Genomic DNA, 45,993 nt, shown 5'->3' on the forward strand with positions numbered 1-45,993 from the left:
CAGCAACGAGATCGTGATCGAGTCGCTCCGGCAGTTCGGCGACAACGACTTCATCCACGTGAAGTTCGTGCTGACCAATCAGCACGGCGAGGTGGCGCAGGTGGGCTCGACCACGATCGTGGCGCGCCGCGGCGCCGAGGTCGACCCGAATCTGATCGAGGCCGTGGAGAGCATCTTCATGCACACCCGCCCCGAGCTGGCGGTCAACGATCCGCTGGTGGAACTGCCCGCCGGCGGCCAGGCGCCCATCGCCGCGGTCCGCGAACCGGCGGCCGTGCACACGCTGCCCGACTTCGACAGCCTCACCGCGGGGCAGGCGCTGCCCACGGGCGGCGCCCGGGTCACCCGCGGTGACCTGGCCAATTACGCGGGCGTCGCGGGTGACCCCAATCCGATCCACTTCAGCGATCGCGCCGCCCAACTGGTGGGGCTGCCGACGGTGGTGGCGCACGGCCTGCTCACCATGGGCCTGGCCGCCGACTACCTCACCGGCTGGCTCGGCGATCCGACCGCGATCGAGAAGTTCAGCGTGCGCTTCGCCGGTTTCGTTCCGGTGGGCGCGGATACCGCGACCGAGGTCGAATTCAGCGGCAAGATCAAGTCGTTGGATCCGGCGACACGAACCGGCACGATCACGCTGAGCGGCGTGTCGGAGGGCCGCAAGCTCTTCGGCCGCGCCGTGGCCGAGGTGCGGTTCACCTAGTCCTGCCGAATCGACGGCGGGGCTCATTCGACCAGCGTCGCGTGCATCAGATAGACGTTGTAATCGCTCCACGTCGAGATGGTGAAATACAGGTCCGATCCGGTCGACCACGGGTGGATGAAGCCCCCGTACAGCTCGGCATAGTCCAGCACGGTCACCGTCGGCGTGCCCGCGGACCACATCCCCTGCGGTGAATCCGCCTCGCGGACCACGATGGCCGCCTTGGTGGTGTCGAGATAGCTCATCTGCCAGACGTCGCGGTTCGCGTCGTAGCGCACCGAGAGCTCGCCCGCCGGTGCGTCGACGATCGGGGTCGCGGAGCCGAATCCGCCCACCGGTGTCCAGTTTCCGTCCCGCCAGTACTGGTAGGCGGTGGTGTTGAGGATCTGGTCCTTGGCCACCCTGGCCAGGCCCACCGCGCCGAGGCGGGTATTCGGGGTGCCGAACATGTACACGTGGTCCCCGTGCGGGACCATCGCGCTCACTTGGAAATTCGCGAGCCCGAAGATGTTGTCCCAGCGGGCGTAGGGATCTTTGGTCCAGGTCTGGCCGTGGTCGTCGGAGTAGGCGATGCCGCCGTAGTTGGTGTAGAAGGTGCCGGGCAGGCTGTTCCAGGTCCGAATCGACATGTAGCTCAGGTACTGCCGGTCCCCGAGTGCGAAGCCCGAGGTCGGGATCGTGGTGACTTCGACATTGTCGAGTTTGCGGCTGGAGAGCACCTCGGCGGCGTGGCACCGGTCGTCGGTCACCATGCTGTCGTAGGTCATTCCGTCCGAGAGCTCCCGATCGGTGCTGAAGGCGAGCACATTGCTGCGCCAGTCGCCGCCCATTCCGCCGGGCGGATGGAAACCGCGCCCGACGGTGTCGCCGAAGGCGGTGGCGATCTCTCCCGGCGCGCTCTCCCACATGATTCCGAGATCGGTGCCGTCCACCTGCCAGCGCTTATCGGTGCGGTTCACCGAATTCGCACCGGTTTGTTTGGCCACTTCGCGTACCGCGCCGATGCGCGGGGCGGGCCGGATGGGTGACCGCGCGGCCGGTTCGCTCGGCGGGTCGACCCGTTCCGGTGGCGGCGGCACGGGACCCGGATCCGGGCCGGGTCCGGGGATACCGAAGTAGAAAGGCTTGGGGCTCAGCAGGATTTCCGGGATGCCGAGTTGCCGCGCGAGACTCGGTGGCGGCGCCGGCTCGTCGGTGAGATCCGGACACGGGTTGACGCACGGATCGTCGGGTAATTCCATCCGGGTGCGGGTCGGCGCGGGCTCCGGGCCCCGCGGCGGTACCACCGTGATCGCCGGATACGGGATCGGCACCTCGAGCGTTTCGGGCACGAGACTCTTATGCGTCGCGGGCGGATCCGTGAGACACGGTCCGGCGCCCGCGATCCCGGTTGCGGGCGCGGCGGCCGCCACCGTGCGGTCGCCGGCGACGAGTAGACCCGCACCGACGACGACCGCTCCCACCGTGGCCATCAGCCGTCCGGCCATAGACACCCCCTCGCACCATCCACAGTTCGCACCAGCGACAGACCCTACCCGGATCCGTCCCGACGGCACGCCAGACTTCCGGCTTTCACCGCGAATCGGCTGGCTGCCCGGCATGCCTCGCCAACCCTCGAAATATTAAGAGGAACAAACTGCTTCATTTTGCTGACCGGATGCGGGCGACTTTGCTAACGTCCTCGACGCGGCGACTCCTGTCGGGGGGAGTGGCCGTTCCACGGGTTATTGCGGTCGTTGCGTTTCGACTGCCCGCGACGGAATCGCCTGCGAATAACAGACGTGCCGCACCGGTGCCGAAGGCGCACGATGGATGACGTGAATGCTCAACGACATCCTCGCCGCGTCTTCGTCGCCGCTGGGGCGCTAGGGCTGATGGCCCTTGGCATCGGGTCGGCGCCGGTGGCGGCCGGCGCCGACCCGCACTCCGCGGTCGCGGAATCCCGACCGCACGACGGAGATCCGGGTCCGACGTATCGACCGGGCCCCAAAGGTTCGAATGTGCCTCCGCCGGAATCGGACAACGACGCGCCGCGCCGGTACTACACCAATTGCACCGAAGTGATCAACGACGGCAGATGGCCGCTGTACGCGGGCCAGCCGGGCTATTCGAGGCTACTCGACCCGGACGGCGACGGAGTCGCCTGCAACTGAACCGGGCGCTCGGCGCTACGGCTAGGTCAATGCCTGGAAGGTCAGGATGGTCGCGCCGATCCGGATGACATCGCCGTCGGCCAGCAGAGCGCCGCTGTCGATGGCTTCCTCATTGACGTACACCCCGTTGGCCGAATGCAGATCCTTGATCAACAGCCCGGCCCGGCTCGGCATGATGTGCGCGTGATACCGGCTGGCCTTCGGATCGTCGAGGATCAGATCGTTATCGGTCATCCGGCCGATCCGCATGCCGCCCTGACCGATCACCAGCGCGCGGCCGTCCGGCATCCGCAGCTGCCCGCTGCGCACCGAGCGCGGTAATTCGGTGACCGTCTCGGTCATCGCCGCCGCGAGCCGCTCGGATCGCTTGAGCTCCATGGTGTTCAGCGGTTCCTGACGCAGCACCCGCTGCTCCAGCTCGACCAGCGTTGGACTGGGGTCGATGCCGAGTTCCTCGGCCAGTACCGTGCGGACCCGGCGGCAGGCGTCGAGCGCGTCGGCCTGTCTACCGGATAGGTACAGCGCGGTGATCAGCTGCGCCCACAGCGGTTCGCGCAGCGGATGCTCCGTGGTTATGGAGACCAGTTCACCGATTACCGAAGAGGCTCGCCCGCAGGCGATCTCGGCGTCGATGCGGGCGGAGGCGGCGAGCAGCCGCTCCTCGTCCATGGCGGTGGCGAATCCATCGGCGAACTGCAGGCCGGACAGGTCCGCCAGCGCCCGACCGCTCCACTCGCGCAGCGCGGTGCCGAACAACTGGGACGCACCCGCGTGATCGCCGACCTCGACGCATTTGGCGGCGGCGTCCCGTGCGGCCTCGAACCGGCCGATATCGCAGGCGGTCTCGGGGATCTCCAACCGATATCCGGAAGATTCGGTGCGCAGCACCTGCGCCGGATCCACCCCCGAATTCCGCAGCGCCTTACGAATATTCGAGACGAATACCTGCAGGCTCGCGGCATAGGAATCGGGTGGCGCCTCGTTCCAGACCATATCGGCCAGCGCGGACGACGCCACCGCGCGCCGCCTATTGACGGTGAGCGCGGCCAGCAACGCCCGCGGTTTGGGCCCGCCGACCGCCACCGGCTCACCGCCGACGAACAACCGGACGGGCCCGAGCACGCGCACATCCAGACTCATGAGCTCGGGCCCCCGAGAGGTGAAGGGGTCAGGCGATGTTCGATTACGCCCGACCCGGAGCCCTGCGTGGCCACGCTTCGCAACCTCCTCCGGGATCGACCGGGTCAGGCGCTGATCGACCGTCCCGCAGACTTCAGATCATTGCACGCCTCGACGACACGTGCCGCCATGGCCGCCTCGGCCTTCTTCAGGTAGGCGCGCGGGTCATACGCCTTCTTGTTGCCGACCTCGCCGTCGATCTTCAGCACACCGTCGTAGTTGGCGAACATATGCCCGGCGACCGGACGGGTGAAGGCGTACTGGGTATCGGTGTCGACGTTCATCTTCACTACACCGAAGCGCAGCGAGTCCTCGATCTCGGACTTCAGCGAGCCCGAACCGCCGTGGAAGACGAAGTCGAACGGCTGTGCGTCGACGGCCAAACCCAGTTTGGCGGCGGCGACGCGCTGGCCCTCGGCCAGCACCTCCGGCTTGAGCACCACATTGCCCGGCTTGTACACACCGTGCACATTGCCGAAGGTGGCGGCCAGCAGGTACTTGCCGTTCTCGCCCGCGCCGAGCGCGTCGATGGTCTTCTCGAAGTCCTCGGGCGAGGTGTAGAGCTTCTCGTTGATCTCGGCCTCGACACCGTCCTCTTCACCACCGACGACGCCGATCTCGACCTCGAGGATGATGTTCGCCGCGGCCGTGGCCTTGAGCAGTTCCTTGGCGATCTCCAGGTTCTCGTCGATCGGGATCGCGGAGCCGTCCCACATATGCGACTGGAACAGCGGGTTCTGCCCGGCGTTGACCCGCTCCTGCGAGATCGCGATCAGCGGACGCACGAAGCTGTCCAGCTTGTCCTTGGGGCAGTGGTCGGTGTGCAGCGCGATCGTCACGTCGTACTTCGCCGCGATCACATGCGCGAATTCGGCCAGCGCCACCGCGCCGGTCACCATGTCCTTGACACCGAGACCGGAGCCGAATTCCGCGCCACCGGTGGAGAACTGGATGATGCCGTCGCTACCCGCATCCGCGAAGCCCTTGATGGCCGCGTTCACGGTCTCCGAGGAGGTGCAGTTGATCGCAGGGAAGGCAAAGGAGTTCGCTTTGGCCCGACCGAGCATCTCGGCGTAGACCTCCGGAGTCGCGATGGGCACTGTGAAGACCTCCGTGTTGTGCGGCAAAAGACAATTCTGTCAGGCCATACCCTAAGGCAGGGGCGTTTCGCGACCCAAGGCACCCGTCATCCCCACTTACGCTCAGCGCCGAACATCGGGCTGTGAGTTAGCTGATTGACCCGCGGGTAGTTTTGTCCTCGACCCGAGGTTTCTCAGTTCCACCCGGTACTGTGGGCCGAGTAATTGCGCTGGCAGCTTCCGACGCGGTGGCAAGCAATCCCGAGGCCAGCCGCACCCCGTACAGGAGGCCGCGTGATTCTGCTGGCAGCGACCGAATCGGTGACGAGCAACGTCGCGCTGACCCAGTTGCTCGATCCGATGTATCTGCTCACCGAATCGTGGCTCAAGAACGCGGTGTTGCCCGCGATTCTGATGATCGTGTTCATCGAGACCGGCCTGCTCTTCCCACTCCTGCCCGGCGATTCGCTGCTGTTCACCGGCGGCCTGCTGGCGGCGCAGCCGAACCCTCCGGTCAGCGTCTGGGTCCTGGTCCCCGCCGTCACATTCATCGCGTTCGCGGGTGACCAATCCGGATATTGGATCGGCCGGGCCATCGGTCCCAAGATCTTCAACAAGGAAGACACCCGCTTCTTCAAGAAGCACTACGTGACCGAGACGCACGCGTTCTTCGAAAAGCACGGCCCGAAGACGATCATCCTGGCGCGATTCGTGCCGATCGTGCGTACCTTCATGCCGGTGCTCGCGGGCGTCTCCAAGATGGATTACCGCAAGTTCGTTGCCTTCGACATCGTCGGCGCGATCCTGTGGGGCGGCGGCATCACGGTGCTCGGCTACTTCCTGGGCAATGTCGCCTTCATCCGCGATCACGTCGAGGCCATCTTCCTGGGGATCGTGTTCGTCTCGATCCTGCCCGGCATCGTGGCGGTCGGGAAGAAGCTGCTCAACCGCGACGCGGCGCAGCCGCTGCCGGAGGCGGAACTGACCGCCGCTTCGACGAACGAGCCGACCCACTGAGCCGGTGTCGACGGCGTCGTTGCCCCTCGCAGTGGGCAGTTTCGATCCGCTGATCTCGGCGGGCCCCGCGCTCGTCTGGACGGTGGTGCTTACCTTCGTCTTCCTCGAATGCGCATTCATCATCGGGCTGTTCCTGCCCGGCGACTCGATGCTGATCACCGCGGGCATCGTGCTGGCCTCGCACGCCTCGGGCGAGGCCCAGGTGTGGGCGCTCTCACTCGGCACCATGATCGCCGCCATCGCGGGCAATCAGGTCGGTTACGTGGTCGGGCACCGCACCGGCCACCACCTGGTGGCGCGCAAGAACGGCCGCTACATCAATACCCGCAACCTGCAACGGGTTTCGGAATTGTTGCAGCGGCACGGATTCCTCGCGGTGCTGGTCGCCCGCTGGATTCCCTGGGTGCGCACCCTGTGCCCGATGGTGGCGGGCGCGGCGAATATGGACCATCGCAAATACACCATCGCCAGCACCATCGGCGCCGTCATCTGGGCGCCGGTGCTGCTGCTGATCGGCTACTACGCGGGCAGCTTCCTGGAGCGGGTGCCGTGGCTGATGCCGATGGTGATCGGCACCCTGGTGGCAGGTCTGATCGCGGGCACGGCGCTGGGAATCCGGCACTACCGGCAGGAGATGGCCAAACCGGCCGAGGAGTTCGACGTCGAACATCCGGCCGCCGTGCTAGAAGCCGAAGGCTGATCGCGTTCGGCGATGGAAGAATGGGGAGTACACAGCCGTCGCGGCTGAAATCCTCGCCATCTGAGGAGCAGCGGTCATGGCATGGTTCGCGGCACCCGACTACTGGTTGAGCAGGCTGGTCTTCCAGCATGGCGTCGCGGCCATCTACTTCATCGCCTTCCTCGGGGCGGCCCGGCAGTTTCGCGCGCTGATCGGCGAGCACGGCATGCTGCCGATCCCGCGGTTCCTGGAGCTTGTCCCGTATCGGCGAGCGCCCAGCATTTTCCACCTGTACTACTCCGACCGGTTCTTCGCCGCGCTGGCCTGGTCCGGCGCGGCGATATCCGCGGCGCTGGTCGTCGGTGCGGCCGAGTTGGTGCCGCTGTGGGCGGCGATGGCACTGTGGGCGCTGCTCTGGGCGATGTACCTGTCCATCGTCAGCGTCGGGCAGCGGTGGTACGCCTTCGGCTGGGAATCACTGCTGCTGGAGGCCGGGATCCTCGCGATCTTCCTCGGCAACGACGAGGTCGCGCCGCCGGTGCTGACCTTGTGGGCGGCGCGTTGGCTGCTGTTCCGGGTGGAGTTCGGCGCGGGCCTGATCAAAATGCGCGGCGACCCGTGCTGGCGGGACCTGACCTGTCTGAAGTACCACCACGAGACACAGCCCATGCCGGGGCCGCTGAGCTGGTTCTTCCATCATCTGCCCGGACCGCTGCACCGGGTGGAGACGGCGGCCAATCACGTCGCCCAACTCGTCGTTCCGATCGGCCTCTTCGCGCCGCAGCCGGTAGCGGGAGTGGCCGCGGCGATCATCGTCATCACCCAGTCGTGGCTGCTGCTCTCCGGCAATTTCGCCTGGCTGAACTGGGTCACCATCCTGCTGGCCTGCACCGTGATCCCCGGGTCGTGGATCGCGGCGGTACTTCCGGTACCCGAGTCACCGTCGGCGCCGGAGACGCCCATCTGGTTCGCGGCCATGGTCATCGCCTTCGCCGTCGTGACCGTCGGACTGAGCTACTGGCCGGTGCGGAATATGGCGTCGCCCAGCCAGCGTATGAATGCGTCGTTCAACCCATATCACCTGGTCAACACGTACGGAGCATTCGGCACCATCGGCCGGGTACGGACCGAGGTGGTGATCGAAGGCACCGACGAGCCCGATATCGACACACACACGGTGTGGCGCGAATACGAATTCAAGGGCAAACCCGGTGATCCGCACCGGCTGCCACACCAATGGGCGCCCTACCATCTGCGACTGGACTGGCTGATGTGGTTCGCCGCCATCTCGCCGAGCTATGCGCGGCAGTGGCTACTGCCATTTCTGGAGCGACTTCTCGACAACGATCCGGCGACGCTGCGCCTGCTGCGTCGCTGTCCATTTCCCGATTCGCCGCCCACCTTCGTGCGGATGCGCATGTACCGATACCGCTTCACCACTCGCCGCGAACTGTGGCGGGAACACACCTGGTGGCGGCGCACGCTGATCGGTGAGTACTTTCCGCCGGTGACGCGGATAACCCCTACAGACCCGCCGCGCTGACCAGGTGGGCGGCCTCCATCAGCAGCCAGCCGGACAGTTGTACCGAGAGGTCGCGTTCGGGAACCTTCGAGGCGGTGACCGATCCGCCCGCGGTGAAGTATCCGGCCCCCGCACTACCGCCCGGCAGCTGCGCGGGCTTACGCCAGTCGACCCCGAACAGCGGCTCGCCCTCGACGTCGAGCCGATTGGACCAGGCCGCCGTCGCCGAGGCGCGCACCAGCGCCGCCGCGGTCCTGCGGTCCCCGACCTGCGCACGGTCCTCGCCGGGCAGCATTACCGCGACCACCGCCAGATACCGGGCCAGAATGCCGTTGAACAGGCCGCCGTCACCACCGCCGCCGCCATTGATGACACCGCCGGTGGTCATATGTTCCTGCACCGCGCCGAGCAGGCGGTGCACCCGTTCCAGGTGCCGTGGCTCGCCGGTCTGCACGGCCAACTCCGTTTCCAGGCCGAGCACCACGCCCTGGCAGTAGGTGAAGGTCGGGCGCTCGATCTCGCCCGAGGGCAGGTGGATGCCGTCCAGGATCAGGCCGGATTCCCGATCGCGCAGTGTCTCGTCGAGCCAGTCGGCGATCTCCTGCGCCCGGCCGTGCCTGCCGAGCCGCACCAGCGCGATGCCCGCCGGACCATTGGCGGGCGCGTTGTAATAGTCCGAGCCGATACGCCACGGCAGGCCGCCGCCGGCCTCCGGGTTCCAGGCCTCGTAGAGCTTCTTCTCCAGCGCGACCAACCCGCCGCGCGCCTCGGTGATGCCCTGGGTGCGCTCGGCGCGCTCCAAAGCGATAGCCAGCCAAGCCATGTCGTCGTAGTAGTTATTGGTCCAGCCGGTGATATTGCGGATCCGATGCGAGCGCACGATCTCGCCGATGCGCTTGCGGCGAGCAGGCGTCGGCACCCGATTGGCGGCGTCCACCGCACAGTCGATGAGATGCGCCTGCCACCAGTAGTGCCAGGAACCGAAGGCGCGCTCGCGTTTGGTGGCGGGCCAGCCGACCACACCCAATTCCGTTGCGGGAAGGGCCCACAACGCGCGTAGGTGACGAGAGATGATCGCGGACTCGGCCATATCCGCCCGTTCCGACCAGAGCGCGGGCGTTGACGCAGCATCCTGCCCGGCCTGGGTGCTCCGCGAGGTCATAGGTCAATGGTGCCAGTTATGACCCGATTCTCGCCTCCCATTCCGTTACCAAGCCGTGGTCAAATCGGCATGCTGACGGATCCAGGCGTGCATGGCGATCCCCGCGGCCACTCCGGCGTTGATACTGCGGGTCGAACCGAACTGCGCGATCGAGACCGTCATGGCCGCTGCGTCTTTCGCGTGTTCGGTGACGCCGGGGCCCTCCTGCCCGAACAACAGCAGACAGCGCGGCGGTAGCTCGGCGGTTTCCAGCGGCACCGAGCCCGGCACATTGTCGACCGCGACCACGGTGAGGTCGTGGCGCGCGGCGTAGTCCATCAACTCCGCGATATCGGTGTGGTGCTCGATGTGCTGATAGCGGTCGGTGACCATGGCGCCGCGACGATTCCAGCGCCGGCGGCCGACGATATGCACCGCGGCCGCGGCGAAAGCATTGGCGGTGCGTACCACGGTGCCGATATTGGCGTCGTGACCGAAGTTCTCGATGGCGACGTGGAACGTATGCCTGCGCCGATCGATATCGGCGACGATGGCGTCGCGGGTCCAATAGCGGTACGCGTCGACCACATTGCGGCGGTCGCCGTGCGCGAGCAGCTCCGGATCCAGCCGCGGATCCTCCGGCGCGGGCGTGCCGTACTCCTCGGCCCACGGCCCGACACCGTGCGGATGCTCGCCCCACTCGGTGGGTCCGGGTGGGTGTTGCTCGGAGGTATCCGACGGTGGGTGATTCACCCCAATGATGCTAATTCCGGTCATCACACCGATGCCGCCGAGGATCGGCCCCCCGCACGATGACCGGAAAACGCCACGTCAGTAGGTGGACGAACTGCCGACCGCGACCACGATCAGGATGATGTAGAGGATGACGATGACGATCCCGATGATCAGGCCGATCGAGCCGATGATGCCGCAGATGTAGCCGGCCTTGACATTGCTGCGGCCGCCGATGGTGCCGCCGGACGCGTCGATCTCCTTGAGCGCCTTGCTGCCCATCGACCAGGCGAACGGACCACACAGACCACAGACGACCAGACTGAGGATGCCGAGGATCAGAATGGTGTTGGCCTGCGGGTGGTCCGGAGGCGGGCCGTACGGACTTCCATAGCCGTAGGGCTGACCGTACGGCTGCGGCGGGTAGGGTTGCTGGCCGTACGGCTGCGGCTGCCCGTAGGGCTGCTGACCATACGGTTGCTGCCCGTAGGGCTGCTCCGGCTGGCCGTACTTGTCATTCGGCGGCGGATAGCTCATGCGGGTGATGTTAGTGGGCAAACCATACCCCCGTGACCTGACAGTCTGCACACCGACAAGTTGGCGCGTCCGGCGCGGCGGCTCGTACGGTGTAGCTGGCTACACCCTATTTCCGGCGGGCAGCTCCATTCAGTCCGCCGCGCCGCGCGACAACCATGGATTCCATGACCGAGACACCCGCCGAACCGACGCTCGAACTGGAGACAAACGCCCAGCCAACGCGCGCTTTCGAGATACCCGCCGGCCCGTCCGGACCGTCCGCGCGGTCGGTACTCGGGGCCGTGCTGCGGGCTCCCGTCCAGGCCCGCACATGGAAGGAACTCGCCTATCTCATTACGGTTTTCGTACTCGGCGGGATCGCCATCTGCTACCTGTTCTTCGGCTTCGGCGGCGGACTGTACGTCTCCATCACCATTATCGGAATCCCGCTGCTTGCGCTGGTACTGCTCGGCGGACGGGTCTGGGGCCGGATCTATCGGGTGTTGTGCCGGGGATTGCTCGATACCCCGGTCGAGGCGCCGCCGCGGTTCGCGCCCAAGCCGGGCGTAATCGGTTGGCTCAAGGGCGCTTTCACCGACCGGGCGAGTTGGCGGGCGGTGTTGTTCCTGCTCGCGCAGTGCGTACTCGGTGTGTTCGCTGGCTATTTCGTGCTCGTCGGGGTGGCGATTGTGGTGTTCACCGCGATCTCGCCGATCCCATGGGCGCTGTTCAGACCGACCAATGTCGACGAGAACGGCGTCGAGCATCACTCCGTGTTCCAGTTCGGCGATGTGTACATCGACACCTGGCCGAAGGCGCTCGCCCTGTCGGCGGTCGGCATCGTGCTGTGCTTCGCGCTGCCGTGGCTGGTGCGCGCGGTCTGCTGGGCGCATCGGATGCTGACGGTGACGCTGCTCGCGGCGACGGCGCGGGATCGGGAGCTGAGGGAGTTACAGGCGAGCAGGCGGGCCGCGGTCGACGATGCGGCGGCCACACTGCGGCGGGTCGAGCGGGATCTGCACGACGGCGCCCAGGCACGGCTGGTCACCATCGCCATGGCCCTCGGCCGGGCCGAGGAGCGGATTGCCGCGGGCGGTGACGCCAGGGATCTGATCGCGGACGCGCGCGCCAGCTCCAAGGAAGCACTGACCGAACTGCGGGAACTGGTGCGCGGCATTCATCCGCCCGCACTCGAACTCGGCCTCGGACCGGCACTGGAGACCCTCACCGCACGCTGCGCGGTACCGGTGGAATTGCGAGTGCTGTTGCCGCAGCGACCCCATCCGGCCATCGAGGCGATCGCCTATTTCTCCGTCGCCGAATTGCTCACCAATGTGGTCAAACACGCCCACGCCGACCGGGCCTGGGTATCGGTGGCGCCCACGGATATCCGACATATCGCGGTCACCGTGCGGGATAACGGAATCGGCGGCGTACTACCACCGGCCGAGGGGGAATATACAGCGGGCAGTGGTCTTTCGGGCCTCGCCGCCCGTGCCGAGACGGTCGACGGCACGCTCACCGTCCAGAGTCCGAATGGTGGACCGACCGTGGTGACCATCCGGCTGCCGAAGGAAGGCCCGCGGTGAGCGGGCCGCTGCGCATCGTGATCGCCGAGGACAGCGCGATCCTGCGCGACGGGCTCGCCGGACTGCTCACCGAACGCGGACACGAAGTGGTCGCGATGGTCGGCGACGCGACCACCCTGTGCGATGTGGTCGGAACGCACAACCCCGATGTGGCCGTCGTCGACGTGCGCATGCCGCCGAGCTTCACCGACGAGGGACTGCTCGCCGCCATCGAACTACGCCGCAAATATCCGATGACCGGCGTGCTCGTCTTCTCCCAGTGGATCGAAACCCGCTACGCCACCGAACTTCTCGCAGGTGGCGCGAGCGGGGTCGGCTACCTGCTCAAGGATCGGGTGGCCGACGTCCGCGATTTCGTCGACGCCCTGCACCGGGTCGCCACCGGCGGCACGGCACTCGACCCCGAGGTGGTCAGCCAATTGATGGGCGCCTCCCGGCAGCAGGATTCGCTGGCCCGGCTCACTCCGCGCGAGCGCGAAGTGCTCGAACTGATGGCACAGGGCTTATCCAACAACGCGATCGCCGAATCGCTCACCGTCACCGAACGCGCCGTCGAAAAACATATCGGCAATATCTTCGCCAAACTCGATCTTCCCCCGTCGGATACACATCACCGCCGGGTCCTCGCGGTACTCCGCCTGAAGGGTTGATCCGCTCGAAATCATCCCGGTCGGTCGCCTGACTTCCGAATTCACGCTTCTTCGCCGATTCACGGCCGAAATCGCCCGCCCAGCTTAGGATATCGACGGCACGGCCAGTGCGGTCCGTGCGCCAGGGGCAGGGGTCGAATCGCGAATCTCTCGGTATCAACGCCGATACGTCGATACGATCCGAATCACGACTCGGAAGACGACATACAGTGAATGGCATCGAGGGCCGGCGGGAAACACTGAAACACGTACTCGACAGAGTTGCGGAATGGCTCCAAGCCAATCCTATCGAGGGACTCAGCGGCTTTACGCCGGAAGATCTCGAAGAGCAAGTACACGCGATCCGCAAACTACGCACCAGAGTGTCGTCCTCACTGATCAACATCGCTTTCCTCGGAAGCTTCTCGTCCGGGAAAAGCTTCTTGGTCGGCGGACTTCAGGGCAAACTCGAGTACGCGCCCGTGAAGGACGAGGACGGGATGGTTTCCGAACAGTATGTCGGCCTGCTGCATTCCGCATCCAAGGCCAGTACCGCCTGTCCGGCAACCGTTGTACCGGTGGATGATTCGGCCGATGTGAATGCGACCGATCGCGGCTTTCTGCGCGCGCGGTTCACCGATGACCCGACGACGTGGATCAACATCGGCAATAATCCGCTGCCCGCCGTGGTCGCGGCGTACACCACGACCGATGAGCGGGCGATCGCCGAAGGAAGGCAGGCCACCCACCGGGACCGTACCGTCGCCGAAGTCGAGATCCTGCTGAGTAATCCGGCGATGCCCGCCAAGCTGTTCGACCTGCCGGGAACGGAGTCACCACACGCCATTCACGATGCGATCGCGAACAACGCGTGGATCGACGCGGACTGCTTCATCTTCGTCACCCAGGCGATCCGAACCCTGTCGGCCCCGGATCTCGCGCTGATCCAGCGTCTGCACGCACACCACAGGGGGTCCCGCAAGAAGGTGCTGTGGGTCATGACCGGAATCGACAGAGCCGCGATGGCGAATTGGGAGGGACAGCCGGAGTGGAAGGACGCACTCGAGCAGAACAACGAGTACTTGCGCGCCAATTTCCCTTCACCTCCGGGCATTCGCGACAGTTTCGTCGGGCCGGACGGATTCATGGCGGTCTCACCCGCCTGGGAAGCGCGTGGAATCTGGGAGCGCGATCACGGTAATCCCGCCGTGGGTGAGAAGCTCATCGCGGCCAGCCGCATGGAACGCCTGCGGCGAGTGGTCGCCGATCTCATCGAGGCGGGCACCGGCAGTAGACATCTGACCACCGTGGCGGTCGAGGCTCGGACGGTGATCACACCGCGATTCCGCGTTCTCGACGAGTTGCTCGATTCGGCTCGCGTACCACTCGCGCAGTTGGCGAACGAGCGCACCGATCTCGAACGCAGGCACCGTCAGCTGAAGTCCGCCATCGAATCGGTGCGTGATCAGCTCGAGAGCGCGTTGCGTGACCATATCCGCCGGGTGGAGAAGAGCTTCCGCGGCCTCGACGACCATCTGCGGACCGAATTGGAAGCCCAGATCCAGGTCGCGGATCTGACCAAGGACGCACAACGGCTCGAGCTCGAATTCCGCCAGAGTCAAGTCCTGCAATCCTGGCTGTCCGCTACCGACAACCGCCCGGAACGCGTCTGGCACAGAGAGTTCGAATCCTTCGTCGAGGGCACTTTGACCACCGTCCGTTCCACACTCGCCGATACGGCACCGCAGGATTCGTTGGGCGAACTGGCCGGTCGTGTCGATCTCGACCAGTTGCGGATCCCGCCGTCCCAGAAGTATCGAGCCGATACCCAAGATCTGATTCAGCGGATAAGCGGTGTCCTCGGGCTCTCCACCGCGGTTGTGGGTGGGATCGCGGCCGTGACAGGTGTACTGAGCGGCGGAATGATCGCGATCCCGGCGGGCATCACGATAGCCGCCGGACTGGCCTACGAAGGACTACGCCGCAGGAAGGGCCGCTCGACCGCGCTCGATCACCTCCGCCAGGAATGGATTTCCGGGCTGGACGAGGTCGTCCACCAGTACAGCCAGAGCTACCTCGCCATCGCCGCACTGCGCGGACAAGAAGTCGTCACCCGCGCGGTCGAACTGCTGTCCGAGCGACGCGATGAGTTGTCCCGGAAGATGATTCTCGTCGAAACCCGCCTTTCCGAGCCGGACAACGTGGATAAGAACGCGGTGGTCGCCGCGCTGGAGCCCTACTGCACAGCGGGGCAAGAGCTGCTCGACCAATTGGAGAAGCTGTCGCAGCGGGTAGGTCTCCGCGGATAGTTTTCACGGATGCCGCCGGGGTATGGCGCAGGCCTCGGCGATCGCCTTCGTATCCCAGTAGAAGGGGTGCACCTCGATGATGCGGCGGTCCTCGAGGCGAATCGTCTGGAGGATCGGGAACTCCAGCTCGCGGCCGGTCGCACGGGCGCGCGCCCGCACCCGGGTGTGCACAACCGTCGTGGTTCCGGTCGCGAGGAAGTTCTGTTCCAGCAGGTCGAACGATTCCCACACCGCGCCCATCGCGACGAAGAACCGCTCCAGACCGGTATGACCGCGCCAGATGCCGCCATACGGCATCCCCTCGGCCTGGTAGAGCACCACATCGTCGGCGAAGTACGGCGCCAGCGTCGCGAAGGAGGCGCGGCCGGGGCCACCGGCGGCGAAATAGGCCGCCTCGGCGGCATACATCCCGGTCAAAATGTCCTTCGCGATCATCGCCGGCGAATTCTCCATACCGCCAGCTTCGCCGGACCGACCGGCAGATGCTGGCGGAGATCGGCCATTACATCCGCAGGTCCGGTCAAGGGCCGTTCACGGCCGACCGCGCCGACCTATCCTGGAAGGAGCAGGCTTGTAGGGGTGGAGGCTGCCATGGAACATGGGCGCATTCTCCGCACGGTACTCGGCGTCACGGCCGCGTACCTGGTACTTCTCGGCCTGTGGCTGGGTTGGGTGGTGCACCGCACCCCACCCGGCACCGTCCCGTATCAGATCGTCGCCCTCGTCGGACTCTTCGGCTCCTGCGTCGGAATCGGCATGCTACTCGCCGCCCGACCCTCCAAGGCCGACCGTCACCTCTGGCGCCACGGCCTGGAAGGGTGGGCCACCATCGAGAGCGTCCATCCGCTCGAGCGCACCGATCACTACAGCGAACTCACCGAATTCGACCTCGAACTCACCGTCCCCGGTTCCGAAAGTTACCACGGTTCAATAGTTTTCGATGTCATGCCGGCCGACAAACCCAAACTGTGCGTAGGCGGAATCATCTCGATCCGGGTCGACCCCACGAATCGAGATCGCATCATCCTCGTGCTCTGACGATCACTTCCGCGGCAGGGACTTCGCGTGCGCGCGAGGATCGGCCAGCAGGTACTGGGCGGCGGCGTACGTGCCGAGGATGACGCCCTCGGTGGCCCGGCGCGAGCCCTCGGTGCGGGCGAAGAGGCGGCGGAGCACGATGAGACCGTCGGACAGCGTGAACAACAGCGCGCCGAAACCGAGACGGCTGCGCGGGTCCGCGCCGGGAATGTTCAGGCCCGCAACGTTTTCCGCCTCGGGAGCGAGCGCCGGATCCGAGGCCAGGACCGCCGCCGTACCGAGGGTGGCGCCGTAGGCGGTCAATGGCGCGGCAACCGTGGGCGCCTTCGCGCGCATCAGCAGGGCCGCGCCGAGCCATGCGGTGACGCGCGGGACGACGTTCGCGGCGATGGGCCGGGCGCCGTGGCGCAGCCACAGCGCCGAGTAGCCGGTTTGCATGACCGCGAAGGCGGAGGCGCCCGCGATAAGGCGGCGGTCGTCGTCGGGGTCTATGAGGAGGATGTCGCCGACCGTCGCCGCGCTCAGCGAGCCGAGCAGCAGTGCGCGGTCACTGTCGTCGAGGGCGGCGTCCGAGGTCGCGACATCCGCCGCGAGTAGCGGCATCATCAGCGGCTTGGCGACCCACTGGAGTTTGTCGCGACCGGTGACCGCACCGTAAACGGTGATGGCGGCCGCCGCGAGGAATCCGAGACGGAAGGGACGCAGGCGCATGATCAGAAGCTGGGCTCGGTGGGAGCCGGGGGCAGCGTGACGACCTGGCCCGCGTAGCTCAGGCCCGCGCCGAAGCCGAGCAGCAGCGCGGTCTGACCACCCTTGGCCTTACCGGTCACCAGCATCTCCTCCATGGCCAGCGGAATGGAGGCCGCGGAGGTGTTGCCGGTGTGCTCGATGTCGTTGGCCATCGGGATGTCGTCGGCGAGACCGAGGTTCTTCTTCATCAACTCGTTGATGCGGGCGTTGGCCTGATGCGGCACGAAGACCTCGATATCCTCCTTGGATACCCCCGAGACCTCCAGCGCCGACGCCAGCGCACGCGGCAAAGTGACTGCGGCCCAACGGAATACGCGCGGCCCCTCCATGCGCAGCGACATCCGGCCGACCGGGTCGACGGCCGGGTCGGTGCCCTGCATCGCCTGGGCCTTGTTCATGAACTCGAGGAAGTCGACGTCCTGGGCGATCGCCTCGGCGTTCTCGCCGTCGCTGCCCCACACCGTCGGGGAGATGCCGTTCTCCTCGCTGGGACCGACCACGACGGCACCCGCGCCGTCGCCGAAGATCATGGCGGTGCCGCGGTCGGTCGGGTCGAGGCCGACGGTCATCGTCTCCGCGCCGATCACCAGGACATACTCGGCCGAGCCCGCCCGGATCAGGTCGGCGGCGACGCCGAGCCCGTAGCCGAAGCCGCCGCAGCCGGAGGTGAGGTCGAAGGCCGCGATGCCGTTGATTCCGAGGTCGGCGGCGACGGTGGGAGCGCCGTGCGGGGTCAGCTTGAGCCAGCTCGAGGTACACAGGATCAGCGCGCCGATCTTGGACCGATCGATGCCGGTGTTGACGAGGGCGCGCTCGCCTGCCGCCGCGGCGATCGATCGCAGCGTTTCGTCGCCGCTGATCCAACGCCGGTTGTGGATACCGGTGCGCTCGAAAATCCAGTCGGGCGTCGAGTCCAGCACCTCGCACACCTCGGCATTGCTGACCACACGCTGCGGTCGATACGCACCGATTCCGAGCATCGCAACATTCTCGCGACTCTTATTGACTGCAATGCTCACCACTGGCGACTCACACGTCCTCTACCGATCGGACAACTAAACCACCGTCCAGGCTAACCCAGGGGAATGAGTATCGGGCCTGGAGGCGGCAGCTCGCCTGACCACGGGGCCTGCGAACGCCGAAGGCTCAGCCGAGCGCGAGATCCTTCAGACCGAGGATGGAGCGATACTCCAACCCCTCGGCCGCGATCACCTGGTCGGCGCCGGTCTCCCGATCCACCACGGTGGCCACCCCGACCACGGTCGCACCCGCTTCACGCAGCGCGCGCACGGCGGTCAGCGGTGAATTTCCGGTGGTGGTGGTGTCCTCGACGACCAGCACCCGCTTGCCCACGATGTCCGGGCCCTCGATCTGGCGCTGCATGCCGTGCGATTTGGCGGCCTTGCGGACCACGAACGCGTTGATCGGGCGACCAGGCGCGTGCATCACGGCCAGCGCCACCGGATCGGCACCCATGGTCAGACCGCCGACGGCCTCGAAGTCCCAGTCCGCCACCAGCTCGCGTAGCAGCTGGCCGATCAGCGGCGCGGCCAGATGATGCAGGGTGGCGCGGCGCAGGTCGACGTAGTAGTCGGCCTCCTTGCCGGAGGACAGCGTGACTTTGCCGTGCACGACGGCCAGCTCGCGCACCAGCGCGGCCAGTCTGTCACGGTCGGAACCGGCGTCGGTACCGAGCGCGGAATCGTGCGATGTCGCCTCGTCGATCATGTCTAAGTCCTTCCGCGTGAGTTGAACAGGCCGCGATTCATCCGGACCTGTAGGGTTCGCGGGATCATTCCGGCCACCGTGGTGAGCGCCTTGTACTGCACACCGGGCACGCTGATCACCCGGTCCTTCTCCAAATCACTCAGAGAACCTGCGACAACCTGCTCGACCGACAGCCACAACGGTTTCGGCAGCGACGACATCTCGATGCCTGCTCGCTCATGGAACTCGGTGTGGACGAACCCTGGGCACAGCGCCTGGATCCGGACACCCGTTCCGGCCAGACCGCCCGCCAACCCTTCCGTGAAGGATACGACGTAGGACTTGGACGCCGAATAGGTCGAGCCCCGCCCGGGAATCAGACCGGCCACACTGGCCACATTGACGATGGAGCCCTTGGCCGCGGCGATCATCGACGGCAGTGCGGCATGGGTCAGTTGCAGCACCGAGGTGACGTTGACATCCAATTGGGCCTGTAGCTGCTCGTACGGGAGCGTCCAGAACTCCCCGGAATGCGCGAATCCCGCATTGTTGACCAGGAATTCGACGCCTTCGGCGGCCCGGGCGGCGACCTGCGCGCGATCATCGGCGGCGGCCAGGTCGGCGGCGAGCACCTCCGAGCGGGTGCCGAACTTTCGGTCCAGCTCGGCGGCCAGCGCCGCTAGGCGCTCCTTGTCGCGGGCGACCAGAACCAGGTCGTAACCGAGCGAGGCGAGGCGCTGCGCATATCCGTGACCGATGCCGGAGGTGGGTCCGGTGATCAGGGCGACGGGTCGGGTGGCGCCGGGCAGGCGCACGGAATCAGCACTATCGGTCATTGCGACGCAATCTCATCGAGCAGGTCCAACGCCCTGCGGTCACTGTGGAACGGGGCCCTGGTACGGGCGGAACCCCGGGTGGAACGGACCCCCGGGCGGCTCGGGCGCCTCATCGCGCGTGCGTGCCGCGGGCGCCTCGTCGGCCCAGTCGTCCTCATCGAGCTTCGCGGAGCGGCGTTGATCCGCAGGCCAATCATCGTCCTCGTCGCCGTTCGGCGTCCAGCGGTCCTCGCGCACCCGTGGCCGGGAGTCGGGCACCACGGCCAGCGAGGGCCTGCGCGGCGGCTCGGACTCGACGACCTCCTCGTCGTAGGGGCGGCCCGCGTAAGACCGTTCCGCGAAGCCACGGTCGTCGTCGAAATCCTGGTCGTCGGCGCTCCGGTCGTAGGAGCGGTCGTCGAAGTCCGGACCCGCCGCGGCGCTCTTGCGCATACCCGGCGGCACCACCCGGGACGCGCCCACCGGCTCATCCGGTTCCGGATCCTCGGCTCGCCGCTTCGGATACGGGCGGCCGGGATCGTGGCTCGACCCGTCCATCCCGCGCGGATCGGCGACGGGCGGCAGTACGTGCAGCAGCCCCGAAAGGCGCAGCACGGCGTCGATGGCGGTCTCCCAGTCCCGGGCCGAGGTGCCGATGGAGAGCATGCCGAGGGTCCAGTTGCCCTCACTCCAGAGCATCTGGACGGTATCGGGCAGGGTCTCGATGAAGGCGACCATCCGCTGGTCGACGGCGTGCCTGGCGATCTCGGGGTTGGTCGCGAAGACCACCCGGTCACCGATCGCGCCGAGCAGTTCCAGATCGGCGTCCTTGGGTGGGGACGCGGTCTTGAGCCGCATATCCACGTCGATATCCGAGCCGATCTGCCTGCGCACCGCGACCAGTGTCGCCGCGTCCTCCAGATCGAAGAGCACGAATTTCTCGCCCTTGCGGATACCGGAGACCACGTCCACCGCGGAGAGGTAGCCGAGCTTGGCCAGCGCGCCACGACGCCAGGTGGCCGGTAGCGCCGGTTCCACCGATACGTACGTGTAGCCCTGGGCCTTCGCCCAGACCTGGCGCGCATGACCGGTCCGCTGTCGCTGGACCCGATCGAAATACAGCAGCACGATCGCACCAACCAGTGCGATCGCCGCCAACCCGAACCACATTGCCGTCATCGCGCTCTACCCTAATAGTCCCGGCCGGACAGAGTCCGTCTTTGGCCCCGCGCCGGGCCGATCGAACACGGCACATTCCCCGCGCCGGCCGGTCCCGCGTGTATCCGGTATCACCCGTTCCCCGCCGCGGTGTCTCATCGAGGTCCGGTGGGCAGCGAGGTGCTGATGATGATCTCGGCCCTGATGGAGCCGTCCGCGTCCTTATCGCCCTGCACCATGACGATATCGCCGACCTTCAGATCGCTCGCCTTGGCGCCGGACAGCGAGATCACCTTGGTCTCGTCGGTGGTGTGCACCGTGACCTTCTCGCCGGAGAGTGCGCTGAGGGTGAGGGTGCCACCGCTATTGGCGCTGATGGTGCCCATGGTCGCGCCGAGTCCCTCCAGCCCGGGCAGGCCGGGGATCGCCGTCGGCGACGGCAGACCGGAGGGCGCGGTCCCGGTCGGCGTCCGGCCCGCGGTCGGCAGGCTCCGCGTCGTGGTGCCCGCGGTGGTCGTCGACTCGGAATCCTTGTTGCCGAGCATTACCCCGGCGACCACACCGGCGACCGCGATCAGCGCGATCACGCAGAGCGCCAACGCGATCCACAATCCGGTGTTGCGCTTGGGCGGCTCCGGCGGCAGACCGGTCGCCCCGGGTGGCATCGCCCCGGGCTGCCCGGGCGCGCCGGACCAGGTACTGCCGTAACCACTGTCGTAGGCGCCGCCGCTTTCGTAGGCGCCCCATTGGCCTTCATGCGTCGGGAGCTGCTGGGTGGCATGGGCGGGCGGCGGCGCCCACGGCGTGAATTGTTCGGTCGCCGGATACCTCGGCGCCTGCGCCGCGCCCGATCCGTACGCCTCGGTGGGATCGTCGGTATAACCAGACTTATCGGATCCGGACTGCCCCGGTGAGCCGAGGTGCTCGGTCGGCGCATCCCCGGGCCCGGGTCCCCAGGGATCCTTCGGGTTGGTCATGACCTCCAGGGTAGGCTCTGCCGCCCGTACCTCGCCTGCGGCACGGCGTGTTCGTAAGCCCAGCAGGGCTCGGATCAGCACGCCCGAGCCCCGCCCCCGACTGTTTACTTGCCGACGATGAGGGTGTCGCCGTCTTTGCTGACACTCACCTTGACGACGTCACCGTCGGCGACCTCACCGGCCAGCAACTCCTTGGCGAGGGTGTCGCCGATGGACTGCTGGATCAGCCTGCGCAGCGGCCGGGCGCCGTAGACCGGGTCGTAGCCGCGCACCGCCAGCCAGAACCTGGCCGAATCGCTGACGTCCAGCTTCAGCCTGCGCTGTGACAGCCGCTTCTGTAGCTGGTCGAGCTGGATATCGACAATGGACTCCAACTGCTCCTCGTCCAGCGCGTGGAACATCACCACATCGTCGAGGCGGTTCAGGAACTCCGGTTTGAACGCCGAGCGCACCGCGTTCATCACGAACTCCTTGTCACCGCCCGCACCCAGATTCGAGGTCAGGATGAGGATGGTGTTGCGGAAGTCGACCGTGCGGCCCTGCCCGTCGGTCAGCCTGCCCTCGTCGAGCACGGCGAGCAGGATGTCGAACACATCCGGGTGCGCCTTCTCGATCTCGTCGAACAGCACCACCGTGTACGGCCTGCGCCGCACCGCCTCGGTGAGCTGACCGCCCTGGTCATAGCCGATATAGCCGGGCGGCGCACCGACCAGGCGGGCCACCGCGTGCTTCTCGCTGTACTCACTCATATCGATCCGGACCATGGCGCGTTCATCGTCGAACAGGAAGTCCGCCAACGCCTTCGCCAGTTCCGTCTTACCGACGCCGGTCGGGCCGACGAACATGAACGAGCCGGTCGGGCGGTTCGGGTCGGCGACGCCAGCCCTGGCCCGGCGCACCGCGTCGGAGACGGCCTGCACGGCCTCGCGCTGTCCGACGACGCGCTTGCCGAGTTCCTCCTCCATCCGCAGCAACTTCTGGGTTTCGCCCTCCATCAGCCTGCCGACCGGGATGCCGGTCCACGCCGACACGACCTCGGCGATATCGTCCGGTCCGACCTCCTCCTTGAGCATCACCGCGCCGTCCGAGGCGGCCTTCGAGGCCCGCTCGGCCTCGGTGAGCTGCTTCTCCAGCGCCGGGATCCGGCCGTAGCGCAGTTCGGCGGCCTTACCGAGATCACCGTCGCGCTCGGCCCGCTCGGATTCGCCGCGCAGCGATTCCAGCTGTTCCTTGAGGGCGCGGACCTGGTCGATGGCGCTCTTCTCGTTCTGCCAGCGGGTCATCAACTGGTTCAGCTTCTCGCGATCGTCGGCGAGTTCCTGGCGCAACTTCTCCAGTCGCTGCTTGGATGCGTCGTCGGTCTCCTTGCTCAGCGCGACCTCTTCGATCTCCAATCGCCGCACCGCACGCTCGACCTCGTCGATCTCGACCGGACGCGAGTCGATTTCCATGCGCAGCCGCGAGGCCGATTCGTCGACCAGGTCGATCGCCTTATCCGGCAGGAAGCGGGAGGTGATGTAGCGGTCCGAGAGCGCCGCCGCGGCGACCAGGGCGGAATCGGTGATGCGCACACCGTGGTGCACCTCGTAGCGATCCTTGATGCCGCGCAGGATGCCCACGGTGTCCTCCACCGAGGGCTCGCCGACCAGCACCTGCTGGAAGCGGCGTTCCAGGGCGGCGTCCTTCTCGATGTGCTTGCGGTACTCGTCCAGCGTGGTCGCGCCGACCAGGCGCAACTCGCCGCGGGCCAGCATGGGCTTGATCATATTGCCCGCATCCATCGCGGATTCGCCGGTGGCGCCCGCACCGACAATGGTGTGCAGCTCATCGATGAAGGTGATGATCTGGCCCGCACTGTTCTTGATGTCCTCGAGTACGGCCTTGAGCCGTTCCTCGAATTCACCGCGGTACTTCGCACCGGCGACCATCGCGCCGAGGTCGAGCGACACAACGGACTTGCCGCGCAACGACTCCGGCACGTCACCGGCCACGATCCGCTGGGCCAGGCCCTCCACGATGGCGGTCTTGCCGACGCCGGGCTCGCCGATCAGCACCGGGTTGTTCTTGGTGCGTCGGCTCAGAACCTGAACCACCCTGCGGATTTCGGTATCGCGGCCGATAACCGGGTCGAGCTTTCCGTCACGGGCGGCCTGGGTGAGGTTGGTGGAGTACTTCTCCAGCGCCTGGTAGCTGCCCTCGGGATCCGGGCTGGTGACCCGGGCGCTGCCGCGCACCGCGGTGAACGCCTCGCGCAGCGCGTCGGCGGTGGCGCCGTACTTCTTCAGCAGCATGGTCACATCCGAGTCGCCCGCGGCCAGCCCGACCACGACGTGCTCGGTGGAGACATACTCGTCACCCAGCTCGGTGGCCAGGCGCTGAGCGGCGGTGATCGCGGCCAGTGCCTCGCGTCCGAGTTGCGGGGTGGTGGTGGCGCCGGTTGCCCGCGGCAGCCGGTCCACAATGTCCTGGGCCTCGCGCCGGACCGTCGCCGGATCGGTTCCGACGGCCTTCAGCAAGGGGGCGGCGATGCCGTCGGTTTGGTCAAGCAACGCCACCAGCAAGTGCGCCGGACGAATCTCCGGGTTGCCCGCGGCGGAGGCCGCCTGCAGGGCGGAGGTCAGGGCCGCCTGGGTCTTGGTGGTGGGATTGAACGAGTCCACAAGTCACCTTCCTACTGGTCGTTTCCCGCGGCACCGAGGGCTCTGTGCCCGATCCGCGCGATCCGCCGCCCGGCCCGGTGCCGCTCTGTACCGTCCAACGCCGGAAAGGTTGAGTCTGTTCCGCTCAAGTTTGAAATTTTCCGAATTCTCGAGGGGGTCGACACGCAGGCCGTCGACCGGTCCGGCGGCCAACGCTACGCCGCGCCCTCGCCGAATGCGATGGATCGAGGCGGAGGTGGTGTAGGGATGATGAGTGGACGCGGCCGGAGAATATCCGTCCTCGGTCCCCCGCTTGGAACGGACGAATGCCCAGTCACCGCCTACGATGAGCCCGACGGTTAGTTGACGTATCAGTATTCAGCCCCGAACCGAGGAGTGAACCGATGCGCGCGATCGTGGTACGAAAGTTCGGAGATCCCATCGAATCGGCCGATATGCCGGTGCCCGAGCCCGGAGCGGGGGCGGTCCAAGTACAGCTGGAGGCGGCGGGTGTCAACCCGTTCGACCAGCGTATGGCCACCGGCTATCTGGAAGGCAAACTGCCGCACGACTTTCCGATGATCCTCGGGGTGGACGGCGCGGGCGTTGTTTCCGCGGTCGGCCGTGCGGTCACCCATTTCGCCGTCGGCGACCGGGTGGTGGGCAAATTCCTGGTACCGCCGGTCGGCCACGGCAGCTTCGCCGAATACTCCGTCGTGCCCGAGAGCGCCACGCTTGTTCACATTCCCGACGCGGTCACCACGCAGGCCGCCGCCGCGCTGCCGACCGCGGGCGTCACCGCCCAGGACATTGTGGATGCCGCCAAAATCGAACCGGGACACAAGGTTATGATCGTCGGCGCGACCGGCGGCGTCGGTTCCTTCCTGGTCCAGCTGGCCAATATCGCGGGTGCGCACGTCATCGCCACGGCGCGCGCCGCGGACGCCGATCAGATGGCCCGGCTGGGCGCCGCCGAGACCGTCGACCACAGCAAGGCCCCGATCGGCGATTCGGTGCGTTCCACCCACCCGGACGGAATCGACATGCTGTTCGACCTGGTCAGCCCGCCCGAGGCGCTGGCGGAGCTGACGCGGCTGGTGCGTGACGGCGGCACCGTCTACTCGACGATCCGGGCGGCCGACGAGGAACTTCTGCGCAGCCGCGACATCAAGGGCGGGAATATCGAATCCAACGGCGCCGCACCGGAGTTGGCTCGTCTCCTGCGCCGGGTGGGGGACGGTGATGTGGTGGTGCCGATCGCAGCGACGGTGCCACTGACCGACGCCCCCGCTGTCATCGGCGCATCCGGCGCGCGAGGCAAGACGGTGCTGGCCATCTGAGGAGGTCATCGTGACGACAGCGGCTGACCTACCCGCGCATCCGGTCGCCGCGGTACGCGACCACATCGAGGACGGACCGGCGAGCAGCGTGGACAACTCGGCGCTGATCCTGCCACCCGGCGATTGGGCGGCGAGCGACCCGTTCCTGCTGCTCGCCGAGGACCGGTTCAGCACCGCGGGCTTCGGCTGGCACCCGCACCGCGGCTTCGAGACCATCACGTACGTGGTGGCGGGTGAACTCGAGCTGCGGGACAATCGCGGCGGTTACCACGTACTCAATCCCGGTGACGCGCAATGGATAACAGCTGGACGCGGAGTGCTGTACGCCGAGACCGCGCTGCGCGGCGAACCGGTCCACACGCTGCAACTGTGGGTCAACCTGCCCGCCAGCGACAAACTCACCGAACCGGCCTGCCAGGATCTGCGCGGCGCCGCGATGCCGGTGCGCGGCGAGGACGGTGTCGCGGTGCGGGTGTTCTCCGGCCGCTCCGGCACGGTGATCGGCCCGGCGACCAACCACGTGCCGGTCACCATGATCGACGCCACCATGGAACCGGGCCGCGGCCTGAGTCAGGAGATTCCGGCCGGGCAGCGCGGATTCGCGTACCTGCTGGCGGGCCGGGGCCGCTTCGGAGCCGAGCGGACGACCGTGTGCGCGGGCCAGACCGTGCACCTGGACGCCGTCGCCACCGACACCGACACCGCGTTCGAGGTGAACGCGGACGGCGCCGAGCCGCTGCACTTCCTGCTCTGGACCGGTCATCCACTCGGCGAACCGGTCGTCGCCTACGGCCCGTTCGTCATGAATTCCGAGGCCCAGATCCGCCAGACCATGCAGGACTACCAGCGCGGCGCCTTCGGCCCGACCCCTGCCCACTGAACCGGTACCGCGGCGCGCGGCCGCGGAACCCACCCATCGGAGGCGTGAAATGAGCACCCGCCCAGTCGAATTCGGCCTCTTCCTGATTCCCGAGGCCGACAACTACCGGCAGCTCACCGAACTGACCGCCTACGCCGAGGACGCCGGATTGGATCTGATCGGCATCCAGGACCACCCCTACCAGCGCCGCTTCCTCGACACCTGGACCCTGATCTGCGCGCTTGCCGTGCGGACCGCACGGCTCACCTACTTCCCCGACGTGGCCAATCTGCCGCTGCGCAATCCCGCGGTGCTCGCCAAATCGGTTGCCTCACTGGACATCATGACCGGCGGCCGGATCCATCTGGGACTCGGCGCCGGCGCCTTCTGGGATGCCATCGTCGCCATGGGCGGTCCCCGGCTGAGCAACCGCGACGCGGTGCGGGCGCTGTCCGAGGCGATCGCGGTGGTCCGGGCCATGTGGAGCGACGAACGCTCGGTACGGGTGCCCGGCGACTTCCACACACTCACCGGCGCCCACCCCGGACCCACACCGCGGCACGGGCCCGGCATCTGGCTCGGCGCGAAGGGACCGCGCATGCTCGCGCTGACCGGACTCGCCGCCGACGGCTGGCTTCCGTCCTCCGGCTGGGCGCCCCCGGAATTCCTGACCGAGGCGGGCAAGCGCATCGATGACGCGGCGGCCGCGGCCGGACGCGACCCCGCGGCGGTGCGCCGGATCTACAACGTCTCCGGCACCATCACCGACGACGGGGTCGACCGCGGATTCCTGGAGGGCCCGCCGACCCGGTGGGTGGACGACCTCACCGCCCTGCATCAGGACCAGCGCATCGACGGCTTCGTCTTCTGGCCGATCGAGGGCGAACCCGTCGAACAGGTCCGCCGCTATGCCGAGCAGGTCGCCCCCGCGGTCCGCGCCAATGTCACAGCTTGACCCCCAGCGTGCTCATCCGCCCTGGATAGCCTCATAATCCCAACGGGCGAGTACGCGGCCCCCGCGACGGCGTGGCGGTACCCGCCGGGCGCGGGCCGATGAACCGGGTTTGCCCGAGAATTACCGTTGGCCGGGTCCGGCCCGGCACATACCCACACGACCACGGGATTTTCAGGGATACTTGACCGCGGACCGCCGGTTACGGGTATGTCCCTGAGTTACGCAGAGGGAAAGGAAGCTCCACGACGTGGATGCGCGTTCGGCAGCGCTGGTCCGCGCCAATTTCCGTTCGGTGATCGAATCACCGGGCGGGTCCGAGCGGTTGATCAGCGCGTTCTACGGTCACCTGTTCGCGGAAAACCCACAGTTGCGCGAGCTCTTCCCGCCCGCGATGGATATGCAGGCCAAGCGTTTGGTGACCGCGATTCAGTACGTTCTCGACCATCTGGAGGACTGGGGGCGGGCGCAGAAGTTCCTCGAACAACTGGCCCGCGACCACCGCAAGTACGGGGTTGCGGCCTCGCATTACGACGCGGCGGGCCGAGCCCTGCTCGCCGCGTTCCGTGCCTTCAACGGCAACGCCTGGCACCGCGGCCTGGAGGAGGGCTGGGGCGACATCACCATCCTGATCTCCGCGTCCATGGCCATCGGCGCCAACTCCGACAAGTCGCAGCCGTTCTGGGAGGCGACGGTGGTCGGGCACCGCCGGGTGCTGGAGGATCTGGCCATCGTCCGGCTGCAATCCGACGGCCCCATTCCCTACCAGGCGGGTCAGTATGTGCCGGTCACGGTGCCGCAGCGGCCCAAGATGTGGCGCTACCTCTCGCCCGCGATCCCGGCGAACCCCTACGGTGAGATCGAATTCCACGTCCGCAAGATCCGCGGCGGCTGGGTGAGCCCCGCGATCGTGAACGAGACCAGGGTCGGCGATCGCTGGCAGGTGGCGGGCCCACTGGGCGGGCTGCACGTCGATCGCGAGAGCCGCCGCGATGTGCTGATGATCGGCGCGGGCACCGGCATCGCTCCGCTGCGCGCCCAGCTCATCGAGATGGGCCAGCGCGGCATCAATCCGCGGGTGCATTTCTTCATCGGCGGCCGCTACCCGTGCGACCTGTACGACGTGGAGAACATGTGGCAGCTCTCGCAGAGCAATCCGTGGCTCACCGTGGTCCCCGTCTGCGAGCAGAAGACCAACCCGTGGTGGTACCCGCATCCGCCCGCCGATGCGCCGTACGGCATGCACCGGCGGCTGATCGGTAACCTGGGTGCGGTGGTCGCCAGCTTCGGCGCGTGGGCGGACCGACAGATCCAGATCGCCGGATCGGCGCGGATGATCGCCGACACGCGCCGGGCGTTGATCGCGGTAGGCACCCCGGAGCACATCATCAGCTCCGACCCGGTGTGAGTGAACGCAAGACACAGGAGACACCTGATGACGGATCCGAGCGCGCTCGGCAATGGCGCCGCGCGCTTCGAAGACGCGCCACTCGACGGCGCGCCCTTCGGGGACACACCCTTCGATGACGTGCCACCCGAATGGACCGCGACCGTCGTCGGACACCACCGGCTGCGCACCGATCTCGCGGTGATCCGGCTGATCGGCGAGTTCGTCCCGTTCACCGCGGGGCAATCGCTGGAGGTTCGGGTGCCGCAGCATCCGGGCGTGCGGCGCAGACTCTCCCCCGCACTGCCACCGTCGCTCGACGGCAAACTGGAGTTCCATATCCGCACGGTGCCCGGCGGCTGGCTCAGTGGTTCGCTGGTCGCCGATACCAAACCCGGTGACGAATGGCAGCTCAGCGCGCCCGCCGGGACCTTCTACATCGATCCGGCGGGTGACGAGGTGGTGATGATCGCGGGCGGCACCGGCCTGGCGCCGATGCGGGCGCAGATCCTGGAGCTGGCTCGCCGCCCGGAACCGCCGCGCACCTACCTGTTCGTCGGCGGTCGCTCGCCGCGCGATCTGTACGCGGCCGACATGCTGTACCTGCTGGCGGGCGAATTGCCCTGGCTCACCGTGGTTCCGGTGGTGGAGAACACCGAGGATCCGAACTGGGTGGACGAATGGTACGAACAGTCCCGCGTGGATATCGGCTTCCCGCTGGACGATCTGCTCCAGGGCACCCTGGCCGATGTGGTCGGTTCGCACGGCGCGTTCACCGAGCACCAGGTGCTGGTCTGCGGATCGCCGGGAATGACGAGGGCGACGGTGGACCGGCTGCTGGAAACCGGTACGCCGGCCGAAAACATCCAGGTCGAAGGATTCTGATCGTCGTCCAGGCGAAGGCCGGGATCCATTCGCAGACTCGCGGATAGTCGTCACCCGCCTGGATCCCGGCCTTCGCCCGGACGACGAGACTAGAAGAGCGGGTCGTGCCGGATATTCTTCGTCTGGGTACCCGCTGCCATCAGGCGGAACTTGGTGGTTTGCACCATGGAGGGCGAACCGACGATCTGCACGTCGCGGTCCGCCCACGGTCCGAAACTGGCGACGACCTTGCCGATCTGTCCGGTCATCAACGGCTCCAGGCCCGGCCAGGCCCGCTCGGACTCCCCGGAATCCACATACCACCAGGGGTTTTCCTCGCTCTCCGCCACCGGGGTCACGGTGAGCCACTTATGTGCCAGAGCCAGACTGCTCAGCGTCTCCAGGTCGTACAGGTCGCACGGGTAGTGGCCGCCGACGAAGAGGTGCACCTTCGGATTGGTGCGGCGCTGCGCCATCTGCATGAGCTGCGCGCGCAGCGGTGCGATGCCGGTGCCGCAGCCGACCATCAGCATCTTGCGCTTGGTGTTGCGCGGTACGCCGAGGCCGCCGAGCGGCGAGCCGATCAGCCACTGCTCCCCGATCTGCGTCTGGCCGATGATGGCCGGGCTGACCCAACCGCCGAGCACGCTGCGGATGTGGAATTCGATCTCCCCATGGGAATTCGCGGGCACCGCGGGTGATAGGTAGCGCCACATCCGGGGCCGGGACGGAACCTGGACGCTCATGTACTGCCCGGCGGCATAGCCCATCGGCTGGTCCAGTTGCAGCCGCACCACCGCCAGATTGCGCAGCACCATGCGCCGCTCGACCACGGTCCCGGTCCAGACCGCCGGGGTGGTTTCCTTATCGGCCGCGCCGATCATGGTCTCGGCGATGATCGTCAGACCGTCGTCCCACGCCCGGTCGACCTCGTCGGTCCACATCTCGGTGCCGGCGTACCGGCGCATGGCCGTCTTCAACGATGTCGCGACCGCGACGTAATGCTCGGGCTGCACGCCGTACTTGCGATGGTCACGACCCAGTTGGGCGAGGAAAGGTAGTAACTTGTTCGGCTCCTCGAGCCGGTCCAGGGCGTAGGCGATAGCTTTGACGAGCCGATCACGCTGCGAGTCCATCGCCGCGGGAAAGAAATCCCGGGCGTGCGGGTAGTCCGTGAACAAAATCGCATAAAACGAACTGGCCAGTTTCTCCGGACCACCCTCCTCCGCAGCAACCGCCTTGAACGTGGTTCTGATCAACGCGACGGTCCGCGAATCCATTTGTGTCACAACCCCATTTCGCACTCGAAACACAGACCGTGCCAGCGAGTGAGGTGCCGCGGGACACTCGTCAGCAGCCGATGCCAAGGAGTGTAGGCGAGGTTTGCCAGCTACGGAACGCTCCGTTTGAACATCAGGCCTGTAATTTCCTTGAAACGAGGATCCCAAGTGCAAAACGCCCAAGAAACAGACTGAAAGATCGTAAACTGGCGGTAAATTCGGTCAAACCTTCACTGAATTCGTGTGATCCGTTTTGCAAGATTCGTCCGAATCACGCTCAGAGAGCGACTCTTTGGCAACCCGGCCACTGCAACTTGTTACCGCGGCCGGACTACCCGGCCGCGGCCGTCGAGCGGGGCATGCCACAAATCCGACGGATGATCCGATGCCCGCGACACCGAATCGGAGCCGACCCGCTGTAGCGGCTCCCGGCTTATTAGTGGCTATCTCCATAGCGGCCGACCAGGAAATTCACCACGGGCCCATTGTTTCCGATTCGGCCCGAGCACCGAACGGAGAGCACACGGGTTTGCCGAAAGGTGTCGGGACGATGCCGCGTCATTCCTCGAAGCGCCGGGAACGACGACGGGCCCCGGATTTCCGGCCCACTCGCGGTGAGCCGGACCCGGGGCCCGGCGGTCTTCCGAGATCAGCGCTGGTTGCGCGGCTTCCACACGACCAGCGCGGTACTGCGTTGCGGCGGTGCGAAATCGGGCCGGTAGCCCGCTCGCAACCGCTCCAGCTCGGCCGCCATCTCGGCGACCCGCTGCTGCAACTCCTCGACCTGATTGGTCAGTTCGATGATGCGCTTGATGCCCGCCAGGTTGACGCCCTCGTCCTGGGACAGCCGCTGCACTTCGCGTAGCAGCTCCACGTCCCGGGCCGAGTAGCGCCGCCCGCCACCCGAAGTGCGTTGCGGCGTAACCAGTCCGAGGCGGTCATAGGTGCGCAGGGTCTGCGCGTGCATGCCCGCCAGCTGGGCCGCCACCGAAATCATGAAGAACTCGGCACGCGAGGCCCCACCGGAGGCCTTCTTCGGATCAGTGGACATTACGCACCTGCCCATCCCGCACGAGGATCGAACCCGCTGGTCTTCTCCGCCTCCGCATAGCGCCGCAGCGCCTCGGAGGCATTGTCGTCCAGCTTCTGTGGCACCGCGACCTTGACGGTGACCAGCAAGTCACCGGCGCCGCCGCCGCGTTTGGGCACGCCACGCCCACGCACCCGCAGGATGCGGCCGTCGGCGGTACCCGGAGGCACCTTCACCCCGACCCGGCCTTCCAGCGTCGGCACGGAAACCGTTGTGCCCAGAACCAATTCAGAGTAGCTGACCGGCAGCACCAGGGTCAGGTCGTCGCCGTTGCGGCCGAAGACCTTGTCCTGGCTGACATGCACGGTGACATACAGATCACCCGAGGGCGCACCGCGCAACCCGGCCTCACCCTGTCCGGCGAGCCGGATCCGTTGCCCGTCACTGACACCGGGGGGAATCCGCACCGTGATGGTGCGGGTCCGATTCTGGATGCCGCTGCCGTGGCAGTCGACGCACGGGTCGTCGATGATCGAGCCGGTGCCCCGGCAGTCGTCGCACGGTTCACTGAATCCGAACGCGCCCTGGTTACGGCTGATGACGCCGGTTCCATTGCAGTTCGGGCAGACCCGCGGACTGGTTCCGGGCTTGGCGCCACTGCCGTGACAGGTCGTACACGGCGACGGACTCGTCATCCGCAGCGGAACCGTGACACCCTGCGCGGCCTCGCGGAACCCGAGCGTCGTCTCGGTCTCCACATCGGCCCCACGGCGCGGGCGGCTCGCGGTACGCGTGCCGCCCCGGTTGAACAGGCCGCCGAGCAGGTCACCGAGGCCACCGTCACCGGCATTGGCGTTGCCGAAGATATCCCCGATATTGAAGTCCTGCGAGAAGCCGCCTGTCGCACCGGGATTGAATCCGCCGCGGCCGTAACCGCCACCCGCGAACAGCTTGCGGGTGTCGTCGTACTCCTTGCGCTTGGCCGGATCCGACAGCACGGCATGCGCCTCGCTGACGGTCTTGAAGCGTTCCTCGGCCTTGGTGTCACCGGGATTCGCGTCCGGATGCAGATCGCGGGCGAGCTTGCGGTACGCCTTCTTGATCTCGTCCTGCGAGGCGTTGGAGGAGACACCCAGCTCCTTATAGAAGTCCTTCTCGATCCACTCCCGTTGACTCACCGGATATCTCCTCCTCTCTTCTCCGGACCCGACGCTCGCGCCGCGGCTTTATTGGTTGTTCGCGCCGGCATCAGCATCCGATGCCTCTGTCTCGGTCGGACCGGCCTCGACGAGGTCGGCCACGCCATCGGTTACCCCGACGAGCGCGTGCCGAAGCACCCGCTCGCCGAACCGATAGCCCTTACGCATGACGATGCCGATCACCGGATCGTGTCCGGAACCCTCGTGCTGCACGGCCTCGTGCAGGGTCGGGTCGAAGGGCTCACCCTCCGCACCGAACTCCTCGAGGCCCTGCTTGTGCAGCGCGTCGGCGAGCTTGTCGGCCACCGACTTCATCGGCCCGGATTCCAGGTCGCCGTGCGCCCTGGCCCGGTCGAGATCGTCGAGCACGCCGAGCAGTTCGGTGACCACCGCCGCCTTGGCGGTGTCGATCGCGGCCTTGCGGTCGCGATCGACACGACGCCGGTAGTTGGCGTATTCGGCGGTCAGCCGCTGTAGGTCGGCGGTGCGCTCGGCGAGCTCACCGTTGGTCGCCTCGGCCGACGCGGCGGGCTCGGGGGCGGCGGCAGCGGGCGCCGCCGGGGCACCCGCACCGTCTGCCGCCGCTTCCCGGACCTCGCCGGTCTCCGGATCGATCTTCCGGTTGTCGACGAAGGTGATCGGCTCCTGTTCGGAGTTGTCGGTTCGCTCGCTCACTTCTTCTCCGTGTCGACCGGCTCGTCCACGACCTCGGCATCCACGACCTGGTCATCGTCGGCGGAGCTGGGCGCGCCGTTGCCGGACGCGGCCTGCTCGGCGGCCGATGCCTCGTAGATGGCCTGGCCCAGTGCCTGCGACTCGGTCGCCAGCTTCTCCACCGCGGACTTCACGGCCGCGATATCGGTGCCCTTGAGCGCCTCGTTGGCCTCGGCGATGGCCGCCTCGACCTTGGACTTCACGTCCGCGGGCACCTTGTCCTCGTTCTCCTTGATGAACTTCTCGGTCTGGTGCACCAGCGACTCGGCCTGGTTGCGGGTCTCGGCCTCCTCGCGGCGGGCCTTGTCCTCGGCGGCGTGCGCCTCGGCGTCCTTGACCATCCGGTCGATCTCCTCCTTGGACAGGCCGGAGCCGTCCTGGATCTTGATCGTGTTCTCCTTACCGGTGCCCTTGTCCTTCGCGGTGACGTGCACGATGCCGTTGGCGTCGATGTCGAAGGTGACCTCGATCTGCGGCACGCCGCGCGGGGCCGGCGGGATGCCGGTCAGCTCGAAGGAGCCGAGCAGCTTGTTGTGCGAGGCGATCTCACGCTCACCCTGGAACACCTGGATCTGCACCGACGGCTGGTTGTCATCGGCGGTGGTGAAGGTTTCCGAGCGCTTGGTCGGAATGGTGGTGTTGCGCTCGATGAGCTTGGTCATCACGCCACCCTTGGTCTCGATGCCCAGCGACAGCGGGGTGACATCGAGCAGCAGGACGTCCTTGACCTCACCCTTGAGCACACCGGCCTGCAGGGCGGCGCCGACGGCGACGACCTCGTCCGGGTTCACGCCCTTGTTGGGCTCCTTGCCACCGGTCAGTTCGCGGACCAGGTCCGAGACCGCGGGCATACGGGTCGAACCGCCGACGAGCACGACGTGGTCGATATCGGCGACATTGATGCCCGCGTCCTTGATCACGGACTGGAACGGCGCGCGGGTGCGGTCGAGCAGGTCCGAGGTGATCTTCTGGAATTCGGCGCGGGTCAGCTGCTCGTCGAGGAACAGCGGGTTCTTGTCGGCGTCGACGGTGATGTAGGGCAGGTTGATCGAGGTGCTCTGCGAGGAGCTCAGCTCGATCTTGGCCTTCTCGGACGCCTCACGCAGGCGCTGCATGGCCATCTTGTCCTTGGTCAGGTCGATGCCCGCGCTGGCCTTGAACTTGTCGACCAGCCAGCTCACGACGCGCTCGTCCCAGTCGTCACCACCGAGGTGGTTGTCGCCGGAGGTGGCGCGGACCTCGACGACGCCCTCGCCGATTTCCAGCAGCGAGACGTCGAAGGTGCCGCCACCGAGGTCGAAGACCAGGATGGTCTGTTCCTTGTCGCCCTTGTCCAGGCCGTAGGCCAGCGCGGCCGCGGTGGGCTCGTTGACGATGCGCAGCACGTTCAGACCGGCGATCTGACCGGCCTCCTTGGTGGCCTGGCGCTGCGAGTCCTCGAAGTACGCGGGCACGGTGATGACCGCGTCGGTGATCTCCTCGCCCAGGTAGGCCTCGGCGTCGCGCTTCAGCTTCATCAGCACGCGCGCGCTGATCTCCTGCGCGGTGTACTTCTTGTCGTCGATGGCCACGGACCAGTCGGTGCCGATGTGGCGCTTGACCGAGCGGATGGTGCGGTCGACGTTGGTGACCGCCTGGTTCTTGGCGGGCTGGCCCGTCAGAACCTCTCCGTTCTTGGCGAACGCGACGATCGACGGGGTGGTGCGCGATCCTTCAGAGTTCGCGACGACGACCGGCTCGCCGCCTTCGAGAACAGCGACGACCGAGTTCGTGGTCCCGAGGTCGATTCCGACCGCACGAGCCATGGTGGTTCCTCCTAGTTGACGTAAATACATGTGTCGGTGCCGGGCGAACAGCCGCCCTGCGACGCAGCATCCCGGATCGGGCACTGCCGCTGCCGCGAGACCTCACCCCGAGCACCTCACGGAGCACGGTCCCAGCAACGCTGAGCGTGGTCGGCTCAATCCTGCACCCGATTCGGGTCGGGCGTCAACTCAAACTTGAGCCTGACACACTCAATGATGTCGAACAGCACAACTGGCGACCGGCGCGATTCATTCCCTGGCCGACCCGAATGTCGGCATTCGTGATTCTCGCCACTTCGACCGGGATCGGCCGTGGTGCAGTCAACGCTCGGCGGGCACAGCCCCCGGCGGAAAGGGAGCAATCCCGGCGTGCCGCGGTAGTTCAGCCCTCGGGGACGGCAGTCGGCGGAGATGGGTCAGCTACCGCGCGGCGCTATCGCTCGGCGGTGAGACCGGGGTGAATGCCCTGTCTCAACCCATTGGCCACGGCCAGCCGTTGCAGCAGTCCGAGCAGCGTGGCCCGCTCCTCGGCGTCGAAGGTCGCGAATAGTTCGGCCTCCAGCGCCTGCACTTCATGTTGCGCCCGGACCAGCAGGTCCTGCGCGGCGGGCAGTAGATACACCGCGTGCGCCCGGCGGTCGGTCGGGTGCTTGCGCCGCTCGACCAGGCGGCGCTTCTCCAATTCGTCCACCAAGCCGACCATCACATTGCGGTGGATGCCGAGCGTCTCGCACAACTGCTGCTGCGACTGACCGTCGTTCTCGCGCAGCAGCCGCAGCATGCCGAAGTGCCGGGGACTGATGCCGAGCGGTGCGAGCAGGTCGCTGAATCGATCACCGGCGTAGAAGCCGAGCTGACCGAGCAGGAAGGCGGCACGCTCGGAGAGCGGCGGGAACAGCGGATCGTCGGTCACCCACCGATCGTATCGCATTAACGCACCTATCGGGATTGCCATCTTGATTGATAATCACTTCGGGTGCATAGTTTGAAGAGTCGCACGTCCCACCCAATCGAAGAGAGACCGCCGTGGAACCCGACCTTCGAACCCTCCCCGACGCCCCGCCGCAGGATCCGCGCCGCTGGATCGCCCTCTGGTACGGCATCGGGCTGCTGACGCTGATGTGTCTGGGCTTCCTCACGCTGCCGCGCGATGCCAAGTTGGAACCACACGAAATCGACGTCGACGAGCTCGACCCGGAATTAGCGAGGGTGTGATGGACGTACTGATCATCGGCCGCAGCAAAGGCGCGGTGGATACCGCCGCTACCCGGCTCCACGCGCTCGGGTTCACCGCCCGCGGCGTCACCACCGACCACGAGGCGCTCGCGGCGCTGGACACCGAGCGGTTCGGCACGCTGCTGATCGGCGGTGGGGTGGAGCGTAATTCGCGCATTCCACTGAAGGCGAGTGCCGCGCGGCACGGGGTCACCGTGCTCGAGGCTCGGCGCAACGGGCGCGATATCGATACCTACCTCCGGGAGGTCGTGCTCCCGGTATTGCGCGAGCGGGCGTGAAATAGCGGGCCGGGGCCGGTCGTCGACTCCGGCCCGGACCGCCTGGTCTCGTCGGTCATTCGACAGTCCGCCTCCGCTCGGCGCAGTAGTAGCGTGAGCGATGCGCCGTCGATTCGAGGAGGTCGCCATGCGGGCTGCCGTCGTCACGAATACCGAGTTCAGGATCGAGGATCTGCCGACACCGACACCCGGCCCGGGACAGGTCCTTATCAACGTCTCGCGGTGCGGGATCTGCGGTTCCGATCTGCACGCCCGCACGCACGCCGACGAGATGGCGGAATTGGCCGCCGCGACCGGGTACGACCGGTTCATGCGCTCCGATCAGAGTGTGGTGCTCGGGCACGAATTCAGCGGCGAGATAGTCGATTACGGGCCTGGCTGCCGCAAGCGGTGGCGGACCGGTACCCCCGTGGTGGCGTTGCCGATCGTGCGGCACGACGGGCAACCGAACCTGACCGGCCTGTCGACGGCCGCGCCCGGCGCCTACGCGGAGCAGGTGGTCGTGCAGGAATCGATGACCATGCCGGTACCGAACGGGCTGTCGGCCGAGCACGCCGCCCTCACCGAACCCATGGCGGTGGCCTGGCATGCGGTGCGCATGGGCCGAGTCGGCAAGGGACAAATCGCCTTCGTCATCGGCTGCGGGCCGATCGGACTCGCGGTGATCAGCATGCTGAAGGCCGCGGGCGTGCGGACCGTGGTGGCCAGTGACTTCTCGCCCCGCCGCCGGGAGCTCGCGACCACCTGCGGCGCCGATATCGTTGTCGACCCCGCCGCCGAATCCCCGTGGGACGCGGCGCCGAAACGCGGCCGAATCAACGGCGTCACCGACATCCTGAGCCTGGGCTTCGACACCATGGAGCGGCTGCGGCGGGTCCCGAACCTGCCCTGGTGGTATGTATTCCGCCTCGCGCACACCCTCGGCGCGGGCCCAGCGGGCCCCGTCATCTTCGAATGCGTCGGCGTCCCCGGCATCATCGACCAAATCCTCACCGCCGCACCCCCGCGGTCCCGGATCGTGGTCGTCGGCGTCTGCATGGAACCGGACCGCTTCCACCCGGCCATGGCCATCAACAAGGAATTAGAACTCCGCTTCGCCCTCGGCTACGACCCCGGAGAATTCCGCGACGCCCTCCACCTCCTCGCCGACGGAAAGGTGAATCCGGCCCCCTTGATCACCGGCACCGTGGGCCTCGACGGCATCGAGAACGCCTTCACCGCACTCGGCAGCCCCGAACAACACGCCAAGATCCTCATCGATCCCACCAGCCCCGCCATCACCCCCTGACCTCGCCCGGCAACTCGCTTCGCGGAATCCTCCGAATGAGGTAGCCTCGTATACAGAATTTTATATAGTCCCCGCTTGTGAAGCCGATCAAGTTCGTCGCGACCGCGCTGGACGACCTGCGCGAATTCCCACTGGATGCGCGCAGGGAGTGCGGCTACCAACTAGATCGGGTTCAACGTGGCCTCGATCCCGTGAACTGGAAACCCATGCCCGCGATAGGGCTCGGCGTCCGCGAGATAAGGGTGCGTGACCACACCGCTCGAGGAAGGAGTGCGCTGATGGCGGACGGAACGTTCGACAGCGTGTGGGATGCGATCGAGGACACCCCACAGGAAGCCGAGAACATGCGGCTGCGGTCACGGCTGATGATCGTGCTCACCGAACGGATCAGCTCACAAGGTTGGACGCAGACCGACGCCGCCGAGCGACTCGGGGTAACCCAACCGCGGGTTTCGGACCTCATGCGGGGCAAGGTCCATCTGTTCAGCCTGGATGCGCTCGTCAACATGATCACCGCGGCGGGCATGCATGTGGAGATTACGGTGCGCCCGGCCGCGTGACGTGCGGGCGGACCGGATCAGTCGGTGGCGGCGATTCGAGCGGCGAGGTCCTTGTCGAGAGTGACCCGCACCAGGGCGGCGGCCAGGGTGGCGGTGTGGTTTCGCGGAGCAAGGTCCGCCAGGGCTTCGGGGGTGTCGGGGAGACCGACCTCGGTGGCGCCACGACGGGCTCGTTCGTCGAAATAGGGTCGGATCCAGGGCCACACGTCTTGTACTTCGCGAAGGAAGATGGCGCTGCCGGTGGGGCCGATGCCCTGGAACTGTTGCAGGAGCTGGGCGGCGCGGTGGGGGTCGTGGTCGGCTTCGCCGGATATTTTGCGGAGATCGCCGCCGTAGCGATCGAGGACCAGGGCGGCGTTGGCGCCGAGACGGGAGGCGGCGCTCTCGTCGTAGCGCACGTAGTGGGCGCGGTCCAGCACGTCGACGAGTTCCTGCCATTCGGCGTCGGCGACCCGCCGCGGTGTTCGGTAGCCGGTGCCGACCAGGTCCCGGGCGGCCGCCACCGCGATCCCGGCGGAGATCCTGGTACTCAGCAGTTCGGCGAGCATCAGGAGTTGGAACAGCGGTGCGGGCTTATCCGCGAGCGCGATGTCGGCTTCCTCGGCATAGGTGGTCCCGGCCTGCTCCAGTAGTGCTCGCACCAGATCTTGCTCAGTCATCACGACCTCCCCTGCTCTATACCGGAGGCGTACCCCACCGCACGCGGTTCACACGGGTCCGCACCCGGTTGCGAGGACGGCGGATCCGGCTTGTATATCCGGAGCCGATCGCACCTGACCTCGACCCGGCACGGGTGGGGGACATGGGTGGTCCCCCACGAGGCCGATGCGATTCAGGCGGCCAGAATCTGCTCGAGCTGGGCGGTGACCTGGGCGAGCACCCGGCCTGCGGTAGCCAGGTCGGCGGCGGCGATGTTGTCGTATGCCTGCTTCATCGCGCGCTCGATATCGGCGCGCACGCTACCGAAGCGGGTGTGCCCGAGGTCGGTGAGCCGGACGACCCCGGTGCCGTCGGTGATCAAATCGGCGGCGGCCAGATCAGCCAGCGCGGCCGTGGCCGTGTCGATATCGGTCTTCAGCGCCCCGGCGAGCCGGGCCGACAGTTGCTCGACGGGAATCTCGGGACCCGCGTTGGCGGCCAGGGTGAGGGCGACCCACTGGTGGTACGTCATGCCGGGCCCGCGCAGAATCTGGTCGAGCATGGCGCGGTGCGCGTTCTCGGCCTGGCCGAGGACCTGCGGGTTGAGGGTGATGGTGGCCATGGTGATCGTTCCTTTCCGGTTGATGCTTTCACCCTGTTTCGACACCGGAATTCGCCACGCTGTGACAGAACGCCTCGCGACCCGCATGTGATGCGCACCACAGCCGGAGCCCGGGTCGCGCCCACACCCGTCGGCGGGGAATTCGCTACTCCTCGAGAGCGACCCTGCCGTGGCATCCCCAATAGGCACGCGCTGGGCGCGGTCCGAAACGCTCAGGCGGACAGCAGGCTCAGGGTCCCCTCGGCGCTGCGGGCCGCGGTGAGGCAGGCGGAGCGGGTGAACTGGTCGGCCAGCGGGTGGCGGGCACGGTCACGCCATTTGCGGACGGCCGCGACGGCCTGCGCGCGTTGCGCGGCCGGGGAGGCGTCGATCGGCAGGCCGAGACGCAGATGCGGGGCGATGCCGGAGCCGCCGATCAGCCGATGCAATTCGGCCAGATCGGCCGGGGGCAGCGTCAATTCGTCGGTCCGCAGGCGGCCGAGCAGTCGCAATTCGGCGAAGCCGTGCACATCGGCGAGCAGGGTGCGGACCACGGGCAATAGGCGGTCGGCCCGGGTGCCCGGATAGGCGGTAAGCACCCGGGCCAACGCCGTCAACGCCGAATGCGCCTTGAGCTGGTCGGCACGCTGGCCGAATTGCACATCGAGCACCGAACGCAGCTCGTCGACGCCACTGCGACCGGTCAATTCGGCGGCCAAGGTGGCAGAATCACGCACGCCGAGCCGAATCAGGGTGACCGCCATGCGAATCCCGAACATGCCGAACCGTTCGGCCAGCTGGGCACGCAACTCCGGCGGCACCGGGAGTGCGATATCGGGGCGGGCGAAACGGTCCGCGGACAGCATGGCGGCCGATAGATCGTCGACCGGAACCCCGGCCAGCGCCTGGAAGGCCGCGAACTCCTGCTGGCGCAGCGTCGCGGCGGCGAAGGCGAGCAGCCCCGCGACCGGGATCACGGCCTGGCACAGCCCGGTTCGCTCCAACTCCCCGGCGAAACGCACGGCCACATCCCGGGCCGAATGCAGCGCGTCGATGCGGCCCGCGCCGATCTCGTCGGCCCTGGAAACGACGCCGACCACACCGAGCGGACCACCCTGCCCGGCGCCGGCCCGCGCGCCGATCCGCTCCAGGAACCGGATATCGGTGGCGTCCAGTCTGCGCAACAGGTACACCACGGCATCGGCGCCCGGCAGCGACAAACCGTCGTCCCGACCGGTCTGCTCATCCTCCGCACCGGGGGTGAGCAGGCGAGAGGTACGCAACGACACTTCACGCGAGAGCGACGACGTGCCCGGGGTGTCGATGATCGTGGTGTGCGCCAGAGCGGCCGCGGGCCACTCGACCTCCAGGTGATCCACCGGACGCGGACCGGGCGCGTTCCAGTTCAGGCGCTCCAGATCGAAGGTGAGACCATGCGTCCCGCCGCCCCTGCGCACCACCACATTCGCGGTCGCGCCGTCCGGGGCGTACGCCGTCACACTCGGGGTCGAACCGTTGCGATACCAGGTGACCACCCGGGTGCATTCGGTGGCGTCCGTCGGCGCGATGTCCTGCCCGACCAAGGAATTCAGCAGGGTCGATTTACCCGCCTTGAGGGAACCCGCCAACGCCACCCGCAATGGCTGATCGAGGCGCCTGGCACAGTCGGCCAGTAGCGCCCGCGGCCGCGGCTCCCGCACGAACTCCTGTCGCGCGGCGCCGACCAGCCGATGCGCCTCCGCGACGATCCCGGGCGCAATCCTGGTCTCGCTAGTCACGGGGTTACCGTACCGGCGGAACTTTCTGCCGGTGCGGCGAGCGCGGGTTGCATGGCATCGGCGTAACGGCGCAGCTCGGCGACGACCCGCAGCTGACGTTCCAGAACCTGACAACGTTCGGTGCGCCGCGCCGACTCCATGGTGGCCGCCTCCTGCGCGGCCCGCAGCGAATCATCGATGGAACGCAGGCTCCGCTCGGCGACACCGCTGTAGTGATCGCGCAGCGCGCGGTGGATGCGATGCAGACGATCCTTGGAATCCTTGGCCGTCTGGAACGCGACATCGTCGACGAAGCGGCGCACCGCCGCCTTGGCCTCATTGCGCCTGCGCGCCAGCCTGGCCTGCTTGTCATCACGGAAGGCCTTGCCGCCCACAATGACTCCCGCACCGATGGAGATCGGATTGAGCATCGCCAGTCCGGCGAGGGTACTGGCCAGACCGACCATGAGCACGCCGCCGTAGGAGCCACGCATGCCGACGAGCAGCTTGCTGCCGAAACCGATATCCGGCTCCAGATCGCCGAGAGTGCCCGAACCAGCCCAGCTCTCTTCGGCATCGAGTCCGGTTCGCACGTCGGGCAATTCGACCGCGCCGATATCGGTGAAGTGTTCGGCGACCCGCTCGGCGAGCAGGACGGCCCGCTTATGCGTCCACAACAGATTGTCGCCGATCGCGGAATCGACTGTGCTGGTGAGCCATTCGGCGGTACTGTCCCAATTCTTACCCGGGTCGTTCTCGTCGATCCATTCTTCCCCGGTACGAGCGATGCCGCGCAACCGATCCCGCAGATCGTGGTCGACATCGCCTGCCAGATCCGTGATTCCGTCCGCGAGCGTCTGCTGCCAGGCGGCGGTGCGACGGTGCAATTCCTCGGCCGAGGTACGCGCGACCTGCAATTCCCGGATCGCCGCCGCACCCTGCTCCGGGTCGCGCAAGGCCACCAGCTCGCTGCCCAGGGCGAGCGCCAGATGCTCTGCGGCGGAATGGATGTCACGTGAGACGGCGCGACGGGTGGCGGCCTGGTCACGCGCCACCACCTGATCGCGCAGGAATTGATACAGAACTCCGAAGCCCGATTCGAGACCGAGTTGCTGATCCTGTAGGCGCAGCGCGTGTGTGCGCAGCACCGCCGAAACCGGAATGATCGGCACCTCGAGCCGGGCCCGGCCCAGGTGCTGCACATCGGCCTCGTGCACCCGGCGCCAATGCGGGTAGAGATCGGTTTTGGTGAGCATCAGCGCGACGGTGGGACACAGTTCGCGCACCTGACGCAGGAAGGCGAGCTCCGGTTCGGTGAGTTCGGTGGACGCGTCGGAGAGCACCAGCACCGCGTCCGCGGCCTGCACCATGCCGAGCACACTTGCCGCGCCGGAACTTCCATGTCCGCCGACACCGGGGGTATCCACCAGCACGATACCGTCGGCCAGCAGCGGATTCGGCAGTTGTACCTCGAGCCGCAACACCCGGCGGCCCTCCGCCAACGGGGAACGCACGGTGACAGAACCGATCTCGTCGACCGGCACCGGAACCCGCGTTTCCGGTGCACCCTGTTGCAGGCCCGCGAGCACCAGCTCCGCCCGCGGCTCCGGACCGGGGACGAGCAGCATCGGCACCGTGGTGGTCATGTCATCGCCCACCGGGCAGATATCGACATTGAGCAGTGCGTTGATGAAACGGCTCTTGCCCTGGTCCAGTTGTCCGGCAATCACGATGCGACGCCGTGGATCGCGGACCCGGTCGGCCGCCGCTTCCAGGCGGCCGACCAGATCGTTACGTCCGGCGGCCCGCGCCGCGGCGATGGTTTCACCCAGGACCGACAACATCGGTACCGCGGGTGCAGCGGGAGTGGTAGCGGGTGTCCCCATCGCCGTATCGACCTCTTTCAGTGCAGGAACGCGTCGCCGGTCAGATCGGCCCCGGCGGAGCCGCCGACATCGGCGCCCGCGTGGGTGTCGCCGAACAGTCCGGCGTCACCACCGGCCGAGCCCTCCAGACCGGATCCGAAGGCGCTCGAAACGTCCAGCGACGACCAGGTGTTCGCGGTCGAGGAGATCGCACCGGACGCCGTCGACCCGACAGTACCGCCCAGCTCGCTCGCGCCGTGCGCGCCGGCGCCGAGCGAACCCTGCGCCGCGCCGCCGACCGAACCGCCCAGCCCCGCACCGGCATCCACCGTGCCGCCGACACCGAACGACAGCCCACCGCCCAGCTCCGCACCCGCGCCGAGTCCGGTCTCCAGACCGGAAGAAATGCCACCGCCGAGCCCAGCGCCCGCTTCCAGACCGGTCTCCAAACCGGAAGAGACGCCACCGCCGAATCCGGCACCGGCATTCGCGGCCGCACCCAGCCCGGACGACAGCCCCGTCTCCAGACCCGTCGACAGCCCACCGCCGGCATCCGCCGCCGCACCCAGACCGGACGACAGGCCCGTCTCCAGACCGGTCACGGCGTGACCACCGGCATCCAGCCCGGCCGACAGACCGCCGTTCAGCCCGGCCGCGGCATCGGCCGCCGCGCCGAGCCCGGCCTCGACACCGGTACCGAACTGTCCCGCCGCGCCGACAGCGCCGTTCACCCCGCCCGAGAGCCCGGTCTCCAGACCCGCGCCGACCTGCCCCGCACCGTCGACCGCGCCACCCGCACCGGCCGAGAGACCACCGCCGAGTCCGGCCGCGGCATCGAGTCCACCGGAAAGCCCGGTCTCCAAACCGGTACCGACCTGCCCGAAACCACCGACCGCGCCCTCCAACCCGGTCGACAGGCCACCACCGAGGTCGGCGCCGCCGCCGAGCGCCGCACCCACTCCGGTCGCGAAGCTCGATTCCAGCCCCGCGGCAGCCTGCGTCCCCGCACCGACCGCGCCACCGACACCGGCCGACAAGCCGCTACCGACCTGCCCCGCACCACCGGCACCACCCTGGAGACCGCCGGACAAGCCCGCCTCGAGACCCGTCGCGACCTCACCACCGAGATCGACGGCCCCACCGAGACCCGTCTCGAGACCCGCTGCGGCTCCAGCACCCGCGTCGAGCGCACCGCCCACACCCGCGGCCAGATCCGTCCCCACACCGGTGGCGGCCTGCGCGCCACCCGCAACAGAGCCCTGCACACCGGCACCGGCTTCGACCGCCCCGCTCACACCGGACGACACCGCACCACCGAGATCACCGGCCGCACCCAGACCCGACTCGAATCCCGTCGACGCGTCGACCACGCCGCCGACCGCACCGGACAAGCCCGTCGCAACCTCACCACCGAACCCGGCAGCCCCACCCAAACCCGTCTCCAGACCCGCCGCAGCACCCACGCCAGCGTCAACCGCACCGCTCACACCGGACGACACCACACCACCAAGGTCAGCAGCCGCACCCACACCCGTCGACAAACCCGACTCCAACCCGGTCGACGCATCCACAGCGCCACCAACCGCACCGGACAAGCCCGTCGCAACCTCACCACCGAACCCGGCGACCCCACCCAAACCCGTCTCCAGACCCGCCGCAGCACCCACGCCAGCGTCAACCGCACCGCTCACACCGGACGACACCGCACCACCGAGATCAGCGGCCGCACCGACACCCGTCGACAGGCTCGACTCCAAGCCGGTCGACGCATCCACGGCACCACCGACCGCACCGGACAAGCCCGCGCCCACACCAGCCGCCGCATCCACCGCGCCACCAACACCCGCGTCAACCACACCGCCAACACCCGACGACACCGCACCACCGAAGTCAGCAGCCGCACCCACACCGGTCGACAGGCTCGACTCCAAGCCGGTCGACGCATCCACGGCACCACCGACCGCACCGGACAAGCCCGCGCCCACACCAGCCGCCGCATCCACCGCG

General features: G+C 67.3%; 43 protein-coding genes and 1 pseudogene (1 of these 44 only partly in view). 19 read left to right on the forward strand and 25 right to left on the reverse strand.

All coding sequences use genetic code 11. From position 1 onward, the window contains the following. A protein-coding gene (locus AB0H61_RS19635) for a fused (3R)-hydroxyacyl-ACP dehydratase subunits HadA/HadB (RefSeq protein ID WP_357306294.1) crosses the window boundary here: on the forward strand, window positions 1–703 show its 3' portion. Its footprint begins 350 nt before the window's first position; the window shows 703 of its 1,053 coding nt (coding positions 351–1,053); its start codon lies beyond the left edge, outside the window; the stop codon is at window positions 701–703. 23 nt (window positions 704–726) lie between these two features. On the opposite strand, the gene AB0H61_RS19640 is transcribed toward AB0H61_RS19635, so the two are convergent. Next, complete coding sequence (locus AB0H61_RS19640; protein WP_357306296.1) at window positions 727–2,190, reverse strand: DUF4185 domain-containing protein; 1,464 nt, start codon at window positions 2,188–2,190, stop codon at window positions 727–729. Between the two features lie 330 nt (window positions 2,191–2,520). Between AB0H61_RS19640 and AB0H61_RS19645 the strand changes: the two genes are divergently transcribed. Beyond that, window positions 2,521–2,856 (forward strand): excalibur calcium-binding domain-containing protein, encoded by a 336-nt coding sequence (locus AB0H61_RS19645; protein WP_357306299.1) that lies wholly within the window; start codon window positions 2,521–2,523, stop codon window positions 2,854–2,856. 21 nt (window positions 2,857–2,877) lie between these two features. On the opposite strand, the gene AB0H61_RS19650 is transcribed toward AB0H61_RS19645, so the two are convergent. Both AB0H61_RS19650 and fbaA read right to left on the reverse strand, forming a co-directional pair. Further along, window positions 2,878–3,996, reverse strand: a complete 1,119-nt coding sequence (locus AB0H61_RS19650) for a BTAD domain-containing putative transcriptional regulator (RefSeq protein WP_357306301.1) — start codon at window positions 3,994–3,996, stop codon at window positions 2,878–2,880. A 104-nt stretch (window positions 3,997–4,100) separates the two neighbouring features. Beyond that, window positions 4,101–5,135 (reverse strand): class II fructose-bisphosphate aldolase, encoded by a 1,035-nt coding sequence (fbaA, locus tag AB0H61_RS19655; protein WP_357306500.1) that lies wholly within the window; start codon window positions 5,133–5,135, stop codon window positions 4,101–4,103. A gap of 339 nt (window positions 5,136–5,474) precedes the next feature. On the opposite strand from fbaA, the gene AB0H61_RS19660 reads away from it, so the two are divergent. The 3 genes from AB0H61_RS19660 to AB0H61_RS19670 all read left to right on the forward strand — a co-directional run bounded on the left by AB0H61_RS19660 (window position 5,475) and on the right by AB0H61_RS19670 (window position 8,353). Then, on the forward strand, window positions 5,475–6,131 hold the full coding sequence (locus tag AB0H61_RS19660; protein WP_357306502.1) for a VTT domain-containing protein: 657 nt from the start codon (window positions 5,475–5,477) through the stop codon (window positions 6,129–6,131). Between the two features lie 19 nt (window positions 6,132–6,150). Then, window positions 6,151–6,831, forward strand: a complete 681-nt coding sequence (locus AB0H61_RS19665; RefSeq protein ID WP_357306505.1) for a DedA family protein — start codon at window positions 6,151–6,153, stop codon at window positions 6,829–6,831. A gap of 76 nt (window positions 6,832–6,907) precedes the next feature. After that, a complete protein-coding gene (locus AB0H61_RS19670) occupies window positions 6,908–8,353 on the forward strand; it encodes a lipase maturation factor family protein (protein ID WP_357306304.1) in 1,446 nt (481 codons plus the stop codon). Here the strand turns inward: AB0H61_RS19670 and AB0H61_RS19675 are convergent. The 3 genes from AB0H61_RS19675 to AB0H61_RS19685 form a co-directional block, all read right to left on the reverse strand. Next, window positions 8,334–9,422 (reverse strand): glycoside hydrolase family 76 protein, encoded by a 1,089-nt coding sequence (locus AB0H61_RS19675; RefSeq protein ID WP_357306508.1) that lies wholly within the window; start codon window positions 9,420–9,422, stop codon window positions 8,334–8,336. The two genes, AB0H61_RS19670 and AB0H61_RS19675, sit on opposite strands and share 20 nt — an antisense overlap. Window positions 9,423–9,539: 117 nt before the next feature. Beyond that, entirely contained in the window at window positions 9,540–10,226 is a 687-nt protein-coding gene (locus AB0H61_RS19680) for a TrmH family RNA methyltransferase (protein ID WP_357306306.1), read from the reverse strand. A 78-nt stretch (window positions 10,227–10,304) separates the two neighbouring features. Continuing rightward, window positions 10,305–10,742, reverse strand: coding sequence for a DUF4190 domain-containing protein (locus tag AB0H61_RS19685; protein ID WP_357306309.1), 438 nt, complete (start codon window positions 10,740–10,742; stop codon window positions 10,305–10,307). A 164-nt stretch (window positions 10,743–10,906) separates the two neighbouring features. On the opposite strand from AB0H61_RS19685, the gene AB0H61_RS19690 reads away from it, so the two are divergent. The 3 genes from AB0H61_RS19690 to AB0H61_RS19700 all read left to right on the forward strand — a co-directional run bounded on the left by AB0H61_RS19690 (window position 10,907) and on the right by AB0H61_RS19700 (window position 15,248). Then, window positions 10,907–12,310, forward strand: coding sequence for a sensor domain-containing protein (locus AB0H61_RS19690; protein ID WP_357306310.1), 1,404 nt, complete (start codon window positions 10,907–10,909; stop codon window positions 12,308–12,310). A gap of 8 nt (window positions 12,311–12,318) precedes the next feature. After that, entirely contained in the window at window positions 12,319–12,960 is a 642-nt protein-coding gene (locus AB0H61_RS19695; protein ID WP_357306511.1) for a response regulator transcription factor, read from the forward strand. 362 nt (window positions 12,961–13,322) lie between these two features. Further along, window positions 13,323–15,248: a hypothetical protein gene (locus tag AB0H61_RS19700; protein ID WP_357306313.1), complete on the forward strand. Its 1,926-nt coding sequence runs from the start codon at window positions 13,323–13,325 to the stop codon at window positions 15,246–15,248. Between the two features lie 3 nt (window positions 15,249–15,251). Here AB0H61_RS19700 and AB0H61_RS19705 read toward each other — a convergent pair whose 3' ends face one another. Further along, the gene (locus AB0H61_RS19705) at window positions 15,252–15,701 is read right to left on the reverse strand and encodes a nuclear transport factor 2 family protein (RefSeq protein ID WP_357306315.1); all 450 of its coding nucleotides are present in this window, start codon (window positions 15,699–15,701) and stop codon (window positions 15,252–15,254) included. A gap of 138 nt (window positions 15,702–15,839) precedes the next feature. On the opposite strand from AB0H61_RS19705, the gene AB0H61_RS19710 reads away from it, so the two are divergent. Continuing rightward, the gene (locus tag AB0H61_RS19710; protein ID WP_357306318.1) at window positions 15,840–16,286 is read left to right on the forward strand and encodes a hypothetical protein; all 447 of its coding nucleotides are present in this window, start codon (window positions 15,840–15,842) and stop codon (window positions 16,284–16,286) included. 3 nt (window positions 16,287–16,289) lie between these two features. Here AB0H61_RS19710 and AB0H61_RS19715 read toward each other — a convergent pair whose 3' ends face one another. The 7 genes from AB0H61_RS19715 to clpB form a co-directional block, all read right to left on the reverse strand. Continuing rightward, window positions 16,290–16,997 carry a lysoplasmalogenase gene (locus AB0H61_RS19715; protein ID WP_357306320.1) on the reverse strand — a complete coding sequence of 236 codons (708 nt, stop codon included), beginning with the start codon at window positions 16,995–16,997 and terminating at the stop codon, window positions 16,290–16,292. Between the two features lie 2 nt (window positions 16,998–16,999). Further along, window positions 17,000–18,058 (reverse strand): beta-ketoacyl-ACP synthase 3, encoded by a 1,059-nt coding sequence (locus tag AB0H61_RS19720; protein WP_357306323.1) that lies wholly within the window; start codon window positions 18,056–18,058, stop codon window positions 17,000–17,002. 124 nt (window positions 18,059–18,182) lie between these two features. Beyond that, on the reverse strand, window positions 18,183–18,764 hold the full coding sequence (gene pyrE / locus AB0H61_RS19725; protein ID WP_357306325.1) for an orotate phosphoribosyltransferase: 582 nt from the start codon (window positions 18,762–18,764) through the stop codon (window positions 18,183–18,185). A gap of 2 nt (window positions 18,765–18,766) precedes the next feature. Further along, on the reverse strand, window positions 18,767–19,579 hold the full coding sequence (locus tag AB0H61_RS19730) for an SDR family NAD(P)-dependent oxidoreductase (RefSeq protein WP_357306328.1): 813 nt from the start codon (window positions 19,577–19,579) through the stop codon (window positions 18,767–18,769). A 39-nt stretch (window positions 19,580–19,618) separates the two neighbouring features. Beyond that, a complete protein-coding gene (locus AB0H61_RS19735; RefSeq protein WP_357306331.1) occupies window positions 19,619–20,737 on the reverse strand; it encodes a hypothetical protein in 1,119 nt (372 codons plus the stop codon). A 134-nt stretch (window positions 20,738–20,871) separates the two neighbouring features. Next, window positions 20,872–21,693 (reverse strand): DUF5666 domain-containing protein, encoded by an 822-nt coding sequence (locus AB0H61_RS19740; protein ID WP_357306334.1) that lies wholly within the window; start codon window positions 21,691–21,693, stop codon window positions 20,872–20,874. 104 nt (window positions 21,694–21,797) lie between these two features. Then, window positions 21,798–24,353, reverse strand: coding sequence for an ATP-dependent chaperone ClpB (clpB, locus tag AB0H61_RS19745; RefSeq protein WP_357306336.1), 2,556 nt, complete (start codon window positions 24,351–24,353; stop codon window positions 21,798–21,800). Between the two features lie 383 nt (window positions 24,354–24,736). On the opposite strand from clpB, the gene AB0H61_RS19750 reads away from it, so the two are divergent. From AB0H61_RS19750 to AB0H61_RS19770, 5 genes are all read left to right on the forward strand, one after another. Further along, the gene (locus tag AB0H61_RS19750) at window positions 24,737–25,672 is read left to right on the forward strand and encodes an NADP-dependent oxidoreductase (RefSeq protein ID WP_357306339.1); all 936 of its coding nucleotides are present in this window, start codon (window positions 24,737–24,739) and stop codon (window positions 25,670–25,672) included. A gap of 10 nt (window positions 25,673–25,682) precedes the next feature. Further along, the gene (locus AB0H61_RS19755; protein ID WP_357306340.1) at window positions 25,683–26,552 is read left to right on the forward strand and encodes a pirin-like C-terminal cupin domain-containing protein; all 870 of its coding nucleotides are present in this window, start codon (window positions 25,683–25,685) and stop codon (window positions 26,550–26,552) included. A gap of 49 nt (window positions 26,553–26,601) precedes the next feature. Next, window positions 26,602–27,486 (forward strand): LLM class flavin-dependent oxidoreductase, encoded by an 885-nt coding sequence (locus AB0H61_RS19760; RefSeq protein WP_357306342.1) that lies wholly within the window; start codon window positions 26,602–26,604, stop codon window positions 27,484–27,486. Window positions 27,487–27,733: 247 nt separating this feature from the next. Then, window positions 27,734–28,891: an FAD-binding oxidoreductase gene (locus AB0H61_RS19765; RefSeq protein WP_357306345.1), complete on the forward strand. Its 1,158-nt coding sequence runs from the start codon at window positions 27,734–27,736 to the stop codon at window positions 28,889–28,891. Between the two features lie 24 nt (window positions 28,892–28,915). Next, window positions 28,916–29,755 carry an FAD-binding oxidoreductase gene (locus tag AB0H61_RS19770; protein ID WP_357306513.1) on the forward strand — a complete coding sequence of 280 codons (840 nt, stop codon included), beginning with the start codon at window positions 28,916–28,918 and terminating at the stop codon, window positions 29,753–29,755. A gap of 89 nt (window positions 29,756–29,844) precedes the next feature. Here AB0H61_RS19770 and AB0H61_RS19775 read toward each other — a convergent pair whose 3' ends face one another. The 6 genes from AB0H61_RS19775 to AB0H61_RS19800 form a co-directional block, all read right to left on the reverse strand. Beyond that, window positions 29,845–31,014 (reverse strand): FAD-binding oxidoreductase, encoded by a 1,170-nt coding sequence (locus AB0H61_RS19775; RefSeq protein ID WP_357306348.1) that lies wholly within the window; start codon window positions 31,012–31,014, stop codon window positions 29,845–29,847. A 649-nt stretch (window positions 31,015–31,663) separates the two neighbouring features. Continuing rightward, complete coding sequence (locus AB0H61_RS19780) at window positions 31,664–32,065, reverse strand: helix-turn-helix transcriptional regulator (RefSeq protein ID WP_357306351.1); 402 nt, start codon at window positions 32,063–32,065, stop codon at window positions 31,664–31,666. Next, window positions 32,065–33,222 carry a molecular chaperone DnaJ gene (dnaJ, locus tag AB0H61_RS19785; RefSeq protein WP_357306354.1) on the reverse strand — a complete coding sequence of 386 codons (1,158 nt, stop codon included), beginning with the start codon at window positions 33,220–33,222 and terminating at the stop codon, window positions 32,065–32,067. Before dnaJ ends, AB0H61_RS19780 begins: the two co-directional genes overlap by 1 nt. 48 nt (window positions 33,223–33,270) lie before the next feature. Next, complete coding sequence (grpE, locus tag AB0H61_RS19790) at window positions 33,271–33,918, reverse strand: nucleotide exchange factor GrpE (RefSeq protein WP_357306357.1); 648 nt, start codon at window positions 33,916–33,918, stop codon at window positions 33,271–33,273. Then, the gene (gene dnaK / locus AB0H61_RS19795) at window positions 33,915–35,762 is read right to left on the reverse strand and encodes a molecular chaperone DnaK (protein WP_357306360.1); all 1,848 of its coding nucleotides are present in this window, start codon (window positions 35,760–35,762) and stop codon (window positions 33,915–33,917) included. The genes grpE and dnaK overlap by 4 nt, the downstream gene beginning before the upstream one ends. A 433-nt stretch (window positions 35,763–36,195) precedes the next feature. Then, window positions 36,196–36,675, reverse strand: a complete 480-nt coding sequence (locus AB0H61_RS19800; protein WP_357306363.1) for a MarR family transcriptional regulator — start codon at window positions 36,673–36,675, stop codon at window positions 36,196–36,198. Between the two features lie 113 nt (window positions 36,676–36,788). On the opposite strand from AB0H61_RS19800, the gene AB0H61_RS19805 reads away from it, so the two are divergent. The 5 genes and pseudogenes from AB0H61_RS19805 (at window position 36,789) to AB0H61_RS19825 (ending at window position 39,124) form a co-directional block, all read left to right on the forward strand. Beyond that, window positions 36,789–36,977, forward strand: coding sequence for a hypothetical protein (locus tag AB0H61_RS19805; RefSeq protein WP_357306366.1), 189 nt, complete (start codon window positions 36,789–36,791; stop codon window positions 36,975–36,977). Further along, window positions 36,977–37,276: a hypothetical protein gene (locus tag AB0H61_RS19810; protein WP_357306369.1), complete on the forward strand. Its 300-nt coding sequence runs from the start codon at window positions 36,977–36,979 to the stop codon at window positions 37,274–37,276. The genes AB0H61_RS19805 and AB0H61_RS19810 overlap by 1 nt, the downstream gene beginning before the upstream one ends. Window positions 37,277–37,403: 127 nt before the next feature. Then, window positions 37,404–38,564, forward strand: a complete 1,161-nt coding sequence (locus tag AB0H61_RS19815) for a zinc-binding dehydrogenase (protein WP_357306371.1) — start codon at window positions 37,404–37,406, stop codon at window positions 38,562–38,564. A 77-nt stretch (window positions 38,565–38,641) separates the two neighbouring features. Beyond that, window positions 38,642–38,821 (forward strand): annotated as a pseudogene (locus tag AB0H61_RS19820) (type II toxin-antitoxin system RelE/ParE family toxin); the annotation flags it as partial. Between the two features lie 21 nt (window positions 38,822–38,842). Then, window positions 38,843–39,124 (forward strand): XRE family transcriptional regulator, encoded by a 282-nt coding sequence (locus AB0H61_RS19825; protein WP_357306515.1) that lies wholly within the window; start codon window positions 38,843–38,845, stop codon window positions 39,122–39,124. Between the two features lie 17 nt (window positions 39,125–39,141). On the opposite strand, the gene AB0H61_RS19830 is transcribed toward AB0H61_RS19825, so the two are convergent. The 5 genes from AB0H61_RS19830 to AB0H61_RS19850 all read right to left on the reverse strand — a co-directional run. After that, a complete protein-coding gene (locus AB0H61_RS19830; protein WP_357306374.1) occupies window positions 39,142–39,783 on the reverse strand; it encodes an endonuclease in 642 nt (213 codons plus the stop codon). A gap of 173 nt (window positions 39,784–39,956) precedes the next feature. Then, complete coding sequence (locus tag AB0H61_RS19835; RefSeq protein ID WP_357306377.1) at window positions 39,957–40,385, reverse strand: hypothetical protein; 429 nt, start codon at window positions 40,383–40,385, stop codon at window positions 39,957–39,959. A gap of 212 nt (window positions 40,386–40,597) precedes the next feature. Next, on the reverse strand, window positions 40,598–42,091 hold the full coding sequence (locus tag AB0H61_RS19840) for a dynamin family protein (protein WP_357306518.1): 1,494 nt from the start codon (window positions 42,089–42,091) through the stop codon (window positions 40,598–40,600). 47 nt (window positions 42,092–42,138) lie between these two features. Continuing rightward, on the reverse strand, window positions 42,139–44,007 hold the full coding sequence (locus AB0H61_RS19845) for a dynamin family protein (RefSeq protein WP_357306380.1): 1,869 nt from the start codon (window positions 44,005–44,007) through the stop codon (window positions 42,139–42,141). A 17-nt stretch (window positions 44,008–44,024) separates the two neighbouring features. Then, window positions 44,025–45,993, reverse strand: a 1,969-nt coding sequence (locus tag AB0H61_RS19850; protein ID WP_357306382.1) for a hypothetical protein, incomplete at its 5' end; no start/stop codon positions are given.

This window comes from Nocardia sp. NPDC050710 (genome assembly GCF_040654375.1).
GTDB lineage: Bacteria > Actinomycetota > Actinomycetes > Mycobacteriales > Mycobacteriaceae > Nocardia.

What these genes read in the sequence shown, in the direction of transcription:
- AB0H61_RS19640 (WP_357306296.1), bottom strand. Translation starts at nt 2,190, where the DNA reads ATGGCCGGACGGCTGATGGCCACGGTGGGAGCGGTCGTCGTCGGTGCG.
- AB0H61_RS19650 (WP_357306301.1), bottom strand. Translation starts at nt 3,996, where the DNA reads ATGAGTCTGGATGTGCGCGTGCTCGGGCCCGTCCGGTTGTTCGTCGGC.
- AB0H61_RS19660 (WP_357306502.1), top strand. Translation starts at nt 5,475, where the DNA reads ATGTATCTGCTCACCGAATCGTGGCTCAAGAACGCGGTGTTGCCCGCG.
- AB0H61_RS19670 (WP_357306304.1), top strand. Translation starts at nt 6,908, where the DNA reads ATGGCATGGTTCGCGGCACCCGACTACTGGTTGAGCAGGCTGGTCTTC.
- AB0H61_RS19675 (WP_357306508.1), bottom strand. Translation starts at nt 9,422, where the DNA reads ATGGCCGAGTCCGCGATCATCTCTCGTCACCTACGCGCGTTGTGGGCC.
- AB0H61_RS19685 (WP_357306309.1), bottom strand. Translation starts at nt 10,742, where the DNA reads ATGAGCTATCCGCCGCCGAATGACAAGTACGGCCAGCCGGAGCAGCCC.
- AB0H61_RS19690 (WP_357306310.1), top strand. Translation starts at nt 10,907, where the DNA reads ATGACCGAGACACCCGCCGAACCGACGCTCGAACTGGAGACAAACGCC.
- AB0H61_RS19705 (WP_357306315.1), bottom strand. Translation starts at nt 15,701, where the DNA reads ATGGAGAATTCGCCGGCGATGATCGCGAAGGACATTTTGACCGGGATG.
- AB0H61_RS19710 (WP_357306318.1), top strand. Translation starts at nt 15,840, where the DNA reads ATGGAACATGGGCGCATTCTCCGCACGGTACTCGGCGTCACGGCCGCG.
- AB0H61_RS19715 (WP_357306320.1), bottom strand. Translation starts at nt 16,997, where the DNA reads ATGCGCCTGCGTCCCTTCCGTCTCGGATTCCTCGCGGCGGCCGCCATC.
- pyrE (WP_357306325.1), bottom strand. Translation starts at nt 18,764, where the DNA reads ATGATCGACGAGGCGACATCGCACGATTCCGCGCTCGGTACCGACGCC.
- AB0H61_RS19730 (WP_357306328.1), bottom strand. Translation starts at nt 19,579, where the DNA reads ATGACCGATAGTGCTGATTCCGTGCGCCTGCCCGGCGCCACCCGACCC.
- AB0H61_RS19735 (WP_357306331.1), bottom strand. Translation starts at nt 20,737, where the DNA reads ATGACGGCAATGTGGTTCGGGTTGGCGGCGATCGCACTGGTTGGTGCG.
- AB0H61_RS19740 (WP_357306334.1), bottom strand. Translation starts at nt 21,693, where the DNA reads ATGACCAACCCGAAGGATCCCTGGGGACCCGGGCCCGGGGATGCGCCG.
- AB0H61_RS19750 (WP_357306339.1), top strand. Translation starts at nt 24,737, where the DNA reads ATGCGCGCGATCGTGGTACGAAAGTTCGGAGATCCCATCGAATCGGCC.
- AB0H61_RS19760 (WP_357306342.1), top strand. Translation starts at nt 26,602, where the DNA reads ATGAGCACCCGCCCAGTCGAATTCGGCCTCTTCCTGATTCCCGAGGCC.
- AB0H61_RS19775 (WP_357306348.1), bottom strand. Translation starts at nt 31,014, where the DNA reads ATGGATTCGCGGACCGTCGCGTTGATCAGAACCACGTTCAAGGCGGTT.
- AB0H61_RS19780 (WP_357306351.1), bottom strand. Translation starts at nt 32,065, where the DNA reads ATGTCCACTGATCCGAAGAAGGCCTCCGGTGGGGCCTCGCGTGCCGAG.
- dnaK (WP_357306360.1), bottom strand. Translation starts at nt 35,762, where the DNA reads ATGGCTCGTGCGGTCGGAATCGACCTCGGGACCACGAACTCGGTCGTC.
- AB0H61_RS19810 (WP_357306369.1), top strand. Translation starts at nt 36,977, where the DNA reads ATGGACGTACTGATCATCGGCCGCAGCAAAGGCGCGGTGGATACCGCC.
- AB0H61_RS19815 (WP_357306371.1), top strand. Translation starts at nt 37,404, where the DNA reads ATGCGGGCTGCCGTCGTCACGAATACCGAGTTCAGGATCGAGGATCTG.
- AB0H61_RS19825 (WP_357306515.1), top strand. Translation starts at nt 38,843, where the DNA reads ATGGCGGACGGAACGTTCGACAGCGTGTGGGATGCGATCGAGGACACC.
- AB0H61_RS19830 (WP_357306374.1), bottom strand. Translation starts at nt 39,783, where the DNA reads ATGACTGAGCAAGATCTGGTGCGAGCACTACTGGAGCAGGCCGGGACC.
- AB0H61_RS19835 (WP_357306377.1), bottom strand. Translation starts at nt 40,385, where the DNA reads ATGGCCACCATCACCCTCAACCCGCAGGTCCTCGGCCAGGCCGAGAAC.
- AB0H61_RS19845 (WP_357306380.1), bottom strand. Translation starts at nt 44,007, where the DNA reads ATGGGGACACCCGCTACCACTCCCGCTGCACCCGCGGTACCGATGTTG.